This window comes from Geomonas agri (assembly GCF_020179605.1).
GTDB lineage: Bacteria > Desulfobacterota > Desulfuromonadia > Geobacterales > Geobacteraceae > Geomonas > Geomonas agri.
Genome location: NZ_JAINZO010000002.1, coordinates 1,661,136 through 1,718,806, shown reverse-complemented (window position 1 = coordinate 1,718,806; position 57,671 = coordinate 1,661,136). Strand labels below are relative to the sequence as shown.

At 62.3% G+C, this 57,671-nt stretch carries 51 protein-coding genes (1 of these 51 only partly in view); 15 read left to right on the top strand and 36 right to left on the bottom strand.

Annotated features, from left to right (window positions below; genetic code table 11):
• The 13 genes from K7R21_RS18885 to der all read right to left on the bottom strand — a co-directional run.
• Positions 1–173, bottom strand: the 5' portion of a protein-coding gene (locus tag K7R21_RS18885; protein ID WP_224984826.1) for a GAF domain-containing protein. Its footprint begins 646 nt before the window's first position; the window shows 173 of its 819 coding nt (coding positions 1–173); it begins with the start codon at positions 171–173; the stop codon falls past the left edge of the window.
• A gap of 26 nt (positions 174–199) precedes the next feature.
• Positions 200–1,267, bottom strand: a complete 1,068-nt coding sequence (locus tag K7R21_RS18880; RefSeq protein WP_224984825.1) for a protein-glutamate methylesterase/protein-glutamine glutaminase — start codon at positions 1,265–1,267, stop codon at positions 200–202.
• Positions 1,264–2,133, bottom strand: coding sequence for a CheR family methyltransferase (locus K7R21_RS18875; protein ID WP_224984824.1), 870 nt, complete (start codon positions 2,131–2,133; stop codon positions 1,264–1,266). Before K7R21_RS18875 ends, K7R21_RS18880 begins: the two co-directional genes overlap by 4 nt.
• Entirely contained in the window at positions 2,133–4,121 is a 1,989-nt protein-coding gene (locus K7R21_RS18870; RefSeq protein WP_224984927.1) for a HEAT repeat domain-containing protein, read from the bottom strand. Before K7R21_RS18870 ends, K7R21_RS18875 begins: the two co-directional genes overlap by 1 nt.
• A 31-nt stretch (positions 4,122–4,152) precedes the next feature.
• Entirely contained in the window at positions 4,153–5,289 is a 1,137-nt protein-coding gene (locus K7R21_RS18865; RefSeq protein WP_224984823.1) for a response regulator, read from the bottom strand.
• Complete coding sequence (locus K7R21_RS18860) at positions 5,283–5,792, bottom strand: chemotaxis protein CheW (RefSeq protein WP_224984822.1); 510 nt, start codon at positions 5,790–5,792, stop codon at positions 5,283–5,285. Before K7R21_RS18860 ends, K7R21_RS18865 begins: the two co-directional genes overlap by 7 nt.
• Entirely contained in the window at positions 5,792–6,190 is a 399-nt protein-coding gene (locus K7R21_RS18855; RefSeq protein WP_224984821.1) for a response regulator transcription factor, read from the bottom strand. The genes K7R21_RS18860 and K7R21_RS18855 overlap by 1 nt, the downstream gene beginning before the upstream one ends.
• 23 nt (positions 6,191–6,213) lie before the next feature.
• Positions 6,214–7,008, bottom strand: a complete 795-nt coding sequence (locus K7R21_RS18850; protein ID WP_224984820.1) for a chemotaxis protein CheW — start codon at positions 7,006–7,008, stop codon at positions 6,214–6,216.
• A 28-nt stretch (positions 7,009–7,036) separates the two neighbouring features.
• Positions 7,037–7,837: an ExeA family protein gene (locus K7R21_RS18845; RefSeq protein ID WP_224984819.1), complete on the bottom strand. Its 801-nt coding sequence runs from the start codon at positions 7,835–7,837 to the stop codon at positions 7,037–7,039.
• On the bottom strand, positions 7,837–9,897 hold the full coding sequence (locus K7R21_RS18840) for a chemotaxis protein CheA (protein ID WP_224984818.1): 2,061 nt from the start codon (positions 9,895–9,897) through the stop codon (positions 7,837–7,839). Before K7R21_RS18840 ends, K7R21_RS18845 begins: the two co-directional genes overlap by 1 nt.
• Before the next feature lie 32 nt (positions 9,898–9,929).
• The gene (locus tag K7R21_RS18835) at positions 9,930–10,298 is read right to left on the bottom strand and encodes a response regulator (protein WP_199389425.1); all 369 of its coding nucleotides are present in this window, start codon (positions 10,296–10,298) and stop codon (positions 9,930–9,932) included.
• Between the two features lies 1 nt (position 10,299).
• Positions 10,300–12,054, bottom strand: a complete 1,755-nt coding sequence (locus K7R21_RS18830; RefSeq protein WP_224984817.1) for a response regulator — start codon at positions 12,052–12,054, stop codon at positions 10,300–10,302.
• A gap of 81 nt (positions 12,055–12,135) precedes the next feature.
• Complete coding sequence (gene der / locus K7R21_RS18825) at positions 12,136–13,458, bottom strand: ribosome biogenesis GTPase Der (RefSeq protein ID WP_224984816.1); 1,323 nt, start codon at positions 13,456–13,458, stop codon at positions 12,136–12,138.
• Positions 13,459–13,791: 333 nt separating this feature from the next.
• On the opposite strand from der, the gene K7R21_RS20990 reads away from it, so the two are divergent.
• Positions 13,792–13,977 (top strand): HigA family addiction module antitoxin, encoded by a 186-nt coding sequence (locus K7R21_RS20990; RefSeq protein WP_224984926.1) that lies wholly within the window; start codon positions 13,792–13,794, stop codon positions 13,975–13,977.
• A gap of 178 nt (positions 13,978–14,155) precedes the next feature.
• Complete coding sequence (locus K7R21_RS18815) at positions 14,156–15,226, top strand: pyridoxal-phosphate-dependent aminotransferase family protein (protein ID WP_224984815.1); 1,071 nt, start codon at positions 14,156–14,158, stop codon at positions 15,224–15,226.
• 45 nt (positions 15,227–15,271) lie between these two features.
• Here K7R21_RS18815 and rd read toward each other — a convergent pair whose 3' ends face one another.
• A complete protein-coding gene (rd, locus tag K7R21_RS18810; RefSeq protein WP_183345780.1) occupies positions 15,272–15,430 on the bottom strand; it encodes a rubredoxin in 159 nt (52 codons plus the stop codon).
• Between the two features lie 553 nt (positions 15,431–15,983).
• Here rd and K7R21_RS18805 point away from each other — a divergent pair.
• From K7R21_RS18805 to K7R21_RS18795, 3 genes are all read left to right on the top strand, one after another.
• Positions 15,984–17,870 (top strand): phosphoenolpyruvate carboxykinase (GTP), encoded by a 1,887-nt coding sequence (locus K7R21_RS18805; RefSeq protein ID WP_224984814.1) that lies wholly within the window; start codon positions 15,984–15,986, stop codon positions 17,868–17,870.
• 156 nt (positions 17,871–18,026) lie between these two features.
• A complete protein-coding gene (gene pckA / locus K7R21_RS18800) occupies positions 18,027–19,616 on the top strand; it encodes a phosphoenolpyruvate carboxykinase (ATP) (RefSeq protein ID WP_224984813.1) in 1,590 nt (529 codons plus the stop codon).
• Between the two features lie 52 nt (positions 19,617–19,668).
• The gene (locus K7R21_RS18795) at positions 19,669–19,860 is read left to right on the top strand and encodes a hypothetical protein (RefSeq protein WP_224984812.1); all 192 of its coding nucleotides are present in this window, start codon (positions 19,669–19,671) and stop codon (positions 19,858–19,860) included.
• Between the two features lie 148 nt (positions 19,861–20,008).
• Here the strand turns inward: K7R21_RS18795 and K7R21_RS18790 are convergent, their stop codons facing one another.
• Entirely contained in the window at positions 20,009–21,724 is a 1,716-nt protein-coding gene (locus K7R21_RS18790) for a methyl-accepting chemotaxis protein (protein WP_224984811.1), read from the bottom strand.
• A gap of 177 nt (positions 21,725–21,901) precedes the next feature.
• Between K7R21_RS18790 and K7R21_RS18785 the strand changes: the two genes are divergently transcribed.
• Complete coding sequence (locus tag K7R21_RS18785) at positions 21,902–22,879, top strand: quinone oxidoreductase family protein (RefSeq protein ID WP_224984810.1); 978 nt, start codon at positions 21,902–21,904, stop codon at positions 22,877–22,879.
• A 16-nt stretch (positions 22,880–22,895) separates the two neighbouring features.
• Here the strand turns inward: K7R21_RS18785 and K7R21_RS18780 are convergent, their stop codons facing one another.
• Positions 22,896–24,509, bottom strand: coding sequence for a methyl-accepting chemotaxis protein (locus tag K7R21_RS18780; protein ID WP_224984809.1), 1,614 nt, complete (start codon positions 24,507–24,509; stop codon positions 22,896–22,898).
• Positions 24,510–25,108: 599 nt separating this feature from the next.
• Between K7R21_RS18780 and K7R21_RS18775 the strand changes: the two genes are divergently transcribed.
• A complete protein-coding gene (locus tag K7R21_RS18775; protein WP_224984808.1) occupies positions 25,109–25,834 on the top strand; it encodes a Tll0287-like domain-containing protein in 726 nt (241 codons plus the stop codon).
• A gap of 97 nt (positions 25,835–25,931) precedes the next feature.
• Here the strand turns inward: K7R21_RS18775 and hisG are convergent, their stop codons facing one another.
• The 5 genes from hisG to K7R21_RS18750 all read right to left on the bottom strand — a co-directional run bounded on the left by hisG (position 25,932) and on the right by K7R21_RS18750 (position 30,338).
• Entirely contained in the window at positions 25,932–26,804 is an 873-nt protein-coding gene (hisG, locus tag K7R21_RS18770) for an ATP phosphoribosyltransferase (protein WP_224984807.1), read from the bottom strand.
• A 74-nt stretch (positions 26,805–26,878) separates the two neighbouring features.
• Positions 26,879–27,256, bottom strand: coding sequence for a phosphoribosyl-AMP cyclohydrolase (gene hisI, locus K7R21_RS18765; protein WP_135868296.1), 378 nt, complete (start codon positions 27,254–27,256; stop codon positions 26,879–26,881).
• Positions 27,257–27,516: 260 nt separating this feature from the next.
• Entirely contained in the window at positions 27,517–28,314 is a 798-nt protein-coding gene (locus K7R21_RS18760; protein ID WP_224984806.1) for an ABC transporter ATP-binding protein, read from the bottom strand.
• The gene (locus K7R21_RS18755; RefSeq protein ID WP_224984805.1) at positions 28,311–29,210 is read right to left on the bottom strand and encodes an ABC transporter permease; all 900 of its coding nucleotides are present in this window, start codon (positions 29,208–29,210) and stop codon (positions 28,311–28,313) included. Before K7R21_RS18755 ends, K7R21_RS18760 begins: the two co-directional genes overlap by 4 nt.
• A gap of 132 nt (positions 29,211–29,342) precedes the next feature.
• The gene (locus tag K7R21_RS18750) at positions 29,343–30,338 is read right to left on the bottom strand and encodes an ABC transporter substrate-binding protein (protein ID WP_224984804.1); all 996 of its coding nucleotides are present in this window, start codon (positions 30,336–30,338) and stop codon (positions 29,343–29,345) included.
• A 471-nt stretch (positions 30,339–30,809) separates the two neighbouring features.
• Between K7R21_RS18750 and K7R21_RS18745 the strand changes: the two genes are divergently transcribed.
• Positions 30,810–32,024 (top strand): hypothetical protein, encoded by a 1,215-nt coding sequence (locus tag K7R21_RS18745; RefSeq protein WP_404813668.1) that lies wholly within the window; start codon positions 30,810–30,812, stop codon positions 32,022–32,024.
• Positions 32,025–32,267: 243 nt separating this feature from the next.
• Here the strand turns inward: K7R21_RS18745 and K7R21_RS18740 are convergent, their stop codons facing one another.
• The 4 genes from K7R21_RS18740 to K7R21_RS18725 all read right to left on the bottom strand — a co-directional run bounded on the left by K7R21_RS18740 (position 32,268) and on the right by K7R21_RS18725 (position 35,433).
• Positions 32,268–33,026 (bottom strand): NRDE family protein, encoded by a 759-nt coding sequence (locus tag K7R21_RS18740; RefSeq protein ID WP_224984803.1) that lies wholly within the window; start codon positions 33,024–33,026, stop codon positions 32,268–32,270.
• An 18-nt stretch (positions 33,027–33,044) separates the two neighbouring features.
• Positions 33,045–33,731 carry a PilZ domain-containing protein gene (locus K7R21_RS18735; RefSeq protein ID WP_224984802.1) on the bottom strand — a complete coding sequence of 229 codons (687 nt, stop codon included), beginning with the start codon at positions 33,729–33,731 and terminating at the stop codon, positions 33,045–33,047.
• A 114-nt stretch (positions 33,732–33,845) separates the two neighbouring features.
• A complete protein-coding gene (locus K7R21_RS18730; RefSeq protein ID WP_224984801.1) occupies positions 33,846–34,319 on the bottom strand; it encodes a GreA/GreB family elongation factor in 474 nt (157 codons plus the stop codon).
• 100 nt (positions 34,320–34,419) lie between these two features.
• On the bottom strand, positions 34,420–35,433 hold the full coding sequence (locus tag K7R21_RS18725; protein WP_224984800.1) for a PilZ-like domain-containing protein: 1,014 nt from the start codon (positions 35,431–35,433) through the stop codon (positions 34,420–34,422).
• A gap of 194 nt (positions 35,434–35,627) precedes the next feature.
• Here K7R21_RS18725 and K7R21_RS18720 point away from each other — a divergent pair, with 194 nt between their 5' ends.
• From K7R21_RS18720 to K7R21_RS18705, 4 genes are all read left to right on the top strand, one after another.
• On the top strand, positions 35,628–35,936 hold the full coding sequence (locus K7R21_RS18720; protein WP_224984799.1) for a cytochrome c3 family protein: 309 nt from the start codon (positions 35,628–35,630) through the stop codon (positions 35,934–35,936).
• 153 nt (positions 35,937–36,089) lie between these two features.
• A complete protein-coding gene (locus tag K7R21_RS18715; RefSeq protein WP_224984798.1) occupies positions 36,090–38,096 on the top strand; it encodes a molybdopterin oxidoreductase family protein in 2,007 nt (668 codons plus the stop codon).
• 156 nt (positions 38,097–38,252) lie between these two features.
• Positions 38,253–39,194 carry a chemotaxis protein CheV gene (locus tag K7R21_RS18710; RefSeq protein ID WP_224984797.1) on the top strand — a complete coding sequence of 314 codons (942 nt, stop codon included), beginning with the start codon at positions 38,253–38,255 and terminating at the stop codon, positions 39,192–39,194.
• The gene (locus K7R21_RS18705; RefSeq protein WP_224984796.1) at positions 39,184–40,233 is read left to right on the top strand and encodes a TIGR04283 family arsenosugar biosynthesis glycosyltransferase; all 1,050 of its coding nucleotides are present in this window, start codon (positions 39,184–39,186) and stop codon (positions 40,231–40,233) included. The genes K7R21_RS18710 and K7R21_RS18705 overlap by 11 nt, the downstream gene beginning before the upstream one ends.
• Here K7R21_RS18705 and K7R21_RS18700 read toward each other — a convergent pair.
• The 11 genes from K7R21_RS18700 to K7R21_RS18650 all read right to left on the bottom strand — a co-directional run bounded on the left by K7R21_RS18700 (position 40,230) and on the right by K7R21_RS18650 (position 55,235).
• Positions 40,230–40,949, bottom strand: a complete 720-nt coding sequence (locus tag K7R21_RS18700) for a response regulator (protein WP_224984795.1) — start codon at positions 40,947–40,949, stop codon at positions 40,230–40,232. The genes K7R21_RS18705 and K7R21_RS18700 overlap by 4 nt on opposite strands.
• A 114-nt stretch (positions 40,950–41,063) precedes the next feature.
• A complete protein-coding gene (locus tag K7R21_RS18695) occupies positions 41,064–41,933 on the bottom strand; it encodes a diacylglycerol/lipid kinase family protein (protein WP_224984794.1) in 870 nt (289 codons plus the stop codon).
• A 218-nt stretch (positions 41,934–42,151) separates the two neighbouring features.
• Complete coding sequence (locus K7R21_RS18690) at positions 42,152–44,584, bottom strand: Lon protease family protein (RefSeq protein WP_224984793.1); 2,433 nt, start codon at positions 44,582–44,584, stop codon at positions 42,152–42,154.
• 29 nt (positions 44,585–44,613) lie between these two features.
• A complete protein-coding gene (lipB, locus tag K7R21_RS18685; protein ID WP_224984792.1) occupies positions 44,614–45,231 on the bottom strand; it encodes a lipoyl(octanoyl) transferase LipB in 618 nt (205 codons plus the stop codon).
• Position 45,232: 1 nt separating this feature from the next.
• A complete protein-coding gene (gene lpdA, locus K7R21_RS18680) occupies positions 45,233–46,639 on the bottom strand; it encodes a dihydrolipoyl dehydrogenase (RefSeq protein WP_224984791.1) in 1,407 nt (468 codons plus the stop codon).
• Positions 46,640–46,734: 95 nt separating this feature from the next.
• Positions 46,735–48,036 carry a 2-oxoglutarate dehydrogenase complex dihydrolipoyllysine-residue succinyltransferase gene (gene odhB / locus K7R21_RS18675; RefSeq protein ID WP_224984790.1) on the bottom strand — a complete coding sequence of 434 codons (1,302 nt, stop codon included), beginning with the start codon at positions 48,034–48,036 and terminating at the stop codon, positions 46,735–46,737.
• 39 nt (positions 48,037–48,075) lie between these two features.
• Entirely contained in the window at positions 48,076–50,766 is a 2,691-nt protein-coding gene (locus tag K7R21_RS18670) for a 2-oxoglutarate dehydrogenase E1 component (RefSeq protein WP_224984789.1), read from the bottom strand.
• 54 nt (positions 50,767–50,820) lie between these two features.
• The gene (locus K7R21_RS18665) at positions 50,821–51,198 is read right to left on the bottom strand and encodes a DUF190 domain-containing protein (RefSeq protein ID WP_224984788.1); all 378 of its coding nucleotides are present in this window, start codon (positions 51,196–51,198) and stop codon (positions 50,821–50,823) included.
• A gap of 39 nt (positions 51,199–51,237) precedes the next feature.
• Positions 51,238–51,612 carry a fluoride efflux transporter CrcB gene (gene crcB, locus K7R21_RS18660; RefSeq protein WP_217285994.1) on the bottom strand — a complete coding sequence of 125 codons (375 nt, stop codon included), beginning with the start codon at positions 51,610–51,612 and terminating at the stop codon, positions 51,238–51,240.
• 21 nt (positions 51,613–51,633) lie between these two features.
• Positions 51,634–52,416, bottom strand: a complete 783-nt coding sequence (locus K7R21_RS18655; protein ID WP_224984787.1) for a hypothetical protein — start codon at positions 52,414–52,416, stop codon at positions 51,634–51,636.
• Positions 52,417–52,430: 14 nt separating this feature from the next.
• Positions 52,431–55,235 carry an Rne/Rng family ribonuclease gene (locus K7R21_RS18650; protein WP_224984786.1) on the bottom strand — a complete coding sequence of 935 codons (2,805 nt, stop codon included), beginning with the start codon at positions 55,233–55,235 and terminating at the stop codon, positions 52,431–52,433.
• A gap of 570 nt (positions 55,236–55,805) precedes the next feature.
• Between K7R21_RS18650 and K7R21_RS18645 the strand changes: the two genes are divergently transcribed.
• Genes K7R21_RS18645 through K7R21_RS18635 form a run of 3 tightly spaced genes read left to right on the top strand, consistent with a single transcriptional unit; the run spans position 55,806 to position 57,574 of the window.
• The gene (locus K7R21_RS18645) at positions 55,806–56,294 is read left to right on the top strand and encodes a hypothetical protein (protein ID WP_224984785.1); all 489 of its coding nucleotides are present in this window, start codon (positions 55,806–55,808) and stop codon (positions 56,292–56,294) included.
• A gap of 26 nt (positions 56,295–56,320) precedes the next feature.
• The gene (locus K7R21_RS18640) at positions 56,321–56,785 is read left to right on the top strand and encodes a DUF2721 domain-containing protein (protein ID WP_224984784.1); all 465 of its coding nucleotides are present in this window, start codon (positions 56,321–56,323) and stop codon (positions 56,783–56,785) included.
• A 21-nt stretch (positions 56,786–56,806) separates the two neighbouring features.
• Positions 56,807–57,574 (top strand): amidohydrolase family protein, encoded by a 768-nt coding sequence (locus K7R21_RS18635; RefSeq protein ID WP_224984783.1) that lies wholly within the window; start codon positions 56,807–56,809, stop codon positions 57,572–57,574.
• The last annotated feature ends 97 nt before the right edge of the window (positions 57,575–57,671 follow it).

Genomic DNA, 57,671 nt, shown 5'->3' with positions numbered 1-57,671 from the left:
TCGGCGGCGGGCGCCGGCTCGCCCGACACCTGGGATTTTTCCAGTTCCAGCACGCGGAACCTGAGACGCTCGTTCTCCCTTAACAGCTCCTGGGTGAACTCCGCCCCCTTCTTGAAAACCTGCAGGAACTCCTCGCCCCTGCTATGAACCAGTCGTTCATCGTCCTTTTGCATGCGCACCCCGAATTTACGCTAGTTGATCAACTGAATCGCGGCAAGAGGCCGCAACGAAGTACAATTTCACGCACCATGCCGTCCATCGGCACCACCCGGTCCACTACTCCCGTCGCAATCGCCTCGCGCGGCATGCCGAAGACCACCGCTGACTCCTCGGACTCGGCCAGCACCTGGGCGCCCGCCTTCTTCGCCTCGCGCACACCGGCGGCTCCATCGTTGCCCATGCCGGTCAGGACAACGGCCAGCATGCGGTTCCGGTACAGTTCGGCGCAGGAGCGGAACATCACGTCCACCGAGGGTATATAGCGGTCTTTGGGACCGGGGGTGACGATGCGCGCCACCACCTTGTCGCCAAGCCTTGCGAAGACCAGGTTGTGCCCGCCGGGGGCGATGAGGGCCCGCCCCGGGAGCACCTCGTCGCCGTCCTTCGCCTCGCGCACCTCGAAGCCGGTGCTGCGGTTCAGCCTTTCGGCGAAGGCGGTGGTGAAGCCGGCCGGCATGTGCTGGGAAATCACCATGGCAAACGGTGGTGCCTCCCTGAAAGAGGCGAAGATACGCTGCAGGGCCGGCGGCCCGCCCGTCGAAGAGCCAATGGCAACGATGTCTATGCTGCTCGCCGTCCCGGCGGGAGCCGTAGGGACGGCGACCTCGGCCACGGGCGGAGCCGGTTCGGCCCGCTTCTGCACCCGCGCCATGTTCAGCTTGAAGACCGCCTGGACCTTCTGGTGCAGGTCCTGCTGGATCTTCAACAATTCGTCGGAGATGACGCTGGTCGGCTTGGCGATGAAATCGACGGCACCGAGTTCCAGCGCCTTGAAGACCTTCTCGTCCCCGGAGGTGGAGCTGATCACGATCACCGGCACGGGCGTGCTCGCCATCAGGATGCGCAGCATGGTAAAGCCGTCCATGCGCGGCATCTCGAGGTCGAGCGTCACCAGGTCCGGGGTGAGATCGATCACCCTGCGGATCCCCTCCTCGCCGTTGGTGGCGTACCCCACCACCTGGACCCCCGGGAGTTCTTCCAGCATCCTGGTGATGGCGCGCCGATTATAGGCCGAATCGTCTACGACTACTACCCGTATCTTTTTCACGTGGCCACTCCGCCGCCGGTCGTATCCGTTTTCTGGTAGACCATGTCGTTTTTCAGGTGTCTGAGCGCAAAGGCCGTGGACAGGTTCATCAGGGACTCCGAGTGTCCCAAAAGGAGGTACCCGCCGCCGCGTAGCGTGTTGTAGAACGATTCGATCACCCGCTTCTTCGAGGCCTGGTCGAAATAGATGATCACGTTGCGGCAGAAGATCACGTCCATCTTGCCCAACAGCGCCAAGCGGTTAGCGTCGAACAGGTTCATCTGGCTGATGGTGACCAGCTCCCGCACCTCGTCGCAGATGCGGTACCCGTCGTCGGTCTCGGAAAAGAACCGTTTCTGGTAGCGCTCTTCGGTGGCGCGGAAGGATGCCTTGGTGTAGACCCCCTTGCGGGCATGCTGCACCACGCGCTGACTGATGTCGGAACCCACGATCTCGACCCGCCAGCCGTGGAGGCACCCCATCTCCAGGAGGAGCATGGCGATGGTGTACGGCTCCTCGCCGGTGGAACACCCCGCGCTCCAGATGCGCAGGGTCCGCTCGCGCTGCTTGAGCCTCATCAACTCGGGCACGATCTCGTCAGTAAAGGCGCGCAGCTGGAACGCCTCGCGGAAGAAGTAGGTCTCGTTGGTGGTCAGGAGATCCATGATGTCCGCGATCTCCTGGTCCCTCCTGCGGTCGTACTTCAGGAACTGGTAGTACTCGCGGAAGCCCGACAGGTTGTGATGGGTCACCCGCTGCCCGAGCCGACGGTCCAGCAGGTACTTGCTGTCGTCGTCGAAGAAGAGGCCGCAGTGGTTATAGATCAGGTCCCTGATCAGGCGGAATTCCTCTTCCGTCAGTTGCAATTCAGGTTCGAAATATGGCATTAGCGCAGCCTGTCGAGAAGTTCAACGATCTCGCCTTTGACCAGCGGGTCCGACTCCCGGGCCAACGCCTGATCCAATACCGCCACCGAATCCGCCCCCTGCAACTGGGCCAGGGCGCGCACGAAAGAGCGCCGCACCATCCAGTGCGGGTGTTCCAAAAGCGCTTGGCCATGCTCGGCGATCCACTCGCTACCGTGAGCCGCAAGGATGCCGATGGCGGCTTCGACCACTTCCTCGTCGTTGTGATACAGCGCCTGCCGCACCGGGCCGAGCGCCTGCGCACCGCCCAGGGCGGCGAGGGTCGACAGGGCGGCGATCAGGACCGGCCCCTGTGCCTGTTCCAAAAGCGCGGTCACGCCCGGCAGCGCCTCTGCATCCCCGACGACGGTGAGCCCCTTGAGGGCCGCGGTCTGCACCCAGGGATCCTCGTCGGCAAGGGCCAGGCAGAGCGGCGCCAGCACCTCGTGCCCTCCCTTTTCGGCAAGGGCCTGCGCGGCCGCGATACGAACCTCCGGCTCCTCGTCCGACAGCGACAGGGTCAGCGCCCCCAGTGCCTGCGGCCGGTCCACGCGCGCCAGGGAGGCGACCGCGGCGCGGCGCACCGAGGCGTCCTCGTCCTTCACCAGCAAGGCGAGCCGTTCCCCGTCTCCCAGTGCACCAAGCACGATGGCGGCATCCCGCCTCTTGCGTGCGTCCCGGCTGCGCAAAAGCTCGGAGCAGATGGCACCCACGCCCTCGGCATCCCGGGCGGCAAGGTGCTGCAGACCGTCGAGAGCGCCTTCGCATACCTGCCCATCTTCATCTTCGAGAAGGCGGGCCACCCGTGCTGCGGCCCCTTGCGGCGCCAGCCGACCCAGGGCAACCGCGGCACAGCACCTAACCTCAGCCCCCTCGTCCTCCAGTGCGGCAAAGAGGAGGTCTTCGCTGCCGGGGCGCCCGGTCTCGGCGATCAGGTGCACGATGACGGCGCGCTCGGCCGCGATGGCGAAGGGGAAGTGTTCCAGGAGCAGCGGCATCACCGGTTCACCGATGCGGCGCAGCGCCTCCAGACAGACGCTTCTCAGGCGATCGGCGCGCGCCACGCGCACCAGGGGGAGCGCGGCGCGCTCGTCTCCCATGATGCCGCAGAGCTGGGCCAGGGCCGAAATCATCACCGGCTCCTCGCCGTGCAGCGAGTCGATCAGCTTCTTCGCCGTCGCGCTTCCGGCCAGGGCCCTGAGCTGGCGGTCCACCAGTTCTTCCTGCTCCTGCAGGTTCAAGCGACTCCGCTGGCGCATCAGCGCGACGGTGGCCGCTTCGCGCGCGTTCTTTGCCTTGTCGTGCAACCCTTCCAGCAGCAGGGGGAGGCACCTGCGGTCGCCGAGGACGCCCAGGCAGTCGTAGGTCGCGCGGCGCAAAAGCCCTTCCTGCAAGAGCGGTTCGAGCTTGGCGAGCGGCACCGCTGTCCCGATGGAGGAGAGGGCGTCCAGCACGGTGAACTTCAGCCAGACCTCGCCTCCGTCCAGTACCTTCAAAAGATGCGGCAGCGCCCGGACGTCGCCGATTTTGCCCAGGTTCTCGGCCGCGGCTACCCGCACGTTCATGTCCTCGTCGTCGAGCGCCTGCACCAACAGGGGGAGGCAGGTGGCGCAGCGGATGTTGCCCAGGATGTCGATGACGAACTTGCGCAGGTCGTGATCCGAATCGCCCAGGTGCGCGCAGAGCTGTTCCACGGCGGGTACGCCGATCCGTTCCAGGGACTCGACCGCGGAGTTGCGCAACCCCGCGTTGTCGGCGGAGCGCAACAGTGCGATCAGGGCCTCGAGTTCCTCCGCCTGCAGAGGCTGCGCCTGCAGGACCACGCCGACCGCCTCCTTGCGCACCCGCCAGCTGTCGTCCCCCATGGCACGAAACAGCAGTTCCATGACCTCGGGGAAGGGACGGCGACGTAGCGACATTACCGCAAGGCGCCTTTGCTCCTCGTCGGTGTCGGCAAGTCTCTCCGAGATTTCAAGCAGATCGTTGGACAGGGTCTCTCTCCTAAAGGCTCAGTTCGGCTCGTTTCTTCGCGATGAGCTCGTCGAAGGCATCTTTGAGGAAGGAGGTGGTGTCGCGCACCTGCTGGGACACCCTCTGCTGGTACAGATACTCTCCTTCGCGTATGTCGTCGGCCAACAGCTCGTAGAAGCTCCCCTCGCGTACCCCCTGCTCCACTTTCGCCTGGTTGTACAGGACGATGTCGGAGACAATGATCCTGGCCAGGCGACGTGCTTTCACCTGCTCCTCGGGAAGCTGCGCGGGGGCGGCGGGCTCGGCGACTGCCGGAGCTGCCGGAGCTGCCGGAGCTGCCGGAGCTGCCGGAGCTGCCGGTGCTGCCGGGGCCTCGACGGGTGCCGCGGGCGCCTCGACGACGGGTGCTGCAGGCACCTCGACGGCAGGAACCTCCGGTGCCGCCGCGACCGGAGCCGGCGCTGCCGGGGGCGTCACGACCGGTGCTTCCGGAGCCGCCACGACGGGCACCGCAGGCGCCTCGGCCGCCGGCGCTGCAGTTGCGGCTGCTGCCGGCATCGAGGTTTCTTCGACCTCCACCTGCCTGATCTCGCTGCGGCTCTCCTCCTGGGCGGCCAGTTCGCTTTCGGTCGGGCTCACCACCGGTGGGATGCTGCCCGAGGTGAGACGGTGGATCATCGAAACCAGGGAGTCCGGGATATGGTGCTTCTCGATGTAGTCATCGGCCCCGTACAGCGAATTGGGGGAGCGCTTGTAGCGGGTCTTGTCGTAGATGGAGGCGATCAGCACGATCTTGGTCTTGGCAAGCACCGGGTCCTGGCGTACCCGCTCGCAGACCTCGAAGCCGAACATGGTTGGCAGTGCCACGTCCAAAAGCAGCACGCCGGGCTGCACACGCTGCACGGTCTCGAGCGCCTCCTTGCCGTCGGTGCACAGGAACAACTCGAACGGCTCGGCCGCGAGCACCTTTTCCACCGCCTTGCAGAAGGCGGCGCTCTCGTTGGCTACCACCACCTTTACCTTCGCCTGCGGCGCTACCGGGCGCTCGCTCTTGCGCACCAGCCGGAACACCGCCTTGCAGCTTGAGCAGCGCAGTTTCTTCGGCTCGTCCGAGAAGCTGACGACAACGTTGAATCGTTTTTTGCAGTTGGGACAGACTATCAGCATGCTGGGCTCTTTTTCGTCGTGGAAATGGTCTCCCCCTGGGGGGTAAAGTAGCCCAACTGGGCCTTCTCCTGGAAGGTGAGCAGTGCGTCGATGTTGAGCAGCATCACCGGCACGTCACGCACCAGGCACAGCCCCACCATGTACTCTCCCCCCACTATGCGTACCCCGCGCGGCGGCGCCTTGAGCTCGCGCAGCGGAATGGTTATCATCTCGGTCACTTCATCCACCATCAGGGCCAGGGGTTGGCCCGAAATGGAGAGGATCAACAGGCGCGCGCTGTCCTTGTTCTCGGCAGCGGGAAGCCCGAAGCGCTTGCGCAGATCCACCACCGGGATCACGGAACCGCGCAGGTTGATCACCCCCTCGACAAAGGGGAGTGCCCGGGGCAGCGGGGCGAGCTTGGGTACCCTGATGATCTCCCTGATGCGCATGATGTCGACGGCATAGAGCCCTTCGTCCATGCGCAGGCAGGCTACCTGAATTTCCTGCAGATCCTCGGTCATCAGACTGCGCCCCCCCCTGCTGCGCTGTTGTTGCCCAGGAGCCCCTCGATCACTTCGAGTACCTTGACCGATTTAAAGGGCTTGGTGATGTAGGCGTCGGCACCGACCTGCCGGCCGTGTTCGAGGTCGCGGCTGCTCTTCTTCGCCGTCAGCATCACCACGGGGATGGCGCTGGTGGCGGGGTTTTCCTTGATGCTGCGGCAGACTTCGAAGCCGTCCATGTCCGGAAGCATGAGGTCCAGCACCACGAGGTCCGGCGCATCCTGCGCAATCGCCTTGAGGGCGTCGTTGCCGCCGCGTACCCCGGTGACCTGGTACCCCTTCGAGGTGAAAAGGATGCTCTCCAGCTTCAGCAGGCTCTCTTCATCCTCGACCACGAGGATCCTGTTCTTCTCCATGCTCATCCCCCCTGCCCCCGACTCTACAAGAGACCTACGTCCAGTACTTTTCCCATGTCGAGCAGGATCAGCATCCTGTCGCCGACCCGGCCGATCCCCAGCACGAACTCGCGATCGATCCCCTCGAGGACCACCGGCGGAGGCTCGATGCCCCCCTCGGCGATGCGGACCACCTGCACCACCTCGTCTACCAGCACGCCGGCGTATCCCTCCTGGCGCTTGACCACCACGATGCGCTCGCGCTCCGAGACGGCCCCATCGGCAAGGCCCAGCCTATTCTTCATGTCGAAGATCGGGATGATGTTGCCGCGCAGCGAGAGGATGCCGCGGACAAAGGAGGGCACCCGGGGGACCTCGGTCACCTCGCGCGGCTTGATGATCTCCTTGATGTCCATGATGCTGATGGCGTATTCCTCGCTCGCCACCCGGAAGCAGAGCAGCTCGACGCTGGCCGCGTCCGCCACCTCCTCCTGCGAGGCCTCCGTCTCGAAAGAGGCGGACTCGCGCCCTCTGAGGATCACCGCCACCGGGTCGAACTCGTCGGACTCATCCTGGTACAGGTAGGGCGCGTCGAACTGTTCGGCCTGCCAGGCCGGAGCAGAGGCGCGCGGCAGCGGGTCGGGATCCACGGGTTCGAAGGGTTCCGGCATGGAGAATTCCTCGGGGGCGGCCACCTCGACCGGCACCTCCGTCTCCGCCGGCACGGGCGTGGGCTCAGCCGGGGGCGCCTGCCACCCCTGCTCCGGCGCCGCTTCGGTCGCCGTGCTGCCCTGTGCCTCGCCGCGGGAAGCCTTCTTTCTGATCTCTGCAAGATTCATTGAAACCTCAAAAACCGTGCAACGGTTGTTAAGCCAGCAGCTCCGCCGCGGTCTCCTCGATGATGGCGGCATCGATCCAGGCGGCGTCCCTGCCGTAGCCGATCAACAGCGCGTTGGTGGCGACAGCGTTGATGCGGCGCGGCACCCCGCCGGAAAGCTCGAAGATCCTCTGCACGGCATCCGGCGAAAAGAGCCCCGGCTCGCCGCCGGCCGCCACGATCCTGAAATCGAGGTACTCCAGCGTCTCCTCCAGCCCCAGCGGCGCCAGGTGAAAGTTGAGCGAAATGCGCTGCCTGAACGGCTCGTAAACCGGGGAGGCCAGCATCTCGCGCAGCTCCGGCTGCCCCATGATGATCACGCTCACCAGGTTGCGGTCGTCGAGCTGGAAGTTGGTCAGAAGGCGCAGCTCGTCGAAGAGCTCCCGGTCCGGGATCATCTGGGCCTCGTCGATCACCACCACCGGGACCCGCCCCTCGCCGTGCAGCCGGTACAGTGCCGTGGTGATCTCCTTGAGGAGCTGGTCCTTCTGCAAAGACGGCTCGTTCACCTGCAGCCCCGAGGCGATCACCCGCAACAGCTCGTCGGCGGTCAGACGCGGGTTGAACACGAACATGAAGTGGTAACGGTCCCCCATCCGGTCCATGAGGGCACGCGAGATGGTGGTCTTGCCGCAGCCGATGTCGCCAGTCAGAAGGGCAATCTCGCTCTCCTCAACCGCGTACTCGAGCCGCGCCAGCGCCTCCTGGTGTCCCGAGCTCATGTAGAGGAAGCGGGGATCGGGAGTCTTGCTGAAGGGCTTCTCGGTGAGGCCGTAGAATTCCTTGTACATCAGGCGCTCCCCCGGGTGGCCTCGGCGATGACGCTACCGACGTCGAGCACCAGGATGGTGCGCTGGTCCCCGAGGTCCGCAGCCCCGGAGACGCCCCGGAACCCGGCGAAGGTGTCGCCGATCGACTTGATGACGATATCCTGCTGCCCCAAAAGGTCGTCCACCACGAGTCCCAGCCGCTTCTCGGCCACCCCCACCACGACCACGTAGCAGCTCTCCGGAGCCGCCTCCCCCCCCCTCAGTTCGAAGAGCTCGGAAAGGCGCAACAGCGGGAGGGTCGATTCGCGCAGCTGGATCACTTCCTTGCGCTCGACGGTCTTGATCTCCTTCTGCTCCACGATGATGCTCTCGAGCACCGAGGTGATGGGGAGCGCGTAGGTGCGTCCGGCGGTGGAGATGATGAGCGCCTTGATGATGGCCAGCGTGATGGGGAGGGTGATGACGAAGCGCGCCCCCTGTCCCGGGAAGTTTTCCACGTCGATGAGGCCGGAGAGTGCGGCGATGTTGGTGCGCACCACGTCCATGCCCACGCCGCGCCCGGAGATTTCGCTCACGGTTTCGGTGGTGGAGAAGCCGGGGCGGAAGATGAAATCGAGCGCCTCGCGGTCGTTCACCTCGTCGGGGGAGGAGATGATGCCGAGCTTCACCGCCTTCTGTTTCACGCGCGCCACGTCGATGCCGCCGCCGTCGTCGTCGATCTGGATGACGACGTGATTCCCCTTCTGGTAGGAGGAGAGGGTGATGGTCCCCTTCTCGTCCTTGCCCGCGGCCACCCGCGCCTCGGGGGTCTCGATGCCGTGGTCGATGCTGTTTCTCACGATGTGCATGACCGGGTCGGAGATGTCCTCGATGATCAGCTTGTCCAGTTCCGTGTCGGCGCCGTAGAGCTTAAGCTCGACCTTCTTCCCCTGCTCCCGGGCGATTTTGCGGATGATGCGGGTCATCTTGTCGAAGAGCTGCCCGACCGGGATCATCCTGATCTCCATGACCCCCTTCTGCAGTTCGGAAAGTTTCTTCTCGAGCCCCTTGGCCGCCTTGTTCAGCTGCTGGGAGGGGACGATGAGCCCGTCGCGGCGCATGCGTGCGGCGACGTCGGCGATCATGGAATGGGAGAGCACCAGCTCGCCCACGATGTTCATCAAAAGGTCGAGCTTACCGATGTCGACGCGGACGGTGCGGCTCATGCTCTTGGCGCTGATGGCCCCGCCGTCGCCGACCGCCGGTGCCTGGAAGTCACCTTCCGCCCCGCCCGGTTCCGCGGACGGCGCCGCCCCCTCCACGCTGCGCACCGCCACCTGTTCCGCGACCGGTTCCCCGAAGGTGAAGATGGCCAGGTGTTCGCGGTCGATGATGGGCATAAGAGCACCGGCGGAGAGCTCGGAGCCGAACAGGATCTCGAAGTCGATGCCGGAGTCCAGGCCGCTGGAGGCAGAGGGAAGGGTGCTGATCACCTCGCCCGCCTGCTTCAAGGCGTCGGTCAGTTCCATGAGGTCCGAATCGAAGCTCGCCAAGAGGAGCGACACCCGGATGGAATGGATGTGGCGCCCCTTCTTCACATTTTCCAGCAGGCGGTGCTCTTCGTACTCGGTCATCGAGGAGAGCACCCGCTCGGGAATGTTGAGCCGGGCCAGGGGTGAGTCCTGGTTGGTTTTGGGGCCGCGGGTCAGGCAATCGTTGATGCGCTGCATGGCGCCGGAAAGGTCGGCCCCTTCGCCCCCGGTCTCGCCGGCGTTGCGCACCAGGTGCGCCAGCAGTTCGGTCGATTCGAACAGCGTGCTCACCACGGTCTGGTCCAACTCCACCTTGCCCAGCCTCAGGGCGTCGAGCAGATTCTCCAGGTGGTGCCCCAGTTCGGCGATGTCGGAGAGTCCGAACATGCCGGCCAGTCCCTTAAGGGAGTGCGCACCGCGGAACACGGAGTTGACCAGGTCCGGGCTGCATTCCCCGCCGTCGGCGCAGTCACTCAGTGAGACCAGGTCAAGGCTCAACTGGTCCAGGATCTCCTCGGCCTCGGCCAAAAAGTCCTTCAACGCTTTCCCAATGTTATCCTCAACGCTCATAGACTCTCTTTTTTAAGAAGACGTTCTACGTTCTAGTCACCCAGGTACTTGCAGACCAGTTCCTGCAGCTTCACCGGGTCGAAGGGCTTCACCAGGTACTCGTTGGCGCCCAGGGCCAGCCCCTTCTCGAGATCCTTTTCACCGCTCTCGGTGGAAACGATGAACAGCGGGATGGACTGGTAGTTGGGGTTGTTGCGCACGTAGCTGATCAGCTCGAGACCGTTGATGTCGGGCATGTTGATATCGGTGATGATCAGGTCCACCTGCTCGCGCGGCAAAAGACGCAACGCCTCGAAGCCGCTGGCAGCCTCGACGATGGTGTACTTTTCCAGTTCGTCTATGGTGGAAACCAGCATGGAACGCATGGTGTTGGAATCTTCCGCTATCAGTATCCTCTTCACGTCACATTTCTCCCCGTCCCTGTTCCTGCAGCCTGCGCTGCAACAGGGCTTTTTCCATAGCTATGCCGGCCTGACACAGGAATATCTCCAGCGAATCGGTGTCGCCGATCGGCTTGTCCTCGGGGAGGTTGTCCCCGTAAAGGATGGCGACCACCTTGCCTTCACTAACTATCGGTCCCACGAAATACTCGGCGGGACGCCCGCCCCCCAACTGCTCCAGGAAGTGGTGGGTCCACACCGAGGCATCGACCGCCCCTTTGGCGGGGAACCTGGTCTCGAGCACCTCCGTGAACAGCGACGGCTCCCCCCTGGGGATGGTGAGGTTGCGCACCCGCGCGTCGGCACGGTCATCCCGGTCCTGCAGGCCGAACTGCCCCAGCCCCTGCACGGTCTCTTTCTTGACCAGGAGCACGACCGCGCGGTTCATGAACTCCGCGGCAAAACGAAGCACCAGCAGGATGATGCCGCCACCCAGCTGCGGATTGTTCAGCTCCTCGAGCATGCCGCGCAGCTGGGAGATGCCGGTGCTCTGGTGCAGCTGCGGCGCGAAAAGCGCCGGCTCCTCGCCCATCTCCAGCCGCAACTCATCGCCGATATTGACGCTGGTAAAGGAGGCGTCCGCTCCCGCAGCCAGGCTCTCCAAAGCCGCCGCGAGCCTGGGTGCCAAGGAATCGCGCGACTCCTCGACCTCGCTTTTCAGCGGCTTCATCAGTAGCGGGATGCCCAGGCCGCGCATCTTGCGCTGCGCCTCGTCGTTTTCAAAATCGGTGAGCCCCAAAAGCGGCAGCTCCGGGAAGTTGTTGCGCACGAGCTCCATGAGCTCGAGACCGCCCAGGATGCCGGTCCCGTCCATGCGCGGCATGATCAGGTCGACCAGCACCGTCGGGCGTACGCCGTCTCGGTAAAGGGAATCGACCCGGATCAGTGCATCCTCCCCCCGCTCCATGGCCTCAACCCGGTACCCCTGCTCGAGAAGGAGCGCATTCAGCACAGCGAGTGTCGCCGGGTCGTCGTCCACCAGCACCACCGGTTTGCCCTCGCCCATGTCAGGCGCCATGGCGGCGACAGCCGCAGATTGGGGCGCCTCTTGGCGCGCGTTTTGTGGGAAAGGGGGAACGTCGGGGGTGGGGGGTGGCGTGGCCGGAGCGGCAGCGGACGGCTCCTGCAGCAGGTCGAAGGCGAAGTCGACCGATTCGTCGTGGTGGGTGCCGTGATCGCCGTGTTCGTCTTCACCCTCGCCGCGGTGACGCTGTTCGTCAATGATGCGGGAGCCTTCCATGGCGAGGTACTGCGGGTTGAGCCCCTGCTTCAGCATGAACTGCACCGGGTCCAGCCTGGCGTGGTCGGAGTCTCCTACCTCCTGCAGCTCGAATTCAAAGGTCCCTTCGGCCCAGGCGAACAACGAGTAGACCACGTTCTCGATCTGCTCACGCACCACCGTCTCGATGGCGTCCGCGCTCACCCCGAAGCGCTCCACCATGATGACGCCCAGAAGCTGGGTGTACCCCTCGTCGGCCTGGATGCTCAGCGCGCGCTTCAGGATTCCCAGGTCGATGACACCCTGCTGGATCAGCACCTCGCCCAGGTTTTGCTGGAAGGTCGAGGATGTGGCGCGGATCACCTGCCCGTTGCGGAAGATCACCCGCGCCTCTCTCCCCCTGCTTTGCAGGGCGAGCACGCCGGACCTCCTGCTCAGGCTTACGATCTGCAGGATCTCGCCTAAGCCGAGATCTTCCAAATTGCCGACTAGACTCATTGATGCCGCTCGCTGTTAGTAGGGGGTGGATTAGAAATAGGCATCATACTAAACCATCGTATCGGCCAAGTAAAGAATGATTTAGGTATCTTTCTTGTCTCTGCCGCGGAAAATAAGCTTTAAAGGAGTACCGCTGAAACCGAATGCCTCTCTAAAACGATTCATGATGTACCGCTCATAGGAAAAATGAATTCCCTCGGGGCGATTGGTGAAGACGACAAAGGAAGGAGGTTTGATACCCACCTGGGTCGCATAGTAGAATTTGACCCGCCTGCCGCCGTCCAGCGGGGCGTGGTTCTCGTCCACGGCCTGGTTGAAGATGCGGTTCAACTCGCCGGTGCTCACCCTCTTGCAGTACTGCTCCATCACCTGGTCCACCTCGGCCACGATCTTGCCGGTGCGCTGCCCGCTCTGGGCCGAGACGAAGAGGATCGGGGCGAAGGGAAGGTACTTGAAGTTGCGGCGGATATCGTCGGTGAACTTACTTATGCTGGAGTTATCCTTCAGCACCGTGTCCCACTTGTTCACCACGAAGATGCAACCGCGCCCAGCCTCGTAGGCATAGCCGGCGATCTTGGTATCCTGTTCGGTGACCCCCTCCTCGGCGTTCAGGACGATGAGCACCACGTCGGCGCGGTCGATGGAGCGCAAGGCGTCCACCACCGAATATTTCTCGATCGCCTGCACCGTTTTTCCCTTCCTGCGGATGCCGGCGGTATCGATCAACAGGTAGGGCTTCTTGTTCACCATGAAGCGGGTGTCGACCGCGTCGCGGGTAGTGCCTGCGGTGGGGTTGGCCACCACGCGTTCATAGCCCAGAAGGCGGTTCACCAGGGTGGATTTGCCCACGTTGGGGCGGCCCACTACAGCGATCTTGGTGATCTCCTCGTCCTCATCCTTGTCCCGGTTGTAAGGGAGCACGGCCAGCACCTCGTCCATCAGGTCGCCCACGCCGCGGTTGTGCTCGGCGGAGATGGTGTGGATGTGGTCCACCCCCAGCGAGTAGAAGTCCCCCGCTTCGGCCTCCTGCTTCTCGCCGTCCACCTTGTTGATGATGTAGAAGACCGGCTTGTTGATGCGCCTGAGCATCTCCACCACTTCGCGGTCGGCGGGGGTGAGTCCGCCGCGCGCGTCCATCACGAAGAGGATGAGATCCGCCTCGTCCATTGCGAAGCGTGACTGCTCGCGCATCTGCTGCAGAAGCTTGTCCGAGGTTTCCGGCTCGAAGCCGCCGGTGTCGACCAGGATGAAGGGGACGTCGAAGCGGTTCACCTCGGCGTAGTTGCGGTCCCGGGTCACTCCGGGCATGTCGTGAACCATCGCCTTACGGCGCCCGACCAGCCTGTTGAAAAGGGTGGACTTCCCGACGTTAGGGCGTCCGACGATGGCAATAATTGGTTTCATGGTTTTCCAGCGGAAAGGTGGCCAATCGTAACCGATTAAAATGGCGCAACTTTCCGTTTTAATGTATTTGACAGCTAACCGGTATGTGTAACATTTTGCTTCGTAATAAGCAACAGATACCGTTTTTGGCGGGAACCGCCCCCTGAGTCACCCAAAAAGGATCCTCCTATCCAGCCTAGTGCTATTATCTCGACGGGATACGAACTGGCAGGATAACTTCGTTCAAGGACAGGGAAGCCGAAAAGCTTTTTCATGGCCGCTTCTCCCGTAAGCTCCCGCAATCGATTCAGCGGACCGCAGCGGTGAAGCTGGCGATGCTGCACGCCGCGGCGCATCAACGAGATCGTACGCGGGCGGCGCTCCATCACGGCAGACACCGCGCTGCGGCTGGGCCGGTTCTTCGCCATGGAGGCCCAGTTCTGGCTCAACCTGCAAAACCATTACGAAATGGAGATGGCGCTGGAGGCCTTGCAGGGACGCCTGGAGACGGAAGTGCGTCCCTTTTCCCGCGCCGCCTGACCCGCCCATTTTGTGTTACAAACCGGGACGTGAGAATTGACATCGACGTCGTAATCTGCTAGGTTGGCGATCCGCCTGCAGCAGGCTCGCGCACCGCTCGCACCTTGGCGACGCGCCCCTTCCTTACCCCCTCCCCGCCGCACGCTGCCGGCAGAAATAAGCTTGATACGGAGCCTACATGCACAAGAAGCTGTATATCCCCGGGCCGATCGAAGTGAGCCCGGAGATCCTCGAGGCCATGGCTACGCCGATGATCGGCCACCGCATGCCGGAGTACGCGCGCCTGCACAAGGGCGTCACCGACAAGCTGAAGCAACTGATGTCCACCAAGGAGAAGGTCTTCCTCTCCACCTCGAGCGCCTTCGGCGCCATGGAGGGCGCGGTCCGCAACCTGGTCGGCAAGCGCTGCGCCAACTTCTGCAACGGCGCCTTCTCCGACAAATGGCACAAGGTCACCCTCTCCTGCGGCAAAGAGGCCGACGCCTTCAAGGCCGAGTGGGGCCAGCCCATCACCGCCGAAATGGTGGACGCGGCGCTTGCCACCGGCAAGTACGACGCCATCACCCTGATCCACAACGAGACCTCCACCGGCACCATGAGCCCGCTCCCCGAGATCGGCGCGGTGCTCAAGAAGTACCCGGACGTGGTTTCGATCATCGACACCGTCTCCTCCATGAGCGCGCTCAACATCCCAATCGACGAGTTGGGCATCGACTGCTGCGTCTTTGGCGTGCAGAAGGCCTTTGCCCTGCCGCCGGGCCTGGCCGTGTTCACCGCCAGCGAAAGGGCGCTTGAGCGCGCCAAGACCGTGCCCGGTCGCGGCTACTACTTCGACTTCCTGGAGTTCCTGGCGGCCGACGAGAAGGACAACACACCGTCCACGCCGTGCATCTCGCTCATCTACGCCATGAACCTGCAGTTGGAGCGCATCTTCGCCGAAGGGCTGGAGCGACGCTTCCAGCGTCACCAGGAAATGGCGGATTTCATGCGCGCCTGGGTGGCCCAGCACGGCTTCGGCATCCTGCCGGCCGAACCGTACCGCTCGGTCACCCTTACCTGCGCTACCAACGACCGCGGCGTGGACTTGGCACTGATCAAGAAGCAGCTGGGCGAACGCGGTATTGCGTTCGATGACGGGTACGGGAAACTGAAAGGGAAGACCTTCCGCGTCGCGCACATGGGCGACATGAAGCTGGAAGATCTCAAACAGATCACAACCGAATTGGAGGGACTGCTGCAGGGTCTCTAAAGGCGAAGGGGGGGAGCAGTTCAGCTCCCCCCCTTTTTACATCTCCTATTCCGGCTCGAAGGCCTCTTTGCCTACCCCGCAGATGGGGCAGACCCAGTCGTCGGGAAGGTCGGTGAAGGGGGTTCCGGGCGGCACCCCGTTCTCCGGGTCCCCCAGGTAGGGGTCGTAGACGTACTGGCAAACGGTGCAGATGTAAGGCTCCATTGAATACCCCCTGTTGTGCATGGTGAGGCCAACTACTTCGGTCGGCGAGGAGTCAAGACTGTCTAATGTTCGGCGGAACTGACTTGACAGGGACGAAAGACAGCCTGAAGTCCGGAAACAGTCTAACAGACTGAGACTGCGTGTCAATTGGGCGTCCGTATACATTTGCTCTTGCTTTTAAAAGCGCTTATGTTATTTTAAAATAATTAAAATCGTGACTCAAAGAGGAGAGCAGAGAGTCGTTCGATGACATCAGTCGGTGCATGTCTTTCATAGAGCACACGCCACTATCTCACAGAGCGAATCGTCAGTCAGGGCAAGGGCCTCACTTCCCAGCACCCCGCGTACGACGTCCAAAAACTAAGGCACGGCAACATAAACCCATCTAACCGACGCTAACGAAACATCAACCGTAGGCCGGAGCCGTATCGAGCCCCCGCAGGGGTCTCCCTCCGTCATGTTCCGGTCCACCGCCATCATGGCAGAGAGGACAACTATGGAAACCTGTGAGATTAGCAGCACCGCGGAGGGTTTGGTCTCTTCTAAAAATGCGATGAAGCAATACCCAAAGGAGGGAATATCCATGAATTACGAAGTAAAGAACAAGCAGCTGCTGGCGTGGGTCAAGGAAGTTGCCGAAATGTGCCAGCCGGAACAGATCCATTGGTGCGACGGGACCGAGGAAGAGTACAACAACCTGTGCGAACTGCTGGTTAAGGGGGGCACCTTCCAAAAGCTGAACCCGGAGAAGCGCCCGAACAGCTACCTGGCGCTGTCCGATCCCGGCGACGTCGCCCGCGTCGAGGACCGTACCTTCATCTGCTCCATCGCCAAGCAGGATGCCGGCCCGACCAACAACTGGGTGCACCCGAAAGAGATGAAGAAGACCCTGACCGGCCTCTTCACCGGCTGCATGAAGGGCCGCACCATGTACGTCATCCCCTTCTCCATGGGGCCGCTGGGCTCCAACATCGCCAAGATCGGCGTCGAGATCTCCGACTCTCCCTACGTCGCCGTCAACATGAAGATCATGACCCGCATGGGCAAGAAGGTCGTCGACATCCTCGGTGAGAACGGCGAGTTCGTCCCCTGCCTGCACTCGGTCGGCGCACCGCTCGCCCCGGGCCAGAAAGACGTGCCCTGGCCGTGCAACAAGGAGAAGTACATCGTCCACTTCCCCGAAGAGCGCTCCATCTGGTCCTTCGGCTCCGGCTACGGCGGCAACGCCCTCCTGGGCAAGAAGTGCCTGGCGCTCAGGATCGCTTCCAAGATCGCCAAGGACGAGGGGTGGCTGGCCGAGCACATGCTGATCCTCGGCATCGAGACCCCGGAAGGTGAGAAGACTTACCTCGGCGCCGCCTTCCCGAGCGCCTGCGGCAAGACCAACCTCTCCATGCTGGTCCCGCCCGACCACTTCGCGAAGAGCGGCTACAAGATCTCCACCGTCGGCGACGACATCGCCTGGATCAAGCCCGGACCCGATGGCCAGCTCTACGCCATCAACCCGGAAGCCGGCTTCTTCGGCGTTGCCCCGGGCACCTCGTTCAAGTCCAACCCGAACGCGATGCACTCCTGCGCCAAGAACACCATCTTCACCAACGTGGCGCTTACCCCGGACGGCGACGTCTGGTGGGAAGGGATGACCGACGAACTCCCCGCGAAGCTCACCGACTGGCAGGGTAACGAGTGGACCCCGGGCTGCGGCCGCAACGCCGCGCATCCGAACTCCCGCTTCACCTCCCCGGCCTCGCAGTGCCCCTCCATCGACCCGGCTTGGGAAGACCCGAAGGGTGTGCCCATGAAGGCCTTCGTGTTCGGCGGCCGCCGCAACAACGTGATCCCGCTGGTGTACCAGTCCTTCAACTGGAGCTACGGCGTCTACCTCGCCGCCACCATGGGGAGCGAGACCACCGCAGCCGCCGTGGGCGCCATCGGCAACGTCCGTCGCGACCCGTTCGCGATGCTTCCCTTCACCGGCTACCACGTCGCCGACTACTTCAACCACTGGCTCCAGGTCGGGCGCACCACCCCGAACCCGCCGCGCATCTTCTCGGTCAACTGGTTCCGCAAGGATGCCAACGGCAAGTTCCTCTGGCCGGGCTTCGGCGAGAACATGCGCGTGCTCAAGTGGATCGCCGACCGCGCCAACGGCCGCGGCGCTTCCGTCGAGAGCCCGCTGGGCTGGATGCCGCGCTACGAGGACATCGACTGGACCGGCCTGAACGACGTTACCCGTGAGCAGTACCAGGAGCTCATGTCCATCGACCGCGACGTCTGGAAGGAGGAGATCCTCTCCCACGAGGAGCTGTTCGTGAAGATGTACGACCGTCTCCCGAAAGAGTTCCTCCACATCCGCGAGATGATCCTTTCCGGCCTGTGGCGTTCGCCGGAGCACTGGGAGCAGTACAACCCGGCTTCCGCAGAAGGGTTCAACGACTAATAAGTCGTCGAAGTACCAATGAAACAAGCAAGGGCCCCGGTCTTAATGACCGGGGCCCTTTTGCTTTGCCGCGCCGGTTGCAAAGCTACCTACCCCTGATATCTTTTAAGCTTGTCGCAGATCCAATGAGAGAGGCAACGAGACAGGGAGGGAGCAGTGAGATTAAACGATATCACCAGGGGTAACGGACTCGAGCAGCACGGCATCCACAACGCGAACCTGATCTACTGGACCTCCCCCACTTCCGTCCTCTACGAACAGGTAGTGCGCCGCGGCGAGGGGCTCATCTCGCACCTGGGCGCACTGGCGGTGAAGACCGGGCACTACACCGGGCGCGCCGCCAACGACAAGTTCATAGTCGACGAGCCCTCCTCGAGCGCACACGTCAACTGGGGCAAGGTGAACCGCCCCTTCCCGGCGGACAAATTCGATGCGCTGTACCAGAAGATGTGTAACTACATGCAAGGGCGCGACCTGTTCGTCCAAGACTGCTTCGCCGGGGCGAGCCCGGACCACCGCATCCCGGTGCGCATCATAACCGAACGCGCCTGGCATTCCCTGTTCGCCCGCAACATGTTCCTGCGCGCAACACAGGAGGAGCTGCTCACCCACCAGACCGAGTTCACCGTCATCGACCTCCCCGCCTTTCACGCCCAGCCCAGCGTCGACGGCACCAATTCGGAAGCCTTCATCATCATCAACTTCGCCAGGAAGATGGTGATCATCGGCGGCACCAGCTACGCCGGCGAGATCAAGAAGTCGATCTTCACCGTACTCAACTACCTGCTACCGCAAAAGAACGTGATGTCGATGCACTGCTCCGCCAATACCGGCCTCGACGGCGACGTGGCCATCTTCTTCGGCCTTTCCGGCACCGGCAAGACCACGCTCTCCGCCGCCCCTAACCGGCTTCTCATCGGCGACGACGAGCACGGCTGGGACGAGGACGGCGTCTTCAACTTCGAAGGGGGATGCTACGCCAAGGTGATCAACCTCTCCGCCGAGAGCGAGCCGGAGATCTACCAGTGCACCCGGCGCTTCGGCACCATCCTGGAGAACGTCGCCATAGATACCATCTCGCGCCGCATTGATCTCGACGACGCCTCGTTCACCGAGAACACCCGGGCCTCCTACCCTATCACCCACATTCCCAACATCATCCCCGGCGGTACCGGCGGCCACCCCACCAACGTGATCATGCTCACCTGCGACGCCTTCGGCGTCTTGCCGCCGATCGCACGGCTCACCCCCGCGCAGGCCATGTACCACTTCCTGTCCGGCTACACCGCCAAGGTGGCCGGAACCGAAGCGGGCGTAACCGAGCCGCAAGCCACCTTCTCCGCCTGCTTCGGCGCTCCCTTCATGGCGCTCAGGCCGTCCTTGTACGCCGACCTCCTCGGCAAGAAGATCGGCTCCAACAAGGTCGACTGCTGGCTGGTGAACACCGGCTGGAGCGGAGGCGGCCCCGGCGTGGGGGCGAGGATGAAGATCGGGTACTCGCGCGCCCTGGTCAACGCTGCGCTGGACGGGACGCTAAGCGCGGCGAGCTTCGTCAAGGATCCGGTGTTCGGCCTGGACATCCCCGAGAGCTGTCCAGGGGTACCGGCGGAGATCCTGAACGCGAGAAACGCCTGGAGCGACAAGGCCGCCTACGACGCAATGGCGCAGAAGCTCGTCGCGATGTTCCGCAAGAACTTCGAGCAGTTCAAGGAGACTGCATCGCCCGAGATCGCTTCAGTTCTCTAGTTGCACCGGGAAACGACGCTGCTATCATTAAGACAAAGCTCAGGAGGTTACCATGAAAAGGGTACATTCAGAGATATGTGACACGACGGAGAGGAAGGAGCAGCGGGTCCAGGTTAAGAACACTAAGACCGGCGAGATCGGCTTGAGCTACGGCTGCACTATCGAGGGGGACACCGTGCAGGTGGAACTACCCGACGGTAGCCTGGACAGCTGGCCCGAAGACGACTGCGAGATGATCTCGTAACCCATTGTCGCGGGGGGAGCAGGCGGAAACGCGAAGGCCTTTCGCCTCCCCCTGCTGCCTCCGTGGCAGCAAGCATAGAAGAAAAAAGGCCGTCCCCTCCGGGACGGCCTTTTTTCGTGCAATAAAACGGTCCTCAGTCACGGCACTCCTAGGAAAGCCGGAACTTCCCTATGACGCGGTTCAAGTCGTCGGAGCGCTCCTTCATGCCGTAGGCCAGGCGGGACGAGTCCCGCAGGCTCCGGGCCCCTTCCTGCAGCCCCTGGTTTACCTGCTGCACGTTGGCTGCGATCTCGCCGGTAGCAGCACTTTGCTCCTCGGCTGCGGTGGCGATCTGGTTCACCTGTTCCGTCACGCGGTCCACCTGGTCCAGGATCTCTTTCAGCGCGGTTCCCGAGCGCGCCGCCTCCTCGCTGCCGATCTCGACCTCGCGCACGCCGGCCTCCATTACGGCGACAGCCGCCTTGGTCTCAGACTGGATTCCCTTGATCATCTCACCGATCTCTCGGGTGGCACGGGCGGTACGCTCTGCCAGCGCGCGCACCTCGTCGGCAACCACCGCGAAGCCCCGTCCCTGTTCGCCGGCGCGTGCCGCCTCGATGGCCGCATTGAGGGCGAGGAGGTTGGTCTGGTCGGCAATGTCCTCGATGGTGCTGATGATGGCGCCGATCTGGTCGGAGCGTGCCCCCAGACCTTCCACCGTCTGCGCCGAGGCCGTGACCTGTTCTGCAAGCCGGCGCATCGACTCAAGAGTCTTGTCCAGGATGGCGGCACCGGTGGTCGCCTTACTGCTGGCAAGCTTGGCCCCATCGGCGGCGCTCATGCAGTTGGCAGCGATGTCATTGGTGGTGGCCGCCATCTCTTCGCTTGCCGTAGCCACCGATGCCGACTTAGCGGCCAAGTTGTCGATGTCGGCGGCGATGCCGTCCGAAATCCCGGAAAGACGTTCGCTGGAGCTGCCGACATCCCTGCTTTCTGCCACCACGTCCTGCATGATCAACTGGATCTTCTCGATGAACAGGTTGAAGGCCTCGGAAAGTTTGCCCACCTCGTCCTGGGCCTGGACCGGGAGTCTCCTGGTAAGGTCCCCCTCGCCCTGGGCCAGCTCCCGGGCCATCTCCACGATACTGCGCAGCGGTTTCAGGGCTATCCCGATGCCGAAGCCGAGCGCGGCTACGCTGAGGATGAAGACCACTACGGCGGCACCAAGCATCCAGGAAAACTGGAGGTTAGCGTGCTCGACCCCCTTGGCCCTGATCTTGGCGGCTTCCGCTTCCAGATCGTCGGTGTAGACGCCGGTGCCGACCTCCCAGTCCCAGGGGGCGAAGTGGCCGATGTAGGTGAGTTTTTGCAGTGGCGGCCCGTCAGGCGTCTTCGGGAAGGCGTACTCCACGAAGCCGCCGCCGGAGCGCGCGGCCCTGACGAACTCGCGCACGAACATCTTGTCCTTCTTGTCCTTGAGATCCGTAATATCCTTTCCCTCGAGCTCGGTCTTCACCGGGACCAGGATCGCACGCGCGTGGTCCCCTTCCAGGGCGTGCACCATGAAGTACCCGCTCTTGTTCTCGAAAAACCTAACCGGGCGCAGCAGTTCCAAGGCACGTTTCTTTGCCGCCTCCATGTCGCCCCCTGATGCCTTGGCCTCGTTGTACACGGAGTCGATGATCGCAAGGGCGACGGCGATCTCGCTCTTCAACTCCTGCTTGCGGGACTCGATCGTTTTCGACTTCAGTATCTCGTAACCAGTCTCGTTGGTACTGAGAATGGCGTGCCGGGCAATGCCGATCAACACCACCGCAAGCAGCATGACCACGAGCGACGCACCAACGAGAACCTTTACCTTAATGCTGAACCCGCTGCTTTTCATGATGAGCTCCTCTTGCTATCATTTGACTGCATAGATGGTAGTTTCAGCAACACGTACCGAGGGCACTGCTTTGCTACTCAGTATTTCGGCTTCACGAGACTGGAGCTTAAGACAATATCGTGAAATCAGATTGAGACCGGCCACGCACAGGGCCCAGCTCTCATCAAGGAGGCAGCAATGACCAAAGCGATTTGCTTCGAAGAATTTGGTGGTCCGGAAGTGTTGAGGTGGATGGATGTCGCGGTACCGGAGCCGGGTCCCGGGGAGGTGCGCATCCGGCACAAGGCGGTCGGGGTGAACTTCGTTGACGTGTACCAGCGCAGCGGGCTTTACAAGATGCCGCTGCCGGCGATAGCCGGCAACGAAGGAGCCGGCGTGGTCGAGGCGGTCGGCGAGGGAGTTACACTGTTCCAGCCCGGAGACCGCGTCGCATACGCGGGCACTTCCGGCGGCGGCTACTGCGAATCGCGGGTCATCAAGGCGGACCGGCTCTGCCTGCTACCTGATGCAGTCTCCTTCGAGCAGGCTGCGGGAATGATGCTCAAGGGGCTTACCGTTCAGTACCTGGTCCGAAGGACCTACCAGGTGCAGGCCGGAGAAACGGTAGTGTTCCACGCCGCCGCCGGAGGTGTCGGCACCATCGCCTGCCAATGGCTGCGGGCGCTCGGCGCAAGGGTCATAGGCACTGCCGGATCGGAGGAAAAGTGCGAGCTGGCGCGGCAGCACGGCGCCGACTACTGCATCAACTATCGCACCGAAAACATCCTGGAGCGGGTGAAGGAAATTACCGGCGGAGAAGGGGCCGCGGTAGTGTACGATTCGGTAGGAAAGGACACCTTCGAGACCTCGCTCAAGTGCCTGCGCCCCCGCGGCCTGATGGTGAGCTTCGGCAACGCTTCCGGCCCAGTGCCGCCGGTGGATCTCCTGCAGCTTTCGCAACTGGGCTCCCTGTACCTGACCCGCACCGGGCTCGCTACCTACATCGCCAAACGGTCAGAGTTGGAAAAGGCTGCCGCCGAGCTGTTCGAGATGGTAATCTCTGGCAAGGTCAGGATAGAGATCAACCGGAGCTTTAGACTGCAGGACGCGGCCCAGGCCCACCGTGAACTGGAGGCACGCCAGACCACCGGCTCCACGATTCTGGTCCCTGACTGAGCCTGCCTAGTAAGGCTCACAGCTTGAACCAACGTACCAGCTCCTGCAAGTCCGCTGCGGTCCGGTTCAGATCGGCCGCAGCGGCGGCGGACTGATTGGCATCATCGGACGTCAGGTGGGCGAGATGCGTGATTTGCTGAATGTTGTCCGATATCGTGTTGGTGACACTGCTTTGCTCGTTGGCAGCCAGCGCAATGGTCTCCACCTGCCGGCCAGCGGCGGCGATATGGGCCAGGATGTCCCTGATCGCCTCTCCGGAGCGCGCCGCCTCCGCCTTGCCGTTGCCAACCTGTGACACGCCGCTCTCCATTGCGTCGACGGCGCTCTTCGTCTCCCGTTGGATGGCCTGGATCATTTCTCCAATTTCCCTGGTCGCCCGCGTGGTCCGTTCGGCAAGGGCACGGACCTCGTCCGCCACGACAGCAAAGCCGCGCCCCTGCTCGCCGGCCCGTGCCGCCTCGATGGCTGCATTGAGGGCCAGCAGGTTGGTCTGGTCCGCAATGTCCTCGATGGTGCCGATGATGGTGCCGATTTGGTCTCCCCGTGCCCCCAGGCTCTCCACGGTACGGGTGGACTCCTGCACCGTGTCTGCGATCTGTCCCATAACCGAGACGGTTTTCTCTACCACGTCGGCACCGACCGAAGCGGCCTGGGAGGCGCTCTGCGTTCCCGCCGAAGCCATACGGCAGTTATTGGCGATCTCACCGGAGGTTGCCGACATCTCGACGCTGGCCGTAGCTACCGAACCGGCCTGTTCCGCCACGTCCCTGGCTCCCGCGGCGATGTGGTCGGAGGTGCTGTGCAGTTGCAGCGACGCAGTCGATATCCGGGACGAGGTCGCCGCTATGTTACTCACGGTCCGATGCAGCGTTTCTATCAAGCGGTTCAGCATCCCGCTCACCGTGGCGAGTTCATCGTTGCCGGTTGCATCGAACTTGCAGCTCAGGTTGCCGTTGGTAAGGGATTCCACTTCCTTGACCATCGTTTTTAACGACTGCATTATCGAACGCCGCACCCAGACCACAAGGGCGATGATGAGTACGCCAATTGCCGTGGCGACGCCACCGCTGGTGTACACATGGGTGGTCAGCAGGCTCAGTTTGGAAAGGATACCCTGCATCTGCGTCCGGCCGTCCGCCTGGCTATGTTTCACCATAACCATCGCCGTCTGGATGGTCGTATCGCAGACCTTGTCGTACTCCTCCATCACGGCATTCCCCTCCTGGGGGCTCCTGCCGTAGGCGTCATACATCCGGCAGCCTGTCTGCCACATCGCCGGAAGTGCGGTCTCGATCTTCTTCAGGTCGGCACTATACCCAGCAGAATGCTGCGTGTACTTTTGCATCCGTTCCACAAGTTGGGATGCTTTGTCATAAGCGGTCTTCGCGTCCTTGTCTATTGATTCCCTGTCCCTGGTGAGGCTGGCATCCGTGAGAAACTGCCAAAGGTTGGCGATTTGCAACTGGAGTTCCTGAGCCATGGTCGCCTCTTCACTCAACCCCGAGTAATCTGAGAGCTGGTTCCTGACGTCATCCAGCCGGTGCGAGGTCAGCAGTGGTATCATGATGCAGATGAGCACTATGACAGTGGTCATACCCAAAGCGAGCAACATTTTTTTGGCAATACTCATCCAATCCCCCAAGCAGTAGGCGCTGTATATCCCAGACCTGATCGGTATGATGCAGGATAACTTTAGGAGATTGCGCGCCTGGCCTTGCCAATACTCCTAAAACGGTTCCTGTACCCCAAATGGGGTTAATCCTTGTCAAGGCGGGGACGGGAGTTTAGGATGCCCTGCAACCAAGGAGTTTGCTAGACCTACCAACATCGTTAAAAGGACCGGATCATGCCCCCTACCGAGAACCTCACTGCTCTCGACAAAGCAATGGCAAAAGTGTGTGAACTCTGCCCCGTATGCCTCCATGCCCGCTATCACCAAAAGGGCCTCGTCTATGATTTCGTGAACAAGATCGAGGAGGACGTCTGCCCCTTCTGCCGGGCCTACGAACGTGTGCACGGTAAAAAGGCGCACGAAAGAAGATGAAGGCAGGCGGAGTGCTGCGTCTGCTCTCACCGTCATCCCTCAGTTTTTGCGAAACAGCCAGGGGTTTTTCCCCTACTTAATGAATAAGGTTCTGCCCCCGATATCCTAGCTTCAGTATCTCATCACGGCACGCGTCCTGTGAGTTAACGACAGGCGCTGCCGACTACCGGTCAGGAGGGGGAATCATGTTGTTTCGTATTGTAGCTGTAGCATTGATTGTCATCGTGGGAAGCATCATCTCTGTCAGCAGCTTGCGCGCTTCCGAAAAGGAGGAGTCGGTCGCCGTCGCACTGACTGAATACCTCCTTTCCGCCCGTGCTGTGCTGGCGACGAACCAATCGCTGATCAACGATCCAGATAAAGGCAACAAGGGTTTCACGGCTGATGTGTACGAACAACAGGTGCGGCTGGAGTTTCTGCGCAGAACCTCGGCTGATATCACGAAGATGGCGGACGACGCCTTTGGAAAAGCCCTCTCAGAAATTCATCAGTCCGCAAAACAAGTCATTACCGAAGCGCAGCCCTTGATCAATCAGGAGGGGAAGGGATTCAAGGGTTTCAATCCGGCGGCGTTTGGGGCGAAGGTCGGTGCGGCCCTGGAAAAACGCTCTGATATCCGGATCAAACAAACGAGCCTCAAATTCCGCGGAGCCTACAACAAACCCGACGAATATGAGACGACCATACTGGCGAAATTCGTCGGCGGGAACAAGGACCAAAGCCATAGCGAGGAGTTAACGGTGGATGGGAAGAAGGTGGTGAGGTACATGGTACCGATTTACATCTCCAAGGCCTGCCTCGGTTGTCATGGCGATCCGGCAGGTACAGTTGACGTTTCGGGACATAAGAAGGAAGGATACAGGGATGGCGACCTGCGTGGAGCCATCAGCGTCATAGTTCCGGTGCTCTAGTTCAAAACCGGCACCATATCTCGGGGCCATCGTCCCGCGAAAAACTAAAGGAGGCCCACTTGTTGAAGTGGGCCTCCTTTTTTTACTGGCTGCAGCCTTAGATGATCTTGTTGAGGGAGTATTCCACAATGCCTTCGGCGCCGAGTTTGATGAGCTCGGGGACGATGCGGCGGACTTCTTGTTCGGGCATTATGCTCTCGATGGAAACCCAGTCGGAGTTGTAGTGGTTGGCGACGGTCGGGCTCTTCAAACTAGGGATGACGGCGGTGATCTCGGCAACCTTCTCTTTCGGCGCGTTCATCTTGAGACCGACCATGCCCTCGGCGCGCAGCGAGGACTGCAGCAGGGTGGCGATCTGCTCGATCTTGGCGCGCTTCCAGGGATCTTCCCAGGCGGCCTTGTTGACGACCATGACCGGGACAGATTCCATCAGCTCGGTGACGATCCTGAGACCGTTGGCCTTGATGGTGGAACCAGTCTCCGTTACTTCAACGATGGCGTCGCAGAGGCCCTCGACAACCTTCGCCTCGGTGGCACCCCAAGAGAACTCGACGGTGACGGGGATGTTTCTCTCGGCGAAGTAGCGCTTGGTGAAGCCGACAAGCTCGGTGGAGATGGTGCCGCCACGCAGGTCCTCGGGCCCCTGAATCTTGGAGTCGCCGTTCACGACCAGCACCCAGCGGGCGGGACGGCGGGAGACCTTGGAGTAGACCATCTCGCAGACTTCGATGACATCGGACTCGTTCTCGCGGATCCAGTCGCGGCCGGCAATGCCAACGTCGATGGTGCCGCGTTCCACGTACTTGCCCATCTCCTGCGGACGGATCAGGGAGCACTTGATCTCATCGTCGTCAATACCGGGGAAATAGCTGCGCGACGAGATCGATATCTGCCAGCCGGCTTTCTTGAACAGGTCGACGGTGGCGTTTTCAAGGCTCCCCTTGGGGATGCCGAGCTTCAACTTTTCCATTTCATTCCCTCTCTTGACTCACATTGAATTAAGAAAAAAAAAGCCACGAAGCGGAAGCCCCGTGGCTGGTCATGTTATTTCTTGTAGACGGTGTTGGGATCGAAGAGCGGGTTGGAGTGCTCGACCCAGGTGCCGTTCTCGTATTTTACGTAGAAGCAGCTCCGGTTGCCGGTGTGGCAGGCGGCGGGCCCGTTCTGCTTTACCTTGATCACCACGGTGTCGGCGTCGCAGTCGGTAAGCACCTCGATCACTTCCTGGGTGTTGCCGGACTCTTCGCCCTTCATCCAGTACTTGTTCCTGGTGCGGCTGAAGAACCAGGTCTTGCCGGTTTCCAGGGTCAGGTTCAGGGTCTTCTCGTCCATGAACGCGACCATCAACACTTCCCCGCTTTCGTTGTCCTGGATAACAGCAGGGATCAGTCCACCCATCTTCTCGAAATCGATCTTTATCATGGCTTCTCTCAGTCCTTCTACCGCGTTTAGTGATAAAAAAGTGTCTTTTAATACACCTCCGGCCCAACTTGTGTCAATGATTATGTAGACACGCCTCCCACCTTCGCTAAAGCTTCCCACCTTCGCTAAAGCTACGGTGGGCAAGCTCCACCTAAACACTCAGGCGCTACGGTCGGGAACAGTTTGGGGGTTGTTCTAAAAAGGAAGGCCCGGCAGGATTCTCTGCCGGGCCTTCCCGTGTCTCTTCTCTTGTCCGCCGACTAGTCTTCGGCGAGCAGCGTTCGGTCGTTCTCGAAGGTCTTGTGACGCAACTCGTGGAACTTCTGGATCAGCTTCTCCACGGTGAGAGCCTTCTTCGCTTCACCCTCGATGTCGAAGATGATCTCGCCGCCGTCCATCATGAGCAGACGGTTGCCGAATTCGATGGCGTGAGTCATGTTGTGGGTGATCATCATGCCGGTCAGCTTGTACTCGCTGATGAACTTGTTGGTCAGCTCCAGCACGATCTCGGCGTTCTTCGGGTCAAGCGCCGCAGTGTGCTCGTCGAGCAGGATCAGCGACGGCTTGGAAAGGACCATCATGAGCAGGGTAAGCGCCTGGCGCTGTCCGCCGGAGAACATGACCAGGTTCTCCTTCATGCGGTGCTCGAGCCCCATCCTGAGCTGCACCAATTCCTGACGGAAGATCTCGCGGGTCTTGTTGTTCAGACTGCGACGCAACCACTTCATCCCCTTCTTGTGGGTGATGGTCATGTTGTCTTCCAGGCTCATGTTGCCGGCGGTGCCCAGCAGCGGGTTCTGGAAGATCCTGCCGATGTACTTCGCCCTCTTGTACTCCGGGTCGCGGGTGACGTTCTTGTCGTTGGCGAAGATCTGCCCTTCGCTGGGGAGATAGGTCCCGGCGATGGTGTTGAACAGGGTCGATTTGCCGGCCCCATTGGAGCCGATGATGGTGATGAAGTCGCCTTCCTTCACCTTGAGGTTGATGTTGTTCAGGGCCTTGTTTTCATTGACGGTCCCCTGGCCAAATACGATGGAAACGTTCTTAAGTTCTATCATTTTGCCACCTTAAACGGGACCTTCAGTTTCTTGGCCTGCGTCATGATGAGAAGGACGATGATCAGCACCCCCTTGATCAGGTTCAGGTCGCTCGGGGTCATGTGGATCACGTAGCCGTAGAAACGCCCGACGTACATCACGGCATAAAAGCAGATGGAACCGGCGAGGGCGCAGAAGGTAAGGACGCCGATCCGGTTGCTCTTGAGCATCAGGAATTCCCCGATCATGACGGAAGCGAGGCCGGAAACGATGATGCCCTGCCCAAGCCCCACGTCTGCGAAACCGAGGTACTGCGCAGCGAAGGCGCCGGAGATGGCAACCAGGCCGTTGGAGAGGCCGACGCCGATGGTTTTCAGGGTCTTGGGGTTCACCCCCTGCGAGATGACCATCTGCTCGTTGTTCCCCATTGCGCCCAGGGTCATGCCGAGGTCGGTGCGGAAGAACAGATCAAGAGCCACCTTTACCACCAGGGCGACGATCACGAAGAACACCAGCAGGATGTAGTCGTCGGGAATGACGCCGGTGAACTTCTCGGTGACCTGCTTGAGGATGGTCGGCTGATCCAGGATGGGGACGTTGGCGCGGTTACCCAGGATGCGGATGTTGACCGAGTAGAGCATGGTCATGGTGAGGATACCGGCCAGGAGGTTCGGCACCCTCAGGTGGTTGTGGATGAGGGCGGTGACCACGCCGGCCGTGACGCCGCCCGCGAAGGCGACGAGGAGCGCGAGCCAACCGTTCATGCCGGTGAGGAGGCACTGCACCATGAGCGCCGCCCCCAAGGGGAAGGACCCGTCAACCGTCAGGTCCGGAAAATCAAGAATCCTGAACGAGATGAATACGCCCAGGACCATGATGCCATAGATCAAACCTTCAACAAAAATACCTTCGATCATAAAACCCTTCTTAGAACCTTAGTCCCACCTTCGCTAAAGCTGTGGTGGGCAAGCATACAATTTCGGCTTTAAAACCCACTGGCCGCCCACCGCAGCTTCAGCGGGTGGACGGCCAATGGGTTTGCGTTCTGTTTACTTCTTGGTGAGCTTGCCGTTCTGACGGACGGTCTTGGCGGCCTTGACGATGTCGGCCGGGACGGTCAGGCCGAGCTTCTTGGCCACGTCGAGGTTGATGAGCAGGTCGACGTCGCTAGCCTTGGTCATGAAACGGGTCGGGATCTGCTCCGGCTTCTTCCCTTTCAGGATCTCGATGACCATCTTGCCGGTAGCGCGGCCCATCTTGTAGTAGTCGAAGCCCCACGCGGCGAGGACGTCGTAGGTCTCGGAGGAGCTCGGGTCTGCGGACATGACCGGGATCTTGGCCTTGGCGGCAACCTCGGCAACGGCGCTCATGGCGGAGACAACGGTGTTGTCGGTGGAGATGTAGATGGCGTCGACGCGGTTGGCGATGGTCTGGGCTGCCTGCTTCACTTCGGCGGACTTGGTAACGGTGGTCTCAACAAACTCGAGGTGCTTCTCCTTGCAGACCTGCTTCACCATGCCGGCCAGCACCACGGCGTTCTCCTCGGAGCTGGTATAGATGTGGCCGATACGCTTGGTTTTCGGCTTGATCTTCAGCAGCATCTCGATCTGCTGCTTCACCGGGGTCATGTCGGAAACGCCGGTGACGTTCTTGCCGCCTTTGGCGAGGGAGGGAACCAGGCCCGCTTTGACCGGGTCGGTAACGGCGGAGAAGACGATCGGGATCCCTTTCAGGGTGTTCACCAGCGCCTGAGCCGTCGGGGTGGCTACGCCGACAGCGAGGTCGACTTTCTGGCTCTGGAACTTGGTGGCGATGGACGCCGCGGTGTTGATGTCGCCGTTGGCGTTCTGCACGTCGAAGGTTGCGTTGATCTTGGAGTCCTTCAGTTCATCCTGGATGCCCTTTACAACAGCATCCAGCGCCGGGTGGGAAACGATCTTGGAGATGCCGATCGTTACCGGCTTGGCGGGAGCCGCTGCGAAAGCGGTTGCCGCAGACAACACAGACAAAGAGAGAGCCAACAGAATACCGATCTTCTTGCGCACAGATACCTCCGGTTTACATTGAATTGAATTTCTGCTGCTGGTACTGCCAAACCGTAATCTATCGCCGCCGACCGGTGAAAAGGTCGGACCTATTTTCGACCGCCGAGCATACCACCGGCAAAGAGCTATCGTCAACGCCATAGTGCCGCTAAATAGGAACAATTCTTTGAAGAATCGAAAAAAAATGGATCAAACCGTCAAACAAAGCGCCAATATAAAACTTTTCTCACGCAAATAGCCCACTGGTTGTTGACACCGTAAATGTAAAAAGGGTATAAGTACGTACGAGCTTGTCGGTTTTGTCACAGGTGTACGGCACTAAAGCCCGCCCCGATATCTCCCCCAGTAACCGCCAAAACCAGACTCCGCACAATCACGAGAAATAAAAGCACGCCAGGCGCCGTCCGCACCGACATGTCCGCACGGTCGAGGCCGGTCCAGGCTGCACCACCATACAAGGAGAACTTCAACGTGAAGCACCTGTACCCGAACCACCACGCCCTCATGCTGGTCGCCCTGCTGGCACTGCCGCTGGCACTCATGGGATGCAAGGATAAAAAGGCCTCCGCCACCCCGGCTGGCACCGCAGCCGTGCAAGGCCATCCCTCGTCGGCGCAGGCCGTCCCGGCGACCAACCTCCCGGCAGCGACCGCTCCTGCCACCGGCACCCCGGCGGCGGCCACCCCGGCGGTCCCTGCTACACCGGCAACCGATGCGACCGCCCCGGCTGGCGCCGCCAAGTTCGACGCACACTCTAGCGCCGGCAAAAAGGGAAAGGGAAAGGGCAAGGGCGCCAAAGGTAAAGAGGCAGCCGCTCCCAAGGTTACCTATCGCGCCGGCGAAGACCCGGACTTCGCCGCCAAGAAGGGTTGGCCGGTAAAATCTCCCGCGCCGCTCCCGGGTTCGCTCCTGCCCCAGAAGCGGATCGTCGCCTACTACGGCAACCCCCTCTCCAAGAGGATGGGTGCCTTGGGCGAGTACCAGAAAGACGACATGCTGCAGCGCCTTAAGCGGGAAGTGGCCAAGTGGCAGGCTGCAGACCCCTCCCACCCGGTGCAACCGGCGCTGCACCTGATCGCGGTTGTGGCCCAGGGGGAGCCGGGCAAGGCCGGTCTCTACCGCATGGTCATGCCCGACAAGATCATCAACGACGTGTACAGCTGGGCCAAGTCGATCAACGCCATCATGTTCATCGACATCCAGACCGGGCACGACAACATCCGCAACGTGCTGCCGCGCTTCGAGTGGATCCTCAAGAACCCGGACGTGCATCTCGGCATCGATCCTGAGTTCAACCTGATCAAGAGCGGCAAGAAGCCGGGCACCAAGATCGGCACCTACGACGCCGCCGACATCAACTACGCATCGAACTACCTGAAGGAACTGGTGAAGAAGTACAACCTGCCGCCGAAGGTGTTCATCGTGCACCGCTTTACCAGAAACGGCGTGACCAACTCGAAGAACATCCAGCTGCGCCCCGAGGTGCAGATCGTGATGAACATGGACGGCTGGGGCGCTCCCTGGCTCAAGCGCGACTCCTACAAGGACTACGTCGTGGCGGAGCCGGTCGAGTTCACCGGGTTCAAGCTCTTCTACCACAACGACACCAAGAAGGGCGACGCGCTGCTCACCCCGAAAGAGGTGCTCTTGCTGAACCCGAAACCGCTGTACATCCAGTACCAGTAACCCCTTCCTGCCCCCCTCCGGGGGCGGGGACGCGGATGCACCCAACTGGCCGACTCGGGCGAATGATTATTCGCCCTTGCAGTACCCATCGGTATCAAAAAAGAAGGGGCGAACCACTATGGTTCGCCCCTTTACTTTTTCCAAGTCAACGACGCCCTCACCCCGGCCCTCTCCCGGAGGGCGAGGGGGGAAACCTCACCTCGTCCATTTTGCCGAGGGAGATGGGCGCGTACGTCGTCCCCGTCACCACTGGAAGTGCGCCTGCCTCTCGGTGGCAACTCCCCCCTCGAAACTGTGCTCCATGAAGGTGGCTTCCCCTGCCTCATCCACCAGCAAGACTGTGGAACAGCGGGTGCCATACTGCGCGCTCCTGATGAAGATGGGAGAGAGCATCCGCTCCAACTCCAGTCCGACGCCGGTATCGGGCAACTCCTGGTCCGGAGGGTGTGTCTCGTCGGCCAGGAGCGCAAACAGTTCCTCCACGTCGAAGTCGTCCCGTGCCAGGATGCGGGCAAGCCCGTCCTTGCCGCGGCACACCTTGGGCCAGGGGGTGTCCAGCAGGTGGTTGCTGAGACCGTGGATCCCCGCCTCGATGGGGAACACCCGGTCGCTCTTGTTGGAGTAGCAGAACAGCCGCTCGCTGTCACCGACCAGGAGGTTGTAGCCACCGTAGGGGATGCCGGATTCCCGCAGCCGGGCCAGGTACTGCTCGGCGCCCGTCTCCTGCGTAAGGAACCCGCTCACCAGTTGCCCGCGTGATGAAGGGCCATGCCGGTGTGGATCATTCGGGTCGCGGTAGTTGGTAAGCGCGGCAATCCGGCCGGTCACCGTCACACCGAGCCAGGTGCCGCCGTGGACCAGGTCGCGCCCGGCGAAGATGTGTGGGGCGTCTTCCCAGAAATGGGCGGGCTGCGTCGGACGCTGGTAGTACTCGTCACGGTTGGCCGCGATGACGAGCCGGTATTCGGGGTGGGCCCGGTAGGCGAGTAACAGCGTGCACATAGGATTTCCTGGGAGGGCTCAGAGATCCAGCAGCTTGGCGATCTCCTGCTCCTGCTTCTTGGTCATGGATTCGAACATCACGCCTGCGCCGGGGATGCAGCGGGTTACTCCCCAGGGCTGGGACCAACGCACGGTAGCGCGGATGGGGGTCTGGTCGGTGAACTCGAGGAAGCGGATCCAGAGGGTTTCCCCTTGCAGGAAGTCCTCCATGGTATGCAGGAACAGGCCATGGCTGCCAAGATTGATGGTGAAGGACTTGTGAGTGGCATCGGCCGGGAAGGTGGGATCAGTGCTGTAGTAGAGGTTCAGGTTGATCTGCCGGCGCGGCGACCGGCGCAGGGAGCGCGCGGGGAAGTTCCGGCAGCGTTTTTCGATGAAGAAGTGCAGTGCGGAGTCGGTGTCGGGGGAGAAACTCTGCTCCAACGGGCTCAGCTTTATCTTCTTCTGCCTCGCCTCCCACTTCACCCGCAGCACCGGGAAAAGGTTGATGCACTCATAGGCGATCACCTTTTCTTCCTTGCTGCAGCGCACCAGTGTCAGGATGTCCACGAGGAAGCCGTTGTAGCGGTTCTCCGTCGCCATCTGCGACATTTCCGCAAACGACCGCGCGACGTCACAGGCCACACCGATTTCGGTTACGGCGTGGGCATAGGCGTCACCTGCTTCACTATCTTTTACTACTATCAGGATCTTGATGTCTGACATGTATGCTTGGGATGGTCCTTCATTCAATGGAGGTCGCTTCTGGGACAGGCCTGCTACACTATAACCGCTCCCCAAAGAAGGTCAAACGGTTTTCGAGCCCGACTCTGACTGGGGCTACTCCGGCTTCTTGGAGGTAATGGAGAGCACGGTGACGGTAAGGTCGCCGGCCGGCCTCTTTATCGTGACCTCGTCGTCGACCTTCTTGCCGAGCAGCGCCTTGCCCACCGGTGAGTCGACACTGATCTTGCCCAGGCTCACGTCGAACTCGTCGGGCCCGACCAACTGGTAGCAACGCTCATCCCCCTCCTCGTCCTCGTAGGTGACCCAGCAGCCGAAGCTGACCGAGGTGGGGTTCAGCGGCGGGTAGATCACCTTGAGCACCTTGAGCCGGTCCCCCAGGTGCTTCAGTTCCCGGTCGATCTCGCGCAGCCTCTTCTTCGAATAGATGTATTCCGCATTCTCGGAGCGGTCCCCTTCGGCGGCGGCATCGGCCATGTTCTTCACCATGCGCGGCCTCTCGGTCTCCCAGAGAAAATCGTAGCGTTCCTGCAATCGTTTGCGCCCTTCGGCGCTGATCATGTTGGTCATCGGCACTCCTCGCCATGCAATCCTTGCCGACGGCAGACGGCTGCCGCGGAGGGGGCATCATAGTAGAGTTTGCACTGCAAGGCAATACGATAGCAGCCGGTCAGGGCTGCTTGTCCAGGTGGCGGTACTTGCGGATTGATTCTTCGTAGGTTTTCTGGATCTCGTTTTCGGGGGGGGCTTTGCTGTAGGAAATGAGGTAGCGTCCCAGGGCATACACCAGGATGAGAGCAAACAGCGTCCAGAGGGCTCTGACCACTTTTTGCCTGCGGGACAGCACAACCGGAGGAGTGTCGGTAGCCTCGTCCTCGTCACGCTTGTCGGCGATCTTGCGCAGGTGGGCGATCTGGACCGAGGAGATCTGCTTGAAGATCAGGTCGCGGTCCCGCTCGTCCAGAAAAAGGAATTCCATGCCGACGTCGTAGCGGTTGGAGCCGTCACGCTGCACAAGCGGAGGCTTGACATGGACGACCTGACCGACCGCATGCACTAGCCGCGGCGGCTCCTGCGGCAGGTACAGTTCCATGTTCACCAGTTGGTCCGGCCGCGCCGTGGTCGGCATGCGCAGACAGATCCCGCCTCCGCCCAGGTTCAGCTGGGCCCGAAGCAGATCCCGCCAGACGATGTCCTTGGCCGGCTTGAAGCGCGCCATCTGGGCGGCGATGACGAAGTCATCATACCCCTGGAACTTCATCTGCTCGCGCTCCTTGCGCACCTCCCAATCCCTTTCCACCTCTTTGCGGGTCGACTCGTCCACTATGTCGTAGCGGACCCTCAACGCCATGTCGGTCCGGAAGAACTGGCGCCGTTCGCGCAGGGTGAATCGGCCGAAAAGCCGTATCTGCAGCACACGGTCGCCGAGGCGGTCGGTGACGATACCGCTGCAGGTATAGCTGTCCTTGCCAAGCCAGACGCTGACATCAAGGATGAAGCCGACATCCACCCGGACGTTGGCCGGAAGCACGTCGCGGGAGATCTGCAACTGCAGCAGGTCTCCGCCCGACTCGCTGATGACGCCCCAGTCCCGGAACACGCCGCCGCCCGAGAGCGGGATGCCGATCTCGATGCGCATGCCCGGTGCAAGGACCTGGCGGTATTCGCTGTAATCGTCTTCCATGCCGAATCCGGATGATATTTTAATAAGAGGTTGAGCCGACCATCACATTAAACTACAGTCGCGGCGACTTGCAAGTCATTGAATGCGAAAGAGGCTTTCCTGTTTTACCTAATCAGGTCGAGGAGGTGCCTTGACATCGGGGGGAGCTGTGCTATCAAAGTAATGGCTTTTTTACTAATGAATAAGGAGTAGCTATGAAAAGAATTGCGATAGCAGCGGCGGCAATGGTGGTAGTAATGACAGCGGCACAGGCCATGGCGGTTTCGGCAGGCAAGACCGTGGAGTGGCCGACCTCGATGGGTAAAGTGACCTTCAAGGGCGACGACCATGCCGGCAAGGGGCTCAAATGTAACGAGTGCCACACCAAGATCTTCAAGATGAAGAAGGGCTCCGCCCAGATGAAGATGGCCGACATCAACGCCGGTAAGTACTGCGGCGAGTGCCACAACGGCAAGAAGGCCTTCAAGCCTGCCGGCAACTGCGCCAAGTGCCATAAGAAGTAGCGGCACCACCTATTCGGGCTGCGCTCCGTCCCGGGGCGCAACCCGCCTCCCCCCCTTCCTTTTCTGTTGATCCCCCTCGCAAATACAGATACAAAGAAGCAGCCGTCGCAACGGCTCGCGACTTTTTTTTGCCACCAACACAGGAGATCACAGATGAACGTCGTCACCAGGAGATCGGTCTGCCCCTTCGACTGCCCGGATACCTGCAGCATGCTGGTGCAGGTGGAAAACGGCAAGGCCATCGCCGTGCAAGGCGACCCGCTGCACCCCTTCAGCCGCGGCACCCTCTGCCCAAAGATGCGCCACTATGAGAAAAGCGTCCATTCGCCGCTGCGCCTGACGACGCCGCTCAAGAGGACCGGCGCCAAGGGGAGCGGCGAGTTCACCCCCATCACCTGGGACGAGGCGATCGCCACCATAGCCGAGCGCTGGCGCACCATCATCTCCGGGCACGGCGCCGAGGCGATCCTCCCCTATTCCTACGCGGGGACCATGGGCATCGTGCAGCGTAACGCGGGACATCCCTTTTTCCATCGCATGGGCGCCTCCCGGCTGGACCGTACCATCTGCTCCCCGGCCAAGGGAGCGGGATGGGAGGCGGTGATGGGCAAGACGGCGACACCGCCGCCGGAATCGGCCGGCAGCAGCGACCTGCTCATCCTGTGGGGGATCAACGCGGCGGCGACCAGCATCCACTTCCTCAACCAGGCGCAGGAGGTGCGGCAAAGGGGCGGCCAGATCTGGCTGATCGACACCTACGAGACGCCAACCGCCTCGGCAGCGAACCGCACCTTCCTGGTGCGACCGGGAAGCGACGGGGCGCTGGCCCTGGGGATGATGCACATCATTGCACGCGAGGGACTCGCCGACCGCGAGTTCATTGCGGAGCAGGTGCTCGGCTTCGATGAACTAGCGGCCGAGGTACTCCCAGCCATGACCCCGGAGCGCTGTGCGGAGATTACCGGCCTCAAGGCAGAGGCAGTCGTGGAGATGGCGCGTGCCTACGCTGCGGCCAAGGCCCCCTTCATCCGCCTGGGGAGCGGGTTGTCGCGCTACGGCAACGGCTCTATGACGGTACGCACGATCTGCTGCCTGCCGGCGCTGGTCGGCGCCTACGGCAAGGAGGGCGCAGGGTGCTTCCCCGACACCGCGACCGGGGGCGCCTTCCCGATGGAGATCCTGACCAGGGAGGACCTGACTCCCGGGCCGACCCGGCTCATCAACATGAACCAGCTGGGCGACGCGCTGAACCAGCTCGACGCGCCGCGGGTCATGGGGCTCTACGTGTACCACTCCAACCCGGCCGCGGTGACCCCGGACCAGAACGCGGTGCTCGAGGGCCTGTCCCGCGAGGACCTTTTCACCGTGGTGCATGAACGCTTCATGACCGACACCGCGCGCTACGCCGACATCGTGCTCCCCGCCACATCGTCGCTGGAGCACAGCGACATCTACCGTTCCTACGGCACCTACTGCATCCAGCGCGCCCAGGCGGTGATCGATCCGGTGGGGGGGAGCAAGCCCAACTGGGAGGTGTTCTCCCTTCTGGCCCAGGCGATGGGCTTTGAGGAAGAGATCTTCACCCTCAGCGCGGACCAGATGATCGACCGGCTCCTGGAGGTGCCCAAGCCGCTGCGCGCGGGGATCGACGAGGAGGCGCTTGCGGAAGGACGCCCGGTGACCCTGGCGGCACGGCCGGCAGGGATCATGACGCCGTCGGGTAAGATCGAGATTTTGAACGAGAGGCTCGCCGAGAAGCTGCCGCGCTACCTCCCCACCCACGAGGAGCAGGGGCGGCTTCCCTTCCGGCTGATGACCGCGCCCACCCCGTACGCACTGAATGCAACCTTCTACGAGCGGGAAGAGTTGAGGGAGAGCCAGGGGGGGATGCAGCTCAAGATGAATCCGCAGGATGCGGCTGACAAGGGACTTAGCGACGGCGCGGAGGTGGTGGCTTGGAACGAGCTCGGCAAGGTCACCTTCCGGCTGCAGGTAACGCCCAAGGTGCCGCGGAGCGTGGTGGTGGCCGAGGGGGTATGGTGGCTCGCCCATGCGCCGGGAGCGCGCTCGGTGAACGCCCTCACATCGCAGCGTTTGACCGACCAGGGCGGCGGGAGCACCTTCTACGACAACCGGGTCGATGTGCGCTTGGCCAATTGACAGCACCCCGGCCTCACGCAAAGACGCAAAGAAAGCACCCCTAGAAGAAGTGCTTGGAGTCTTCGCGGCTTTGCGTGAGCGGCAGATTTTGTCTCATGATTTCCCACCGGCTGCCGATGTAATGAGAAGCAACGGCAATAAACAATCGGGGGGCGTATGGAACCGAACAACAAGATCCTGCTGGAAAGCGGCACCAACGAACTGGAAATAGTCGAATTCAGGATCGACGAGGTGGACGGCAAGGGGAACGTGATTCCCTGCTACTTCGGCGTCAATGTGGCCAAGGTGCGCGAGATCATCAGGCTGCCCGAGACCCGCAAGGTGGTGAACTCCCACCCCTGCGTCAGCGGCATGATCAAACTGCGCGACCAGGTGATCACCCTGATCGACCTCTCCCGCTCGCTGAACAAGAACACGGATGGGATCCCGGCGGATCGGGTCATCGTGCTCGAGTTCAACAGGATCGTGGTCGGCATCCAGGTACACTCCGTCTCCCGCATCTATCGGATCTCATGGGAAAACGTGGAGCCGCCGGTCAAGGCTATCCACGACGCCAACATCACCGGCGTGGTGAAGATGGAGGACAGGATCATCCTTATCCTCGACTTCGAGAAGATCATCGGCGAGCTCTCCTCCACCATGGCGCTGGCCGCACCGGGCGAGGACCTGATGCTGGCCCATTCTGCCCTGAACCGCGGGGCCAGGACCATCCTGGTCGCCGACGACTCCGCCTTCATCAGGAGGACTATGTGCGGTTCCCTGCGCGAAGCGGGCTACAAGGTGGTGGAGGCGGAGAACGGCGAGGAGGCGTGGGAGCACGTGCAGGCGGTACGGCAGAAGTGCGCCGAGAGCGGGCAGCCGCTCAAGGAACTGCTGAGCCTCGTCATCACCGACATCGAAATGCCCCGAATGGACGGCCTGCACCTCACCGCCCTGATCAGGAAAGAAGCGGACCTGGGCGGGCTGCCGGTGGTAATCTTCTCGTCACTGGCCAGCGACGACAACAAGTTGAAATGGCGCAACCTCGGCGCCAGCGACATCCTTACCAAGCCGGACCTCCCCAACCTGGTCCAGAAGGCGGATACTCTTGCCCTATGAGTCGCACCCCGAGCTGTCGGTCGTAGTGCCGATCTACAACGAGGAAGGGAACGTCACTCCCTTCCTCACGGCACTCGCCCGGCAGCAGGGGGTACGCCTGGAAGTGATCCTCTCCGACGGCGCGTCCAGCGACCGCAGCCTCCCTATCGCTCAGCAACTGCGCGCCGGCCTTCCCTTCCCGCTCATCATCCTCGAGGGAACCAAGGGGAGAGGGGGGCAGCTGAACCGCGGCGCCGACTCCGCCCACGCTGACACACTCCTTTTCCTGCACATCGACTCCAGTTTCGACGATCCGCTGGCGCTCAGGAAGGCGCTGGACTCCCTGCATGAGGCGCAGGACGCCGGAGGACGGGTGGCGGGACGCTTCGCACTGCGCTTCGACTTCCCCGACAGCATTCCGCTCCCGTACCGTTTCTACGGCGCCAAGGCCGCGCTGGACCGCCCCGGCTGCACCCACGGCGACCAGGGGTTCCTGATCCGGCGCGATTTCTTCGCACAGGTCGGCCCCTACGACACCTCGCTGCCGCTCATGGAAGACACCTTTCTGGCCGAGCGGGTGCGGCGGGAGGGACGCTGGCTCCTCCTGCCGGCCGGCATCACCACCTCGCCCCGCCGTTTCCTCTCCGAAGGGCTCCTCCCCAGGCAAGCGCTCAACGCCATACTGATGAACCTGGCCCACACCGGGCAGCTGTCCCTCGTCCGTTGCCTGCAGACGAGCTACCGCAGTCAGGATGCCACGGCGCGACTGAAACTCGCCCCCGTCCTGAAGCCTTTGCACCGGGCCATCGGCGAACTCGACGAAGGAGAGCGGCGCAGCTTGTGGTACCGCACCGGTGCCTACGTGCGGGGCAACGCCTGGCAGATTCCTTTCTTTTTGGACGTGGTGACCGGTGGGATACGGGAAGCAGGGAGGGGGGGGAGGTTTCTGGAGCTTTACGACCGCTTTCTGGGGCGTGTCATCGACAATAAGGCGGGCGACCTCGGGGCCGCCCTGCTGACCTGGCTCTGGTTCCGGCTGACGCTTCTGGCTGCGCCCTAGCCCTCGCTGCGCGCTGCGCGCGCCGCCTCGATAAACCTCTTCAGCTCTTCCGCTTGCCACTGTGCCGGCTCCAGGAACTCGACCCCGAACCCGGTGGGGAGCCCGGCATGCACCCGTTTCCCCTCCTGGTTCACCCAGGCCACCCTTCCCTTCAGTTCCAACAGCGGCGCCTGCTCGGTCTCCAGAAAGAGGGCAAGTCTTAACTCCTGGTTTTGAAGCACCTCCTCGCGGCTGGCAAGGAAGAGGCCGCCGTCGCCGATGTCGAGGGCATGGGCGCTGACCGGGGTGTTACCGAGGAGGAACAGCACCGGGATCTGGCAGGGGATGCGCACCTCGCGCCGGTCCACGGCGTCGGTGTACTTGCGGGCCATGTCGAGGAAGAGGCGACGGTCGACGGGCTTGGTGAGGAAGTCGTCACACCCCGCCCGCTGTGCGCGCTGGCGGTCCTCGTCGTTGCCGAGGGTGGTGAGCATGACGACGGGGATGGCGGCAAGGAAGGGATCGCTCTTCAAGAGCCTGCAGCAGGTGATGCCGTCCATGAGCGGCATGTTGACATCCATGAAGACGAGGTCGGGAGGATCCTTGCGGACCAGCTCCAGGGCCTCTACGCCGTCGCCGGCGGTAATCACGTCAACATGGGATACCTTGAGAAAGCTCTTCTCCAGTTCCAGAATCAGCTTGGTATCGTCCACCAACATAATCTTAGGTTTAGCCACCACTCCCCCCACTCAGGTAGTAAAAGACGGTTCACGCGGGATGATGCCGAACGGGTTGCACCCGCACATTAATAAATATCGGGTCGGCTTTGTCAACGGGAAAAGTAGGGTATATCACACCACCAACCGCACCAGTTCCGGGACGGTCCGGACAACAAGCGGTGTCGGGCAGACGTAGTCTCCATCCAGCTGCACCGCCTTCTCCCCGGTGATCTCCAGGGAGGCGGCGCTGAAGGAGGTGACGTGGCTGCTATAGATGGCGGTGCCGTTCAAAAGCCCCAGGGCGAGCCCCAGGTAGGCCAGCCGCCCTCCGGAGATGCAAAGCACCTGGAAGCCGGGGGCGAAGAGGTCGGCCTCGGGAGCGAGCACGAAGTTGCCGCCGTACTTGGAGGCGTTGCAGACGATCACGCCGTGACAGGAGACGCTCCTGCCGCCTCCGGTCACCGACAGTTGCGAACCGTCCCAGTGCCAGAGCGTGCGCAGCGCCGACAGCACATAGGCGCCTTTTCCAAAGGTCTTTTTCTCCGAAAGCCGCACGTCGCGCACCACGGCCCCGTCGAAGCCGGCCCCGGCCATGAGCAGGAAGCGCCTGCGCTCCCCGCCACGCTCGATCTCGCCAACGGATATGGGGCGGGTCTCGCCGCGGTCCAGGCGGTCCAGGGCATCGTCGACGGAATCGATCTCCAGCTCGCGCGCCAGCACGTTGGAGGTGCCCAGGGGGACCACGCCGAGGGTGGCGGTTCCGGGGACCAGGCCGTTCAAGACACCATTGATGGTGCCATCCCCCCCGGCCACCACGATCAGGGGCTCGCTCTCTTCGGCGCAGATCCTTGCGGCGAAGCGGGCCGGGTCGGCGGCGCTTTGGGTGGGAAGAAGCTCCGGAGCGAGGCCGCGCTCGGCGAGCCCGGCCATGATGCCGTCAACTTTTTGCTGGGAGTAGGTCCCCGAGGTGGGGTTCACGATCAGGAAACAGCGTCTGGACAAACGGTCACCTCTTTGATGCGGTGCAGGAAACGCGGGAATGGCAAGGGCCGCAGTCGCGGCCCTCGGAAAGTAACAAAAAGGAGGCAACGTTACAACAGTTTTAGCTTTATCCCCTCCCCCGGAGGGGGAGGGTTAGGAAAAGGGCGTCCATTTGCGCTCTATCGAGCTCCCCCCCTCCCGGCCTCCCCCCTCCGGGGGGAGGAGCTTGTGGGCAAGGGTTATTCCAGCATCTTCACCGGCTCGTCCTTCCCTTCCTTGTCCTGCATCAGCTTGCGCATGTTGTCCAGCATGGTCTTGAGCTTCTTGTGCACCAGGAAGTTAACAGTCCCATCGGGATAGCTGCCGTCCTCGCCCGGCATGCCGGCTGGCACGCCGGTCAGGATCTCGATCCCCTCCTCGACCTGCGACACACTCCAGATATGGAACATCCCGTCAGACACAGCCTGCACCACCTCGTCGTTCAGCATCAGGTTGTGCTCGTTGATCTTGGGGATGATCACTCCCTGGTCCCCGGTCAGCCCCTTGGCCTTGCACACCGCGAAGAATCCCTCGATCTTGTAGTTCACCCCGCCGATGGGTTGGATCTGCCCGTGCTGGTTAACGCTGCCGGTGACGGCGATTCCCTGCCTGATGGGTAGCCCCGAGAAGGCGGAGAGGAGCCCGTAGAGTTCGGCCGAAGAGGCGCTGTCCCCCTCGACCCCCTCGTAGGACTGTTCGAAACAGATGTGGGCGGAGAAGGAGAGCGGCTGATCCTGCCCGAACTTGCCGGCCAGGTAGCCGGTCAGGATCAGCACCCCCTTGTCGTGGATCGGGCCGGAGAGCTTCACCTCGCGCTCGATGTTGACCATACCGGCACGCCCCTGGGAGACGCGGATGGTGAGCCGGGAGGGCCTGCCAAAGGTGTAGTCCCCCATGGTGATCACGGAGAGGCCGTTGATCTGCCCCACCACGCTCCCCTTGGTGTCGCACAGGATGATCCCCTGCGCCAGGTACTCGTGGATCCTTTCCTCGATGCGGTTGGAGCGATAGGTCTTCTCCTGGATGGCCCTCTTGACCCAGCCGCGGTCCACGACCTGCGCCCCCTCCCTGGTGGCCCAGAAGCTCGACTCGCGGATCAGGTCCGAAAGTTCCATGAACTGGGAGGAGAGCCGGTCCTGGTCTTCGACCAGGCGCGAGGCGTGCTCCAAGAGCGCCGCGACGCCGGTGGGGTCGAAGGGGAGCAGCCCCTCCTTGGAACAATGGGCGGCGACGAACAGCGCGTAATCCTGCATCACGTCGGGGGTGCGGTTGATCTGGCTGTCGAAGTCGGCCTTAACCTTGAAGAACTTGCGGTAGTCGGGCTCAAGGTAGAAGAGTAGATAGTAGATCCAGAGCGAGCCGATCATGATGATCTTGGCGTTGAGCGGAATCGGCTCTGGCTTGAGCGAGACCACGGTCATGAAGCGGTACTGCTCCAGGACGTCCTCAATCTTGATCTCCGTGTTCCTGATGCAGCGCTTGAGCGATTCCCAGGCGAACGGGTTGATCATCACCTCGCGCGCGTCCAGGATCAGGTAGCCGCCGTTGGCGCGGTGCAGGGCGCCGGGCTTGATCAGGGTGAAGTTGGTGGTGGCCATCCCTCCCATCTGCATGATGTTCTCGATGCGCCCGAACAGGTTGTTGTAGGTCGGGTTGGACTCGAAGACGATGGGGGCACCGTTGTCCGGGTTGTTCTCCACCAGGACGTTCACCTCGTAGCGCTCGAAGGTCGGCTCCTGCTTGGGGATCTTGAGTCCGGGGATCTGCGGCGGGGCGACCTGAGGCTTGAAGTCCTCCAGATTCAGGAGCAGGTCCTCCTGGACGTCTTCCAGGTACTGCAGGATCTTGGCGAAGCCCTGGTACTTCTCCTTGAGCGGGTTCAGGTGGTGCCCCACGGCCGACAGCCCCAACTCCCGGTCCAGCTGCGCCAGGGCGTCCCTGAGCGCCTTCTCGTTCTCGCGCACTTGGCGCAACGCGTCGTTCAGCTTCTCGGTCAGCTCGCGCCCCACCGTGTCCAGCTTGTCCCGCTCATCCTTCTCGAGCGCCTCGTACTCCTCCTGGGTGAAGTTGCGCCCTTCCTTCTGGGGCACGATCACCAGCCCCGAAACGGTACGCTGCAATGCGAACCCCTTCTCTCCCGCCTCCTGCTCTAGGTCGGAGAAGATCTCGCCGTTGCGCTCCTGGAAGCGCTCGATGATGCCGACGCGGTTGGTCTCGTACTCCTTGCTCTCCAGGGCGGTGGGGACGTTGGCGCGCATGTAGTCCAAAAGCTCGCGCATATCCGCCGCGAAGCCGCGTCCCATCCCGGCGGGGAGTGCGATGGCCAGTGGCGCATCCGGGGTGTGGAAGTTGTTGACATAACACCAGTCGCTGGGGGGACAGGTGCCCTTGACGAACCTCTTCAGTATCTGCCGGATGGTGGAAGTCCTCCCGGTGCCGGGGTCACCGGCGAGGTAGATATTGAAGCCGTTGTTGGACATGCCCAGGCCGAATTCGATGGCGGCGAGGGCCCGATCCTGGCTTATGTTGCCTTCCAGACCGGCTATGTCTTCGGTGGTTTTGAAATTGAAGAGGGCGGGGTCGCAAACCCAGCGGAGCTTCTCTACGGGGACTCGGCAATCGGTTTCGGACATGGGAGCCTCCTTGCGAGCAACTGCAACGGTTAACTGCGCGGCAGGTGCGATTCGAGCATGGCTGCGAACCGTTCTCCGGCCAAGGCTTTCAATTCCTTTACGGTGATCTCCTGCCGACGCTCAAGGGTGAGCGAGGTGATGCGGCACTCGGGCATGCCGCAGGGGTTGATATTACCAAAAGCTGACACGTCTGCAGCGGCGTTGAGCGAGAAGCCGTGCATGGAGACCCAGCGCCTGACGCCGACGCCGATGGCGGCGATCTTGCCGTGGGCGGTCCAGACGCCGGTCTTGCCAGCAACGGTGAAGCCTGCGACGCCTAAGCTGCCGCAGAGCTCCACCAGGAACTGCTCCAAAAAACGAAGGTAGCGGTGCAGGTCGCGCCCGCGCCGCCCCAGGTCGAGAATGGGATACCCCACCAGTTGCCCCAGTCCGTGGTAGGTGACATCACCGCCGCGATTGACGCGATGCGCCTCTATCCCCGGATCGAGGACGTTGCCGGGATTGCCCCCGGCGCCGATGGTATAGACGGGATGGTGTTCCAGCAGGAGCAGCGTCTCCGCCCCTCCCTGTTGTACCTCGAGGACCAGGCTCTCCTGCAGCGCGAGCGCCTCGCGGTATTCGATCAGACCGGCATCGCGTACGACCATGTCAGCCGTGGATGGCGCGCTTGTCCAAGTCGAGCGCCGCCTCCTTCATCACCTCGGAGAGGGTGGGATGGCCGTGCACGGTGAGGGCGATATCTTCGCCGCTGCCGCCGAAGGCCATCACGGTTACCGCCTCGGCGATCATGTCCGAGGCGCGCGGACCGAGGATGTGCACGCCGAGCAGCCGCCCCCCTTCCGCCTCGGTAAGGAGTTTCACGAACCCCTCGGTCTCGTCCATGCACTTGGCGCGGCCGTTGGCGATGAAGCTGAACTTGCCGGTCTTGTAGGCGATCCCCTCTTCCTTGAGCGCCTCCTCGGTTTTGCCCACCGAGGCCGCCTCGGGCCAGGTGTAGCAGACGCCGGGGATGCAGCCGTAATCGACCTGGCTCGGCTCGCCGTGCATCCTTTCCACGCAGACAGCCCCCTCTTCCATCGCCTTGTGCGCCAGCATGGGGCCCGCGATTAGGTCGCCGATGGCGTAGATCCCGGGGACGTTGGTGGCGTAGTCGGCATCGACGCGGATGCGGCTGCCGTCCATGACGACGCCGAGCCCCTCGAGGTTCAGCCCGGCAGTGAGCGGCCTGCGCCCGACCGCCACGAGCACTTTGTCGCAGGAGATCTCCTGGGTCTCGCTCTCGCCCTCGACGCGCGCCACGAGTTTGCCGCCCTTCTTTTCCACGCCGGTCACCTTGGCGCCCAGCATGAAGGTCATACCCTGTTTTTTCAGGGAACGCAGCAGCGCCTCGGCGACTTGGCCGTCGCTGCCGGCGACGAGCCGGGGGAGGAGTTCCACCACGGTCACCTTGGCGCCCAGGCGCAGCCAGACCGAACCGAGTTCAAGGCCGATGTAGCCGCCCCCCACGACCAGGAGATGCTCCGGGACCGCCGGGAAAGAGAGCGCCTCGCGGGCGGTGACCACCGACTCACCGTCGAAGGGGAGGGTCGGGATCTGCACTGCTTCGCTACCGGTGGCGAGGACCACCTTCTTGCCGGTGATGACCTTGGTCTCCTCGCCTTTTACTTCCACCCGGTGCGTGCCGCTCTCGGGGGAGAGCAGCGTGGCGGTGCCGAGGAAGCTGACGATCTTGTTTTTCTTGAACAGGAAGGCAATGCCATCGGTGAGCTTTTTGACCACGTCCTCCTTGCGCGCCATCATCTGGCCGAGGTTGAGCCTCGGCGGCTGCACCTCGATGCCGTGGGCAGCGAAGCGGTCCTTGGCAAGGTGATAGAGTTCGCTGGAATCGAGGAGCGCCTTGCTGGGGATGCACCCTTCGTTCAGGCAGACGCCACCCAAGGAGCCGCGCTTTTCCACCACGGCCACCTTCATGCCCAGTTGCGCGCCCCTGATGGCGGCGACGTAACCGCCGGGGCCGGCGCCGATGACGATGAGATCAAAAGTTTCTTCGGACATCTTTTCCCTCCAGACGTTGAATCGAGTCCTCTTCCGTTTAGTGCTGTTTTCCTCCCTCTCCCGGAGGGAGAGGGGCATGCGGGGGATGATTGCTCCTAGCACTCCAGCAACATCTCTTCAGGATCTTCGATGTATTCCTTGACCCGCTTCAGGAACCCGACCGCACCCTGGCCGTCAACGATGCGGTGATCGTAAGAAAGGGCGAGGTACATCATGGGGCGGACCACCACTTGACCGTCCACCACCACCGCGCGCTCCTGGATGTTGTGCATGCCGAGCACGCCGGACTGGGGCGGGTTGAGGATGGGGGTGGAGAGCATGGAACCGTAGATGCCGCCGTTGGAGATGGTGAAAGTCCCCCCTTCGAGGTCGGCAAGGGCGATGCGGTTGGTGCGGACCTTCTCGGCAAAGCCGGCGATGGACTGCTCGATCTGCGCAAGGCTCAGTTTCTCGGCGCTCCGCAGTACCGGCACCACCAGTCCGCGCTCGCTCCCCACCGCGATGCCGACGTCACAGTAGTTGTGGTAGACGATGTCATCGCCGTCGATGCTGGCGTTGACGTCAGGGAACTCCTGTAGGGCGGCGCAGCAGGCGCGCACGAAGAGCGACATGAAACCGAGTTTGACGTCATGGCGCTTCTGAAAGTGCTCGCCGTGCTTTTTCCTGAGTTTGATCACCTCGCTCATGTCCACTTCGTTGAAGGTGGTAAGCATGGCGGTGTGCTGGCGCACCGAGACCAGGCGCTCGGCGATCCGCTTTCTTATCTGCGACATGGGCTTGCGCAGCACGCGCCCGGATTGGTCGACCGGCGGCGCGGCAGCCTTGGGCTGTTGAGCGGGTTCGGGCATCGCGGCCGGTTTGGGGGTAGCGGCGGGTGCGGCCGGAGCAGCCGGTGCCGTGGGAGCTTTGGCGGGTTCAGCGGCATCCGCCCTTGCGCCTTGTGCCTTGATGACATCTTCGTTGGTGATGCGACCGCCGCGCCCGCTGCCCTGGACGGCAGTCGGCTCGACCCCCAGCTCGCGCGCCAGCTTTCGACCCGAGGGGGACATGGGAGCGGCCGTCCCCGGCTTGGTCTCAGGTTTGACCTCGGGCTTTGCGGCAGGTTTGCCGGCAGGCTTCGCGGCAGCGGCGCTGTCGGTTCCTCCCTGGGCGGCTTGGGCATCCTGGCCGCGGGCGTCGATGCTGCCGATGACGGCACCGATCTTCACCGTTTCTCCCTCCGCTACGGTGATGCTCAAGACACCGTCCGCCTCCGAAGTGACTTCGAGGGTGATCTTGTCGGTCTCGATCTCGCAGAGGGCCTCGTCCTTGGAGACCACGTCTCCATTTTTCTTGAGCCACCTGGCGATTACCGCCTCGTACACCGACTCGCCGACCGCGGGCACCTTGATATCCATGTGCTTCTCCCTTCTTTTAAAAGCCGTTCGACGTATTTTTCAGATTTTCAGTGCTTCGTCCACGATGCGCTCCTGCTCAACGCGGTCCAGGCGGTGCGAGCCGGAGGCGGGCGCTGCGGCATCGGGACGCCCGACGTACCTCGGTACCGTCCCCAAGAGTTCGCAGAGGGGCTCGTGGATGAAACGCCACGCCCCCATGTTGCGCGGTTCCTCCTGCACCCAGGTGAAACGGGCGCCGGCCGGGTAGCGCTGCAACTCGTCCCGCAACTGTTCGACGGGAAGCGGATGGAGCTGCTCGATCCGCAGCAGGGCATGCCCCTGCAGCTGGTCCTTCCTGATCCGCCCTAGCAGGTCGTAATAGATCTTGCCGCTGCAGAGGATCACCTGGCGCACCGACTCCCCCACGGCGGGCTCAGCGATGACCTCGCGGAAGGTGCCGGAACTGAGTTCCTCCAGGCGGGAGACGCAGTCGGGATGGCGCAGCAGGCTCTTCGGGGTGAACAGGACCAGCGGCTTGCGGAAGGGCTGCAGCATCTGGCGGCGCAGCACGTGGAAAAGTTGGGCGGGCGTGGTGGGGTAGACCACCTGGATGTTCCCGGCCGCGGCAAGTTCGAGGAAGCGCTCGATGCGGGCGCTGGAGTGCTCCGCCCCCTGCCCTTCGTAGCCGTGCGGCAGCATAAGGACCAGGCCGCTGGAGCGCTCCCACTTGGCCTCGCCACTCACCAGGAACTGGTCGATGATTACCTGGGCGCCGTTGACAAAGTCCCCGTACTGCGCCTCCCAGATGGTGAGCGCGTCGGGGGCCTCTAACGAGTAGCCGTACTCGAAACCGAGCACCGAAAACTCGGCCAGCATGCTGTCGAAGGCGCAGAAGCGCGCCCCCTTGTCCAGCACGCTGCACAGCGGCAGGTAGGTCTCACCGGTCTGCTGGTCGAAGAGCGTCGAGTGGCGGTGGCTGAAGGTGCCGCGGCGGACGTCCTGGCCGGAAAGGCGGATCGAGACGCCGGTGGATAGAAGCGAGGCGTAGGCGAGGGTCTCGACGTTACCCCAGTCGAGCGGCCCGCCCTTGATGACGGCGTCGCGGCGCTTCTGCAGCACGGCGGCCACCTTTGGGTGCGGCTGGAATCCTTCAGGGATCCGCGCGAGCTGCTCGGAGAGCTCCAAAAGGGTCGCAGCGGCGACGGCGGTCGGGACGGCAACCTTGGCAACGCCGGGCTTCATACCGCTCCAGCGGGCAAGGAACGCCGATTCGACCGGCGCGGCCTGCCGTTCGCCCGCCTGAGCCAGGCGCTGCACCACCTCATTCTCGATCGACTTCAACTCCTCCTCGGGGACCCCTTCTCCAAGCAGTTCCATCTCGTAGAGGGAGTGCAGTTGCGGGCGGAGCTTGATCTGCTGGTACATGAGCGGCTGGGTGAAGTAGGGCTCGTCCCCTTCGTTGTGCCCGTGCCGGCGGTAGCAGATCACTTCCACCACGACGTCCTTGCGGTAGCGGTCCCGGTAGGCGACGGCGAGTTCGGTGACATGCACCACGGCCTCGGCGTCGTCGCCGTAGACGTGGAACACCGGTGCCTGGACCATCTTGGCGACGTCGGTGGCGTAGTGGCTGGAACGGGCATCGGCGGCGCTGGTGGTGAAGCCGATCTGGTTGTTGAGCACGATGTGGAGGGTGCCGCCGGTCCGGTACCCGGCCAACTGCGAGAGGTTCAGCGTCTCGGCGACTACTCCCTGGCCTGAGAATGCAGCATCGCCGTGGATCAGCAGCGGCAGCACCCGCACCTCCCCTTCTTCGCCGATACGGTCCTGCCGGGCACGGCATTTCCCCTGCACCACCGGGTCGATCGCCTCCAGGTGGCTCGGGTTGGAGGTGAGGGTGAGATGCACGGTTCCGCCCGCATCGACAGGGAGGTCAACCGAGAAGCCCTTGTGGTACTTCACATCCCCCTCGCCCACCACACCGTACTCCGCGTTGTCGGCGAACTCCGCGAACATATTCTCGTAAGGCATCCCGAAGATGTTGCACAGGACATTCAGGCGGCCGCGATGCGGCATGCCGAAGACGACGTCGGTGACGCCCAGCGAAGCGGCCTTGGTTACGGCGGCATCGAGCATGGGAATCAGGATATCGCCCCCCTCGAGGGAGAACCTGGTCTGTCCGGGGAACCTCTTGTGCAGCTCGCGCTCGAAGAGGGCTGCTTCCTTCAGTTTTTTCAGCAGCAAGAGGCGCTGCTCCGGTGTGAAGAAGCCGCGGTTGCCGCCGGGTTCCATACGGTCGATGAGCCATTGGCGCTCGTCCGGGTCCTGGAGGTACATGAACTCGACGCCCACCGAGCCGCAATAGGTGCTGCGCAGCACCTGCAGGATCTCCTTGAGGGTCGCGCTTCTTCTCATGAAGCGCCTGGTAACGAAAGTCTTGTCGAGGTCGGCGGGCTCCAACCCGAAGGCCGAAAGGGAGAGCAGAGGATGCTCGATCTGGCAGGGGGAAAGGGGATCGGTACAGGCGAGGAGGTGCCCTATGTCCCGGTAACGGTAAATGAGTGACTGGACTCCGGACTGTTTCAGCGCTTCGTCACCACCCACAGGTGCCGCGGCGCTGGCAGCTCCCCCCTCCGCCAGCTCGAAGCCGGTGAAGAATGCGCGCCACTCCTCGGAAAGCTGCTGCGGGTCCTGTTTCCACAGCTCGTACTGACTCTCAATCCACTGGGGGGTCAGGTTTTCTAATATGCCCATCTATCCGCTCCTTTTCATGAACAAGGTGAGAGTGTAGCAGATGGGTTCGTCCTTTCAAGCTGAGCGTTTCTTTGCGTAGCGCCAGACCTGCACCTTTTCCAGGGTGATCATGCCACCGTCCATCATCTCCTCCACGGTGGGGAGCACCGCCTCAACGCGTGCCCTCTCGTCGACTACCTCGATCACCATGGGGAGGTCGGTGGAGAGCCTCAGCAGCCGGTCGGTGTGGTACATGCTGTGCGCGCCGAACCCGGCCACGCCGCGCAGCACGGTGGCGCCGGCAAAGCCCTCGGTGCGGAACAGTTCCACCAGCGCCTCGTAGAGCGGGATGTGCCTGTACTTGTCCCGCTCTCCAATGAAGATCCTGAGCAGCACCTGCTCACCGAGCATCCCTTTCCTGTCATTCTCCTGGCTCATGTCCCTGTCCTTCATATGTCGCTCCTTGGCAGAAAGGTATTGAAATGCGGCAAGCTACAGCCAGCGCGCCACCATGATGCCCAGCCAGGTGCAGGCAAGGCAGGACACTACGCTCAGCATGATGTTGGCAAAGGCGAGCAGCAGCGCTCCCTCCTCGATGAGGCGGAAGGTTTCCAGGCTGAAGGTGGAGAATGTGGTAAGCCCGCCGAGAAAGCCCACGGTGAGGGCGAAACGAAGTGTGGGGGGGACGAGGGCGCTCCTGATGGAGAACTCCATGATGAGCCCGATCAGGAAAGCGCCGATCACGTTGACGGCAAGGGTGCCATAGGGAAAGGCGTTGCCGCAGACCCGGTACACGAAACCGGAGAGAAAATAGCGCGACAAGCAGCCCAGCGCGCCCAGAAGGGCTATGTAGATTGCCTGCTCCATGAAATACCGTAGTGGCGGAAGCTAGAAGGTCCAGCCCACCCTCATCCCGAAGATGTCGGAGGATGAGTCGGGCTGGAAGTACGCGGTCCCCTGTACCATCTTGAGATCGGACTGGTGGAAGCGGAACCCTTCGTAGAAGAGGTTCATGCTCAAGGAGCGATAGCGGGCGCCTGCCTCGGCAAACCCGCTCCACCTTCCCTTGGGACGGAAGGTGGTATCGCCGCTGCCGGCGAAATCGACGGTATTGCCCACGTAGAAGGGATACTTGGCGCCGCCGCAGGCGGTCAGTTTCACCCCGCCCGCAGCGGTCGCGGCGCGGGCTCCCACCCGTGTGTAGCCCATGGTCCAGGTCTCGGTATAGCCGGAGACCCGGGTACCATCAGGGGTGTTGGAGTCCTGCAGGTCCCTTAGCCAGTAGCGGTAGCCGATGCCGCCGAACGGCTCCAGGTCGCCGGCCGCGGAGCGGAGCCGGTACCCGAAGTCTGCCTCACCGCTGGTGCCGAGGTAGGTAACCCGGGTATGTACCGGGGCCGAGTCGGGGGCTTGGGTTTCCCCGCGGTAGCGGACCTCCGAGCCGAACAGCTCTCCCTTTGCCCTCAGGGTGAAGGCTCTATCGGTGACAGCGCCCACCCGGACCCCAGCGGAGAAGAGGGGACCCTCTTCCTTCAACAGGCGCCTGCCGTTAATGCTTTCCTGCCAGGTGAAGTACTGCGTTGCAAAATACGGCGTCAGCTCTTCAAGCGTTCCCGCCACGGCAGGGAGGGCACAGCAAAGGACGATGACGGTGAACAGGAGTGTCCTCATTGCATCCTCGCGATCTAAGCTTCTTCTTTCTTCTTGCGCGGGGCCCGCGGCTTCTTGGGCTTCTCCTCGGCCGCTGCGGCAGGCTCCGCCGCTTTCCTGGCGCGCTTGGCGGGAGCTTTCTCCTTGGCCGGGGCCGCCTCGGCAGCGGGAGCGCCCGCGCCGGAGTCCTTGGACGCCTTCGCTGCCTTAGGAGCCTTCGGCTCTTTGACGGCCTTAGCAGGCTTCGGCTCTTTGGCCGCCTTGGCTTTTTTCGGCTCTGCCGGGGCCTGGACCGGTTGGGCGTCCCTGGCCTTGGGCTCCGCCCCTTGCGCGTCTTTGGCTGCCTTGGGTTTCCTGCCAGCTTTGGCAGCCTTGGGCTGTGCAGCCGGGGTTGCGGCGGCCACGGCGGGAGCCGCTGCCGGCGCCCCTGCGGCCGCAGGCTTGGCGATGTTTTTCTTCTTCGCCGACGCCGGTTTGTTCTCGACCGCGGCAGGCTCGACAGCCGGTGCGGCAGCGGGCGCGGCCGGTGCCACCGGTGCTTCCGGTGCTGCGGCGGCAGCCTTTGCCTTGCGCGGAGTGCGGGCTTTCTTCTCCGGCTTCGCGCTCCCTACAGGGGCGGAGTCCGCCGACAGCGACGGCTGTGCTGCGGGCGCCTCTGCCTGGGCGCCGTGAGCCGCCACGCTGGCAACCGCTGCATCGGGCGCACCCTCGGCTACGGCTCCCTTGCCGCGCCCACGTCTCTTGCGGGCAGGCTTCTTCTCGGCGCTCTCTCCTGCCGGGGCAGCACCCTCGGCAGTCGGCACGACCTCAACCGGTGCTGCGGCAACCTGCGGCACCTCGCCCTGCGCCAGCTCTGCCGCGTGCGTATCGTGGCCACCTTTGCCGCGCCGTCTCTTGCGGCGGCGCTTCTTCTTCACCTCTTCGCCACCTTCAGGGTGTGCCTGCTCAGCGCCGTGCGCAACAGGCTGCTCCATCACCGCGCCCGGCTCGGGCAGTTCGGCGGGAGCTGCACCGGAAAGCTCGGCGGTCGCCTCGGCAGCGGCGTGCTCGGCACCCCCCTCGGCGGCTCCACCCTTGCCCCGCTTGCGCTTGCGCCGGCGCTTCTTCTTGTGCTCCTCCGGCTCCCCCTCCGGCGTAGCAGCGTGCACGGCGCCGGCAGGCTCCTCGGCCGGAGCGGGTGCTGCGGCCGGAGCAGCTTCGGTGGCATGCGCTCCGGCCTCCGGCTCCTGGGCCTTCTTCCCTTTTTTCTTTTTCTTGCGCCCGTCGGCGGGCTCCGCGGCCGGCTGTTCTTCCTTGGCCGGCGCCTTCCCCTGGAGCGATTTTTCCGGCGGCAGGTCCTCTTGCGGCAGCTTCTCCCGCTTGACCAGTTCCAGCTCCATCTGGTTCAGCAGGTAGGACGGCTTACCCTTGACCGTAACCTCGATGTCGTAGTCGTTCTCGATCTGGGAAAGCTCGTGGCGCTTGCGGTTCAACAGGTAGTAGGCGACCTCGAGCGGCAGGCTCCCCACCACCTCGCCGATGGTCCCCTTGGCGGCAGCGGCATGCACCTTTCTCAGGAAGGAAAGGGCCATCGCCTCGACCGACTTCACTTTCCCCCTGCCGTCACAGTGGGGGCATTCCAGCGTGCTGGCCTGGTTCAGGGTCTGGCGGATGCGCTGGCGGGACATCTCCAGGAGCCCGAACTCCGAGATGCGCGCCACGTTGACCCGCGCCTTGTCCGCCTTGAGTGCGTTTTTGAGGGTCTTCTCCACCTCGGCGTTGTGCTTTCTGTCACGCATGTCGATGAAGTCGATAACGATGAGTCCGCCCAAGTCACGCAGACGAAGCTGACGCGCCGCCTCCTCGGCAGCCTCCAGGTTGGTCTTGAACGCCGTGTCCTCGACCCCCTTCTCGCCGGTTGACTTGCCGGAGTTGACGTCGATGGAGACCAGCGCCTCGGTGGGTTCGATGAAGATGGAGCCCCCGGACTTGAGCGGCACCTTCTTCTCGTAGATCAGGTCAATCTGCTCTTCCAGCTGGTAGCGGGAGAAGATGGGACGCTTCTCCTGATGCATCTTCACCAGCTTCTCAAAGGCGGGATCGATTTCCTTCAGTGCCTCGCGCACGTCCTTAAACACGTCCTTGCTGTCGACCAGGACCTCGTCGATATCGGCGGAGAAGTAGTCGCGGATGGTGCGGATGATCAGCGCAGACTCCTGGTAGATCATGCCGGCACCCTTCATGGCCGTGCCCTTCTCGCGGATCCCCTCGTACAGCGCGACCAGGTTGTCCAGGTCCTTCTGCAGTTCCTCGCGGGTGCGCCCCATGGCCTCGGTGCGGATGATGTAGCCGTACCCTTCCGGGATGGTCATCTCCGCAATGATTTCCTTGAGTTTCTTACGCTCCCCTTCGGCTTCCACCTTGCGGGATATGCCGGCCGAGTCGCTTCCCGGCATGAGCACCATGTAGCGCCCCGGCAGCGAGACGTAGGTGGTGAGCGCCGAGCCCTTGTTGTCGCGCTCCCCCTTCTCCACCTGGACGATCAGTTCCTGCCCCCTTCTCAGCACCTCCTGGATGCGCGGGCGGCGGTGACGCTGCTCCTCGGGGATGTCGTCACGCCACTTCCAGTTTTCCGGGTGCAGTTCACCCATCTGCAAAAAGCCCAGCTTCTTGAGCCCGATATCCACGAAGGCGGCCTGCAGTCCCTGCTCAACACGGACCACCACCCCTTTGTAGATATTGCCGCGCGTTTGTTCGTTGCCGGCGATCTCGACATCCAGGTCCACCAGGCGGCCATCCTCAACGATCGCCACCCGCGCCTCTTCAGCATGAAGCGCATTGATCAGCATCTTCTTTGACATATATGCGTTGTTCCCTTTCCTTTAGGGGCTGCGGGGCCGGTCAACTCGGGACCGAGGCACCTTCCGCGCCCAGTTTGTGGTCACGCCGGCATAGGCCGGTCGTGTCTTCTCTATATGCATCCCCGATGAGGAATCGGGGCTGGCAAGGTTAATGAAAACCGAGTGATTATAGCAGAGATTTTTTCTCCCGCACCATAAAAAAGCATAGTGACCACGCGGCATTGTGCGGCACAGTTCTCTCCCGCCGCCGTTGGGCGGGACAGCCGCAGGTAGCACATGAGGACGCGACGGCAACAAGACACATGAAAAGCCACGCCCATTCAAGCAGTTACCACGACAGCACCAGTTGCGCCTGGTGCCGTCACGGCAGGAATCTATCGACATATACGCTGTGCCGGTGACGGCGGGGAAATGACGGTACCGATGATGCCATCATCCGGGCAAGCACGCCCCCGCCACCTCCGCCACCAGCTCACCTCCCGCAAATACCTGTTTATGGTGCTCAATAATTATGCTATGTCATTCCATCACTCGACCGCTTCCGGCCGGAACACGCCAAAAGGTATCGCCATGCAGGAAACCACCATCGACCTCAGCGCACTGAACCCCATCTACCTGGAAATGGGGGCGGCTGTCCAGGACTGCCAGAGGATCGAGCTCTACATCTCCTTCATCGTGACGCTCCTGATCGACCTGAGCGACGGCGATCTGACCGAGGATCAGTTCCGTGGCTCCATGGAAACGCTGGGGGCCCAGACCATGGGGCGCCTCATGGAGGAGATCAAGCAGAAGGTGGGCTTTACCGACGAGTCGGTGCGCGAGCTCAGAAAGGCGCTCAAGGCCCGCAACTTCCTGATCCACCGTTTCTACAACGAGCGCTCCGACCTTTTGCTGACCAACGAGGGGCGCGACAGGGCGCTTCGGGAAATCCGCACCAAAAGGGCGGCGCTGAACACCGCCAACGCCATGCTCGATCCCGTGATGAAAGACCTGATCAGGTTGAAGGGAATCGACATGGACCAGTTCAGATCAGAACTGGAACAGAGATTCGAGGCCTGAAGAGGATCCACAAGGAGAACAGAAAGATGCTGCGCGATTCTCAAACCATCGGCACCATGGCCCACGTCATCCAGCTCTCGGTCGCCCCCGTATTCCTGCTCACCGCGATCGGCACCATGCTGAGCGTGATGACCAACCGGTTAGCGCGGGTCATCGACCGCGCCCGTTTCCACGAGTCCAAACTGGAGCTTGCCGAGCCCGAGGCGGTCCCCCGGTTGCATGCTGCCCTTGCCGTCCTCAAGCGCCGCGCCGACCTGATCGGCCACGCCATCTTCCTGTGCACCGCCACCGCCGTCCTGGTCTGCACCGTCATCGCCATGCTCTTTATCGGCGACTACCTGCGCTACGACATCTCGCTCCCGGTCGCGCTTTTGTTCATCGTTGGTATGATCCTCATGGTGTCCGGGCTGGTATGCTTCCTGCGCGAGATCTTCATCGCCAAGGCGAGCCTCCAGATCGGCCCCAACCAGGATGTCAGCCGGCGCCACTGAGAGCGCCGGAGGAGGCAGCAGATGGACCTTCCCGTCTTCGACAGCCATTTCCACATCATCGACCGTCGCTTTCCCCTGGTGGAAAACCAGGGTTTTCTCCCCGACGACTTCACCTGCCATGATTACCTGCGCCGCACGGAGGCCATGAACCTCGCCGGCGGTGCCATCGTCTCCGGCTCGTTCCAGGCCTTGGACCAGTCCTACCTGGAAGACGCACTGGTTACGATGGGGCCGCGTTTCGTCGGGGTCACCCAGTTACCCGCCTCTGTCAGCGACGACGAGGTGCTGCGCCTGAATGCCCTCGGGGTGCGGGCAGTGCGCTTCAACATCAAGCGGGGCGGCTCCGAGAAGGTGGACCACCTGGACCGGATGGCACGCCGGGTCCACGAACTGGCGGGATGGCACGTGGAGCTTTACATCGACTCCCGCGAGCTCCACGAACTCGCCTCCGTCCTCACCGGGCTCCCCGCGGTCAGCATCGACCACCTCGGCCTCTCCGCAATCGGTCTACCCGCCCTGCTGGCAATGGTGGAGCGCGGGGTGCGCGTTAAGGCGACCGGGTTCGGCAGGGTCGACTTCGACGTGGCCGGTGCGGTGCGCGACATCTGCCGCGCCAACCCTGATGCCCTCATGTTCGGCACCGACCTCCCCTCTACCCGTGCCCCGCGTCCCTACGATGACCAGGATCTCCGTCTCATTCTCGACACGCTCGATATCGATCTTGCCTGCAAAGTTCTCTGTGGAAACGCTATAGAGTTTTATCGCCCTGCTGCTAGTCAAAACCCTTAGCCTCATGAGCACTTACTCAGCTGATTAGCCTAAAATAATTTTGACGTTTGCATCTTTTTATATTAAAAACAACATCGTCCAACACTTCAGATTCAAG

Bases quoted from the DNA above. Each gene is read 5' to 3' on its own strand.
- K7R21_RS18875 (WP_224984824.1), bottom strand. From the start codon at position 2,133: ATGCCATATTTCGAACCTGAATTGCAACTGACGGAAGAGGAATTCCGC.
- K7R21_RS18865 (WP_224984823.1), bottom strand. From the start codon at position 5,289: ATGCTGATAGTCTGTCCCAACTGCAAAAAACGATTCAACGTTGTCGTC.
- K7R21_RS18860 (WP_224984822.1), bottom strand. From the start codon at position 5,792: ATGACCGAGGATCTGCAGGAAATTCAGGTAGCCTGCCTGCGCATGGAC.
- K7R21_RS18855 (WP_224984821.1), bottom strand. From the start codon at position 6,190: ATGGAGAAGAACAGGATCCTCGTGGTCGAGGATGAAGAGAGCCTGCTG.
- K7R21_RS18850 (WP_224984820.1), bottom strand. From the start codon at position 7,008: ATGAATCTTGCAGAGATCAGAAAGAAGGCTTCCCGCGGCGAGGCACAG.
- K7R21_RS18845 (WP_224984819.1), bottom strand. From the start codon at position 7,837: ATGTACAAGGAATTCTACGGCCTCACCGAGAAGCCCTTCAGCAAGACT.
- K7R21_RS18840 (WP_224984818.1), bottom strand. From the start codon at position 9,897: ATGAGCGTTGAGGATAACATTGGGAAAGCGTTGAAGGACTTTTTGGCC.
- K7R21_RS18830 (WP_224984817.1), bottom strand. From the start codon at position 12,054: ATGAGTCTAGTCGGCAATTTGGAAGATCTCGGCTTAGGCGAGATCCTG.
- der (WP_224984816.1), bottom strand. From the start codon at position 13,458: ATGAAACCAATTATTGCCATCGTCGGACGCCCTAACGTCGGGAAGTCC.
- K7R21_RS18815 (WP_224984815.1), top strand. From the start codon at position 14,156: ATGCACAAGAAGCTGTATATCCCCGGGCCGATCGAAGTGAGCCCGGAG.
- rd (WP_183345780.1), bottom strand. From the start codon at position 15,430: ATGGAGCCTTACATCTGCACCGTTTGCCAGTACGTCTACGACCCCTAC.
- K7R21_RS18805 (WP_224984814.1), top strand. From the start codon at position 15,984: ATGAAGCAATACCCAAAGGAGGGAATATCCATGAATTACGAAGTAAAG.
- K7R21_RS18795 (WP_224984812.1), top strand. From the start codon at position 19,669: ATGAAAAGGGTACATTCAGAGATATGTGACACGACGGAGAGGAAGGAG.
- K7R21_RS18790 (WP_224984811.1), bottom strand. From the start codon at position 21,724: ATGAAAAGCAGCGGGTTCAGCATTAAGGTAAAGGTTCTCGTTGGTGCG.
- K7R21_RS18785 (WP_224984810.1), top strand. From the start codon at position 21,902: ATGACCAAAGCGATTTGCTTCGAAGAATTTGGTGGTCCGGAAGTGTTG.
- K7R21_RS18780 (WP_224984809.1), bottom strand. From the start codon at position 24,509: ATGAGTATTGCCAAAAAAATGTTGCTCGCTTTGGGTATGACCACTGTC.
- K7R21_RS18775 (WP_224984808.1), top strand. From the start codon at position 25,109: ATGTTGTTTCGTATTGTAGCTGTAGCATTGATTGTCATCGTGGGAAGC.
- hisG (WP_224984807.1), bottom strand. From the start codon at position 26,804: ATGGAAAAGTTGAAGCTCGGCATCCCCAAGGGGAGCCTTGAAAACGCC.
- hisI (WP_135868296.1), bottom strand. From the start codon at position 27,256: ATGATAAAGATCGATTTCGAGAAGATGGGTGGACTGATCCCTGCTGTT.
- K7R21_RS18760 (WP_224984806.1), bottom strand. From the start codon at position 28,314: ATGATAGAACTTAAGAACGTTTCCATCGTATTTGGCCAGGGGACCGTC.
- K7R21_RS18755 (WP_224984805.1), bottom strand. From the start codon at position 29,210: ATGATCGAAGGTATTTTTGTTGAAGGTTTGATCTATGGCATCATGGTC.
- K7R21_RS18740 (WP_224984803.1), bottom strand. From the start codon at position 33,026: ATGTGCACGCTGTTACTCGCCTACCGGGCCCACCCCGAATACCGGCTC.
- K7R21_RS18735 (WP_224984802.1), bottom strand. From the start codon at position 33,731: ATGTCAGACATCAAGATCCTGATAGTAGTAAAAGATAGTGAAGCAGGT.
- K7R21_RS18730 (WP_224984801.1), bottom strand. From the start codon at position 34,319: ATGACCAACATGATCAGCGCCGAAGGGCGCAAACGATTGCAGGAACGC.
- K7R21_RS18725 (WP_224984800.1), bottom strand. From the start codon at position 35,433: ATGGAAGACGATTACAGCGAATACCGCCAGGTCCTTGCACCGGGCATG.
- K7R21_RS18720 (WP_224984799.1), top strand. From the start codon at position 35,628: ATGAAAAGAATTGCGATAGCAGCGGCGGCAATGGTGGTAGTAATGACA.
- K7R21_RS18715 (WP_224984798.1), top strand. From the start codon at position 36,090: ATGAACGTCGTCACCAGGAGATCGGTCTGCCCCTTCGACTGCCCGGAT.
- K7R21_RS18710 (WP_224984797.1), top strand. From the start codon at position 38,253: ATGGAACCGAACAACAAGATCCTGCTGGAAAGCGGCACCAACGAACTG.
- K7R21_RS18690 (WP_224984793.1), bottom strand. From the start codon at position 44,584: ATGTCCGAAACCGATTGCCGAGTCCCCGTAGAGAAGCTCCGCTGGGTT.
- lipB (WP_224984792.1), bottom strand. From the start codon at position 45,231: ATGGTCGTACGCGATGCCGGTCTGATCGAATACCGCGAGGCGCTCGCG.
- lpdA (WP_224984791.1), bottom strand. From the start codon at position 46,639: ATGTCCGAAGAAACTTTTGATCTCATCGTCATCGGCGCCGGCCCCGGC.
- odhB (WP_224984790.1), bottom strand. From the start codon at position 48,036: ATGGATATCAAGGTGCCCGCGGTCGGCGAGTCGGTGTACGAGGCGGTA.
- K7R21_RS18670 (WP_224984789.1), bottom strand. From the start codon at position 50,766: ATGGGCATATTAGAAAACCTGACCCCCCAGTGGATTGAGAGTCAGTAC.
- K7R21_RS18665 (WP_224984788.1), bottom strand. From the start codon at position 51,198: ATGAAGGACAGGGACATGAGCCAGGAGAATGACAGGAAAGGGATGCTC.
- crcB (WP_217285994.1), bottom strand. From the start codon at position 51,612: ATGGAGCAGGCAATCTACATAGCCCTTCTGGGCGCGCTGGGCTGCTTG.
- K7R21_RS18655 (WP_224984787.1), bottom strand. From the start codon at position 52,416: ATGAGGACACTCCTGTTCACCGTCATCGTCCTTTGCTGTGCCCTCCCT.
- K7R21_RS18650 (WP_224984786.1), bottom strand. From the start codon at position 55,235: ATGTCAAAGAAGATGCTGATCAATGCGCTTCATGCTGAAGAGGCGCGG.
- K7R21_RS18645 (WP_224984785.1), top strand. From the start codon at position 55,806: ATGCAGGAAACCACCATCGACCTCAGCGCACTGAACCCCATCTACCTG.
- K7R21_RS18640 (WP_224984784.1), top strand. From the start codon at position 56,321: ATGCTGCGCGATTCTCAAACCATCGGCACCATGGCCCACGTCATCCAG.
- K7R21_RS18635 (WP_224984783.1), top strand. From the start codon at position 56,807: ATGGACCTTCCCGTCTTCGACAGCCATTTCCACATCATCGACCGTCGC.